Genomic DNA, 41,102 nt, shown 5'->3' on the forward strand with positions numbered 1-41,102 from the left:
GGGTTCCGCCACCAACTGCCGCGTGCAGTTCCAGAAACTGCTGGGCGGTAATGCCAACCTGGATCCGGAAGAATCCAAGAACGCCACGCTGGGCATCGTCTACGAAGGCGTCCGTAACCTGACGCTGTCGGCCGACCTGTGGGCCGTGAAGCTGGACCACCAGATCGACAACCTGTCGGAAGACGACGTGTTTGCCGATGCGACCAAGTACGCGGCGCTGTACCACCGCAACCCGGCCGGCAACCTGTCGATCGACGGTTCGCAGTGCGTGACGGCGGCCAACTGCGGCTACGTCGACCTGCGCACCCAGAACCTGGGCAGCATCAAGACCAACGGCGTCGACCTGGCCGCCCAGTACCGCCTGCGCACGTCCGATTTCGGCACGTACAACTTCTCGATGAACAGCACGTGGATCAACGAGTTCAAGTACCAGGCATCGGAAAACGGCGAGTGGAACAACCGCCTGGGCACCTACTCCGGCATCGGCCCCGTGTTCCGCTGGCAGAACACCGCCATGGTGCGCTGGAACCTGCGTGAATTCGGCGCCGGCCTCTCGGCCAACTACAAGTCCGGCTACCTGGACGACGAGAACGCCTACGAGGACAACCACCGCGTGGCTTCCTACACCACGTTCGACGGCTACCTGTCGTGGACGCAGCCGAAGGGCTACGCCGTCACGTTCGGCGTGCGCAACCTGTTCGACCGCGATCCACCGCTGTCGTACCAGGAAGAGACGTTCCAGGCCGGCTACGATCCGCGCTTCGCTTCCGCGATCGGCCGCACGTACTACGTGCGCGCTTCGTACAGCTTCTAAAAAAAAGTTGCCCGGAAAATGGGGACAGACCCCATTTTTCAGGCAATAAAAAAGGCGCCGAGGCGCCTTTTTTTATTGCCTGATGCGAACGCGATTACTTCGCGTTGAACAGAGCAACCGTGGTGTCCAGCATGCGGTTGCTGAAACCCCACTCGTTGTCATACCACGACGACACCTTCACCAGGCGGCCCGAGACCTTGGTCAGCGTCGAATCGAAGTTCGACGAGGCCGGGTTGTGGTTGAAGTCCACCGAGACCAGCGGCTCCGTCTGGTACGTGAGGATGCCCTTCAGCGCGCCTTCGGAAGCTTCCTTCATGATCTGGTTGATTTCCTCGACCGTCGTGTCGCGCTTGGCGATGAACGACAGGTCGACCAGCGACACGTTGATCGTCGGCACGCGGATCGCGTAGCCATCCAGCTTGCCGTTCAGTTCCGGGAGCACCAGGCCGACCGCGGCGGCCGCGCCGGTCTTGGTCGGGATCATCGACTGCGTGGCCGAACGGGCGCGGCGCAGGTCTTCGTGCATCACGTCCGTCAGCACCTGGTCGTTGGTGTACGAGTGCACGGTGGTCATCAGGCCGTTTTCCAGGCCGATCGTGTCGTTCAGCGGCTTGACCAGCGGGGCCAGGCAGTTGGTGGTGCACGATGCGTTGGAGATTACGGTGTCGGACGCCTTCAGCACGTCCTGGTTCACGCCGAACACGATGGTGGCATCGACATCCTTGCCGCCCGGTGCCGAGATGATGACTTTCTTGGCGCCGCCCTTCAGGTGGGCCGAAGCCTTTTCCTTGGTGGTGAAGAAGCCGGTGCATTCCAGCACCACGTCGACATTCAGCTCGCCCCACGGGATTTCAGCCGGGTTACGCTGCGCGAACACGCGGATCTTGTCGCCATTGACGATCATGAAATCGCCATCGACTTCCACGGTGCCGTTGAACTTGCCGTGCGCCGTGTCGTAGCGGGTCAGGTGCGCGTTCGATTGCGCATTGCCCAGGTCATTGATCGCCACGATCTGGATGTCCTGCTTCTTGCCGCCTTCGTAGAAAGCACGCAGCACATTGCGGCCGATACGGCCATAACCGTTGATTGCTACCTTGATCGTCATACACAGTACTCCTGATGAAAGAATCTTGTTATGCGCCCCGCCGCTGATGCACCGCGGCGGGGGACCCGTCCTAAAGCTGTTTATGCAGCCATCACCGACTTCGCCTTGGCGACGACATTTTCCACCGTGAAGCCGAAGTGCTTGAACAGCACGGGCGCCGGTGCGGACTCGCCGAACGTGTCGATGCCGACCACGGCGCCTTCCAGGCCCACGTACTTGTACCAGAAATCGGTCACGCCGGCCTCGATGGCCACGCGCGGGATGCCCTTGCCCAGCACGGCCGCCTTGTAGGCCGCGTCCTGGCGGTCGAACACGTCGGTCGACGGCATCGACACCACGCGCACGGCGATGCCTTCGGCGCGCAGCGCGGCGGCCGAATTCTGCGCCAGTTCCACTTCCGAACCGGTGGCGATCAGCACGACCTTGGCATCCGCCTCGTCGGACAGGATGTAGCCGCCCTTGGCGATGTCGGCGACCGTCTGCTCGCTGCGCTCCTGGTAAGGCAGGTTCTGGCGCGAGAAGATCAGCGTGCTCGGGCCGTTCTTGCGTTTCACCGCGGCGCCCCAGGCGACGATCGATTCGACCGTGTCGGCCGGACGCCAGTTGTCCAGGCCCGGGATCAGGCGCAGCGACGAGATGTGTTCCACTGACTGGTGCGTCGGGCCGTCTTCGCCCAGGCCGATCGAATCGTGCGTGAACACGAAGATCGAACGCTGCTTCATCAGTGCGGCCATGCGCAGCGCGTTGCGGCTGTAGTCCGAGAACGTCAGGAACGTGGCGCCGAACGGGATGAAGCCGCCATGCAGCGCGATGCCGTTCATGATGGCGCTCATGCCGAACTCGCGCACGCCGTAGTTGATATGGTTGCCCGGCTTGCCGGAGCGGACATTGCTCGACTCTTTCCAGTTGGTCAGGTTCGAGCTGGTGAGATCGGCCGAGCCGCCCAGGAATTCCGGCAGGATCGGTGCCAGCGCCTGGATCGCGTTCTGCGAGGCCTTGCGGGTGGCGATGGTTTCCTTCTTTTCGACGGTCGCGGCGATGGCGGCAGCCAGCGTTTCGTCGAAGTTGGCCGGCAGGTCGCCGTTCATGCGGCGCGTCAGTTCGGCCGCTTCCTTCGGAAAGGCGGCGGTGTAAGCGTCGAACTTGCTGTTCCATTCGGCTTCGTGCGCCGAACCCTGGTCCTTGAAGTGCCAGGCCGTGTTGACCTCGTCCGGCACCAGGAACGGCTCGTGGCTCCAGCTGATGTATTCGCGCACGGCGGCGATTTCCTTGTCGCCCAGCGCGGCGCCGTGCACCTTGTCGCCGCCCTGCAGGTTCGGCGAACCCTTGCCGATGACCGTCTTGCAGCAGATCAGCGTCGGCTTGTCGGCCTGCTTGGCGGCGGCAATCGCCGCATCGACCGCGGCGACATCGTGACCGTCCACATCGCGGATCACGTTCCAGCCGTAGGACTCGAAGCGCTTCGGCGTGTCGTCGGTGAACCAGCCTTCGACTTTACCGTCGATGGAGATGCCGTTGTCGTCGTACAGGCCGATCAGTTTTTTCAGGCCCAGCGTACCGGCCAGCGAACACACTTCGTGCGAGATGCCTTCCATCAGGCAGCCGTCGCCCAGGAACGCGTAGGTGTAGTGGTCGACGACGTCGTGGCCCGGCTTGTTGAATTCGTTCGCCAGCAGCCATTCGGCCAGCGCCATGCCGACCGCGTTGGCCAGGCCCTGGCCCAGCGGACCGGTGGTGGTCTCCACGCCCGGCGTGATGTCCACTTCCGGGTGGCCCGGCGTCTTCGAGTGCAGCTGGCGGAAGCTCTGGATGTCGCTCATCGACACGTCGTAGCCGGACAGGTGCAGCAGCGCGTAATGCAGCATCGAGCCGTGGCCGTTCGACAGCAGGAAGCGGTCGCGGTTGACCCACTTCGGATTGGCCGGGCTGTGACGGTGGTGGCCGCTCCACAGCGCTACGGCGATCTCGGCCATGCCCATCGGCATGCCCGGGTGACCGGAATTGGCTTTCTGGACGGCGTCCATCGCCAGCGCGCGGATCGCGTTGGCCATCTGGGTGTGGGGGAGCTTAGCGTTCATAAGTTTTGATGCGGGAGGTTTGGAATCCTGGGGCTCGAAGCCGCTTCGGCGCGGAAGGCTCACAGTGCTGCGCTGGTATGCCGGATGTCGCCTTGATGAAGCCGCCTTGGCTGCGTAGCCCGTTATTTTACCAGAGCACATGGCCGCAGCTTAAAATCAGTGCATTTTTCAAACCGTTTCCTCCAGACATGCCGCGCTTTCATCTTTCCATGCCACTGGCCATCGGCCAGCTGGTCGACCTGCCCCCCGAAGTCGCCCACCACATCCACGTCGTGCGCCTCGCGCCGGGCGACCTGCTGACGCTGTTCAATGGCGACGGCGGCCAATACGAGGCGGTGCTGACGGAAGTGGGCAAGAAGCGCGCAACGGCCGAGGTGCGCACCTTCGATGCCCGCGAAGCGGAACTGCCCTTCCCCGTCACGCTGGCCCAGGCCCTGCCGGAAGGCACCAAGATGGACTGGATCATCGAGAAGGCCGTCGAGCTGGGCGTGGCGGCCGTGCAGCCGATCGCCGCGCGACGCTGCGTGGTGCGGCTCTCTGCCGAGCGCGCCGAGAAGAAGCTGGAACATTGGCGCGGCGTGGCGGTCGCGGCGGCGGAACAGAGCGGGCGCAATCAGTTAACAGCAATAGCCGAACCGATGAATCTGCGCGACTGGCTGGCCGCGCCTGCCGAAGGCACGCGGCTGCTGCTGTCGCCGCGGGCCGAGGCTTCGCTGGCGGTCTGGGCGCGTGACAACGCTGCGCATCCCGTAACGCTGCTGATCGGCCCGGAAGGCGGGCTGACGGAGGAGGAAGAGGACGAAGCGCGGCGGGCTGGTGCGGTGGCCGTGTCGATGGGGCCGCGGATTTTGCGCACCGAGACGGCGGCGCTGGCGGTGGTGGCGGTGCTGGCGGCGCAGTGGGGCGGGATGTGAGGTAAACGAACCGGGGACAGGCACCTGTTCAACGAACAGGTGCCTGTCCCCGATGGTTACAACGGCTACAAGATCAGAAGCGGTAGTTGTACTCGGCAGTCAGGCGCACGGCACGGGGCGCCGTGTAGCTCACCACGCGGCCGTACGTAGCGCTGATGGCCTCGCCTTCCAGGTTGTACGTTTCGTCGATCGTCTGTGCCGTCTGCTTGTTGAAGACGTTGAATACGTCCACCTTCAGCGCCAGGCCTTTCGCAAACTGCGGGCGGTACACCACGTTGGCATCCAGGCGCTTGTCCCATGGCAGGCGGCCCAGCGTACCGCGCGGGGTTTCCTTGCCGCAGTAGAAGTACACGGAACCGTAGTTGTCGACACCGTCAGGAATATCGAAGCGGTTGCCGAAGCAGCTGCGTGGACGGCCCGAGGCGATCAGCGCATTGCCGCCCAGCGTCCATTCCGGGGTCAGCTCGTAGAAGCCATACGCCTTGATCTGGTGCTTGCGGTCGTTCGGCAGCAGGCCTTCGGCGCCGATCATCAGCGGCGCGTTGTCCCAGGTCGAGGTCGCAGCAACGTCCGTCTGCGCGTTGTCCGAACGGGTCTGGCCTTCCGTGTTGCCGCGCGAACGCGACCACGTGTAGTTGATACGGCCATACCAGCCGTTCGTGAACGGATGTTCGGCGAACAGGTCGACGGCCGTGTAGGTCCGCTTGGCATCGTCAAAGCCCAGATCGGCCTTCGTCAGGTGCACCGTGGTGTATTGCTGGTTGCCGGCGAAGTCCACCAGCAGCGTGGCATCCTTGCCCGGGTTGATCGAAGAGCAGTTGAAGCCGCCATAGTTGCTGGCGTCGACGTTGTTGCGCTCGGCCCAGGCGTAGATCACGGAACCGTCGCAGAAGTCGTCAATCGTGGCCTTCAGGTCGCGGTAGGTGGCTTTCGCGCCCACGTTCAGCTGCGGCGTCAGCGCCTTTTCAAAGCCCAGCGTGATCTCGTCCTGGTACGTCGGGTCGATGTCGAGAGCGGTCAGCGTCTTCGGATCCTTGGCCTGGCCGATCTCGTTATTGGTCGAGAACACGCCGGTCAGCGGTTGCAGGCCCAGCGGCAGACCGTTGGCATCGGTGCCCGTGTACGTGAAGTACTGGCGGGTGTTTAGCGAGCGGCTGGCGCCACGCACGGCCAGGTGGGTCGGGATCTGCAGGGCGTAGCGGCCGGCGCTGCCGAACACCTTAAAGCTGGCGTCGCCGTTCACGTCCCATACGCCGGCCAGGCGCGGCTGCAGGAAGTCCTTCACTTCCAGGAAGGTCTCGCCGTCGCCGTTCTTGTTCTTGAACGCCTCGTTGCGCAGGCCCAGCGTGACCTTCACGTCCTTCGTGATCTGCCACTGGTCTTCGATGTACTGCGCGCTCTGGTCGGAACCGGCCGAGGTGCGCGAGTCGAAGATGCGGTTGCTGACGTAGTAGCCTTGTGCGCCCAGGCCGCCACCGGTGCCCGGCACGATGTTGTAGCCACCGCCGACGTCGATCGGCGTGAGCGGATTGCGCGCGTAGCTGTACACCCACTGGCCGCCGCCGCCGAGGATTTCGCCGGCATCGCCCGATTTCAGCTTGTTGTCGTCAAGACCGGCACGCAGCGTGTGGTTGCCGAGCTTGTATTCGAGATCCAGGCGTTTCGAATCGATCGTGCTGTCCGAATCGTCAGCGCTGACGCGGCCCGACAGCACCTGCGTGCTGTTGTAGTTCAGCCCGGGTGCCTGGGCGGCAGCGGGCGCGCTGACCTGGAACAGGGGACCGGACGATGCAGGACCGATCTGGTCGTAGCGGTTCGTATTCTTCGTCTTGCTGCGGCCGATCAGGCCGGACACGATCAGGTCGTCGGTCAGGTTGCCGACGTAGCGCAGGATCTGCGTGTTTGCACCCACGGCCGGGCTGAACGAAGAACTGTTGCGGTAATGCTGCGAAGCAGTCGGCGTGGAGCCGTGCTGGAACTGGGCCAGGCCCGGCACCACGTTGTCCTCATACGCATACGCGTACAGCTGGCGATCGGTATCGGCCTTGTCGCCGATTGCGGTGAACTCCAGACGGTGATTATCGGTGATGTTCCAGTCCACCTTGGCGAGATAGCGCTGGATGTCGTCCTGCTTGGCTTCCCAGCCGGTGACGGCATTGCTGGTGGAAGCAACGCTACCCAGCGTCAGCGACGAGGCGGTGGAGTTCGTGCCTTCGGAATCGTAGCGCCGCTTTTCCACGGCGACGAACATGAACAGCTTGTCCTTGATGATCGGGCCGCCCAGGTAAGCACCGTAGATTTTCTCGGTGCGGCTATTGTCCTGGTTGCGCTTGTACAGCGTGTTGTCCGTGCCGCCGTTGTCCTCGCCGCCCGTCGCCGGGTAATAGCTGTCCTTATAGCTGGCGCGCAGCGACTTCGGCTCGATGCTCACGCTCGCGCCGGCCTCCCAGTTGTTCGTGCCGCTCTTGGTGGTGACGTTGACGACGCCGCCGACGGAACGGCCGAACTCCGCGCCAAAGCCGCCGGTGAGGATCTGCGCCTGCGCGATCGCGCCGAACGGCAGTTCCGAAGCGCCCAGCTGGGTCAGCGGATTGGTGACGGGGAAGCCGTTGATGTAGTAGGCGTTTTCGGAGGCGCCGCCGCCGCCGAACGAGGCGCCGGCCGCATAGCGCGAGTCGGCACGCGTGGTGTTCGGGGCCAGCTGGATGATCGAATCGACGGTCTGCGGAATCGGCAGGCGGGCCAGTTCACGGGCCGTGAACGTGGCGCCGTTGTTCGAGTTGGACACGTCGATGCGGCTGCGTCGGCCCGTCACCTGCACGGATTGCACGCCAGCGGTGGCGAACGACGCGTCGACACCCTGGCCGACCAGCACGTCCACCTCGGTGGTCTTCTCGACGTTACCATCGCGCAGCAGCTGCACCTGGTAGTGGCCCGGCGGCATCGCCGTGGCGTTGTAGCGGCCGCTCGCATCGAGCGTGACCGTGCGGCGGTAGCCCGTCTCGATGTTGCTCAGTACCACCGTCGCACCGGCCGGCGCTTCGACGCGGCCAAAGATGGTACCGGCCGCGTTCGACTGCGCGAAGGCCGCCGGTGCCACCGCGACCGTCAGGGCGGCCGCGCTGAATGCGGCGGATAACGCCCGAACCAGAATAGTTTTCTTGAACATGTAGATTCCCAGTTATTTTATAACTTGTCAGCAGGCCTGATCCGCCATTTTGAATTGGCGAACCGGCCTGATTGTCCCGACTATTTGTATGAAAACACGTCGACTGCCGGCGCGCTTTGTCAGCGGCTCGGCATTCATTCATCACATCACACGGCAATTAGCGGTGTCAAATGCGAAAATGTTTTATAAATAAACGTTGAACGTACTTGGAAATGCGTTTCGGCAACTATGCGAAGAGCGGGAAGCGCATGAAAGCTGGCCGCAAACGTCGATATCGCACTGTATTGGTCAAATTTCATATCGCAAAACGACCATTTCGCTGAATAATTATTGCCAACAACAGGGGTTGCAAGGTTGCTAAAAAGAGACAGCAAAATGGCAAGGGACACGACGCTTATGAAAACCGCGGCGGAAGCTGAAAATATAGATCTTTCCTCCGTGGGTCGTTTTTATCGATTCGATTCCCGGGTCGCGTGGGGAATCGAGCTCGTTAACGCGGAATGACAATTAACTGGCGTCGGCGGCCGCGTTTCTTTTTCCATCCCTATTTAAAACCGAATACCCCGGATTCACCGCAATTTACACATCGGCCGGTTGTGTGCGTGCCTGGCGGAGAACGCCGCCGCCGGGAGGAAAAATGGCCGGGAAACAGGTAAAATGGAGGTTTTTGACTGCCGCGCCGCGGCGCACAGGACACCAAACGAGATGTTGCGACTGAACGAAGTGAAACTGCCGCTGGACCATGACGAGGCCGCGCTGCCGGCCGCCATCCTCGCGCGGCTGGGCATTGCCGCCGATGCGCTGGTGCGCTTCACGGTCCACAAGCGCAGCTACGACGCCCGCAAGAAAGCCAGCATCGTGCTGATCTATGCCGTGGATGTGGAAACGACGGACGATGCCGGCATCCTCGCCCGCAACAAGCGCGACGTGCACCTGATGCCCTCTCCGGACATGGCGTACAAGTATGTCGCCGAGAACGTCAATGCGGACGGCCGCCAGCCCCGCCCGGTCGTCATCGGCATGGGCCCGTGCGGCCTGTTCTCGGCGCTGATCCTGGCCCAGATGGGCTTGAGACCCATCATCCTGGAACGCGGCAAGACGGTGCGCGAGCGAACCAAGGACACCTTCGGCTTCTGGCGCAAGCGCGAGCTGAATCCCGAATCGAACGTGCAGTTCGGCGAAGGCGGTGCCGGCACCTTCTCGGATGGCAAGCTGTACAGCCAGATCAAGGACCCGAAACACCTGGGCCGCAAGGTGCTGACGGAGTTCGTGAAAGCCGGCGCGCCGCCGGAGATCATGTATGTCAGCAAGCCGCACATCGGTACCTTCCGCCTCGTCAAGATGGTCGAAGCGATGCGCGAGGAAATCGTGGCGCTGGGCGGCGAGATCCGCTTCGAACAGCGCGTAACGGATTTCGAGATCGAAGAAAAGGACGGCGTGCGCCAGTTGCGCGGCCTGCTGCTGGCGACGGGCGAGCGCATCGCCACGAACCACGTCGTGCTGGCCGTGGGCCACAGCGCGCGCGATACCTTCCAGACGCTGTACGAGCGCGGCGTGTTCGTCGAAGCGAAGCCGTTCTCGATCGGCTTCCGCGTCGAGCATCCGCAGTCGATGATCGACACCTGCCGCTTCGGCCCGAACGCCGGCCACCCGATCCTGGGCGCTGCCGACTACAAGCTGGTGCACCATGCGAAGAACGGCCGCGCCGTGTACAGCTTCTGCATGTGCCCGGGCGGCACGGTGGTCGCGGCGGCGTCCGAGCCGGGCCGCGTCGTCACCAATGGCATGAGCCAGTATTCGCGCGCCGAGCGCAATGCCAACAGCGCGATCGTGGTGTCGATCAGCCCGGACGATTATCCGGGCGGTCCGCTGGCCGGCATCGAATTCCAGCGCCGTCTGGAAGAAGCGGCGTATGCACTGGGCGGCAGCGATTACTCGGCGCCGGGCCAGCTGATGGGCGATTTCGTGGCGGGCAAGGCGTCGACCGAATTCGGTGAGGTGGTGCCGTCGTACAAACCGGGCGTGCACCTGACGGACCTGGCGCAGATCCTGCCGGAGTACGCCGTCGAGGCGCTGCGCGAAGCCTTCCCCGCGTTCGACAAGCAGGTGCGCGGCTACTTCCGCCACGATGCCGTGCTGACCGGCCTGGAGACGCGCACCTCGTCGCCGATCCGCATCAAGCGGCGCGACGACGACCTGCAGAGCCTCAACACCCGCGGCCTGTTCCCGGCCGGCGAAGGTGCCGGCTATGCGGGCGGCATCCTGTCCGCCGGCGTGGACGGCATCAAGGTGGCCGAAGCCGTGGCGCTGTCGATGGCGGCGGCGGACAAGCGCTAATCACACGCGGCCGGTGCGCCCGGGGTGCGTTGTCCCGGGGCCTGGCACGGGGACAGACATGGCCAGACGCCTGGCCCCGGGACACATCGCAGGGTGTCAGGCCCCGCGACACATGGCAGTATGCCTGGCACCATGACACGCTAAGGATCAGCTCGTGTCACGGTGCCTGGCACCATGTGACACGAGCCCGGCCGTTGCCGGGCGTGCCGCTACAGCCAGCCGGCGCGGCGGAACCGACGGTACAGGATGAACGACGTGCCGAACATCAGCGCCAGCGCCATCGGGTACCCGTAATACCAGTCCAGTTCCGGCATGTTCTTGAAGTTCATGCCCCAGATGCCGGCAAATGCCGTCAGCACGGCGAAGATGGCGGCCCAGGCGGCCAGGCGCTTGTTGACTTCGCTCTCTTCCAGCGTCACCAGCGACAGGTTCACCTGGATCGCCGTGCCGATCGTCTCGCGGATGGAATCGAGCGTGGCGTTGATGCGCGAGAGGTGATCGTGCACGTCGCGGAAGTAGGCCTGGCTGTCGACGCACATCGACGGCACGCGGCCACCGTGCAGCTTGCCGATGGTGTCCAGCAGCGGCGTCACCGCGTGGCGCAGCGTCGTCACCTTGCGTTTCAGGTCGTACAGGCGCTCGACGTTGTTGCGCTGCGAGCCACCGGTGAAGATCAGGTCCTCGATCTCGTCGAGCTCCGATTCGAGCGCCTCGACGATGGGGAAGTAGCGGTCGACGGCGGCATCCATCAGCGCGTACAGCACGAAGCCGGAACCATGCTGCAGCAGGTGCGGTTCCCGTTCGGCGCGGGCCCGCACGCCCATGAAACCCTGCGAGTTATCATGGCGCGAGGACAGCACGTAGTTGTGGCCCACGAAAATATCGATCTCGCCGAGCACCAGCTCGTCGCCCTTCATCTCCACCGTCTTCACGACCACGAACAGCGAGTCGCCGTACTCCTCGATCTTGGGCCGCTGGTGGCCGCGCTGCGCATCCTCCACGGCCAGCTCGTGCAGGTTGAACTCCGCCTGCATCTCCGCCAGTTCCTCCGGCGTTGCATCGCGCAGCGCCACCCACACGAAGGTATCCTCGCGCGCAACATAGTCGCTGATATCGGCCACCGGCAGATCCGCCAGCTTGCGGCCATGTTGATACGCGACGCAATTAATCAGCATAAAAAAGCTCCCACGAAAGGTGGGAGCTTACCTGAAATTCCGCTACTGCCGAGTACGTGTCAACTTCGGGGTCAGTCACCAAAGTTGACACGTACTCGACCGTAAAAAAGACGGCGTGCTGCCGTTACGGCCTCGTTCGTGTCGCTTTTCGTGACTGACCCCAAAGTTGACACGGGCTGATCTGTAGCTAGTCTTCCTTGGCGCCGTCGATGCCCAGCTCGGCGATTTTGCGGGTGATCGTGTTGCGGCCGATGCCCAGGCGGACGGCGGCGTCGTTCTTGCGGCCATGCGTGTATTTGAGCGCGGTGCGGATCAGTGCCGATTCGAACTGGCGGCCGAGGATGTCCATCACGTCCTGCTGGCCGTCGCCCAGCATCGTGGCAGCCTGCAGTTCCAGCAGCGACAGCCAGCCGTCCGGGCCCGGTGCCGTGGTAGCGACGGACGCCGCAGGCGGCGCATGGTGCGCATTGACCTGCAGCTCCGGCGCCACCTGCATGGCGCCCTGCCCGGCCGACAGTTCCAGCGGCAGGTCCTTCACTTCCACCGTCTGGCCGGGCGCCATCACGGTGATCCAGTTGCACAGGTTTTCCAGCTGGCGCACATTGCCCGGCAGGTCCAGGCCCTGCAGGAAGGTGATGGCCGCATCGCTCATGCGCTTTGCTTCCACGCCGAGCTGCTTGGCACTCTGCACCAGGAAGTGGCGCACCAAAAGGGGGATGTCCTCGCGGCGCTCCCGCAAACTGGGCAGGCGCAGGCGGATGACATTCAGGCGGTGGAACAAGTCCTCGCGGAACAGGCCGTCGCGCACGCGCTGTTCCAGGTTCTGGTGCGTCGCCGTAATCACGCGCACATTCGCCTTCAGCGGCTGGTGGCCGCCGACGCGGTAGAAGTGGCCGTCGGACAGCACGCGCAGCAGCCGCGTCTGCAGGTCGAACGGCATGTCGCCGATCTCGTCGAGGAACAGCGTGCCGTTCTCGGCCTGCTCGAAGCGGCCGCGGCGCGTGGTCTGCGCGCCGGTGAAGGCGCCGCGCTCGTGGCCGAACAGTTCCGACTCCAGCAGGTCCTTCGGGATGGCCGCCGTGTTCAGCGCGATGAACGGCTGCTGCGCGCGCGGGCTGTGCTTGTGCAGCGCGCGCGCCACGAGCTCTTTCCCCGAACCGGATTCGCCCGTGATCAGCACCGTCACGTTCGACTGCGACAGGCGGCCGATGGCGCGGAACACCTCCTGCATGGCCGGCGCCTGGCCGAGGATTTCCGGCGTCTCGGCCGGCCCCGATTCCACGTTGGCCTCGCGCAGGCTCTCGTCCAGCGCGCGGCGGATCAGTTCCACGGCCTTGTCGATATCGAACGGCTTGGCCAGGTATTCGAAGGCGCCTCCCTGGAACGCCGCCACGGCGGAGTCCAGGTCGGAGAAGGCGGTAATGATGATGACCGGCAGCCCGGGCAGGCGCGATTTCACCAGTTGCAGCAGGTCGAGGCCGGAATCGCCCGGCATGCGGATATCGGACACGAGCACTTGTGGCGTCTCGTATTCGAGCGCGGCGATGGCATCGCGCGCGTTCGCAAAACTCTTGGTGGCGAGGTTCTCCCGCGCCAATGCTTTTTCCAGTACCCAGCGGATCGATTCGTCGTCGTCGACAATCCAGATTGGCTTCATATGTGTTCTATTTCCCGCAATATGGATCCAGTGGACTTCCCCAACCCGCCCAACTGCTTATGGCAAAGGCAGCAGGATGCGGAAGTCCGTGTAGCCGGGCCGGCTCTCGCATTCGATGACGCCCATGTGCTGGTGCACGAAGGTCTGCGCCAACGTCAGTCCCAGGCCGCTGCCGCCATCCCGGCCCGATACGAGGGGGTAGAAGATGCGGTCGCGGATCTGGGGCGGGATACCCGGTCCGTTGTCGATGATATGCAAGTCTAATGCCAGGTTGTAACGGACCTTCGCCAGGGTGACCTGGCGGGCCACGCGCGTCTTGAACGTGATCTGCGCGCTGCCCTCCTCGATCTGGCCGGACAGCGCCTGCGCCGCATTGTGGGCGATGTTCAGCACGGTCTGGATCAGCTGCTCCTTGTCGCCGCGGAACTCGGGCAGCGAGGCATCGTAGTCGCGCACGATGCGCAGGCCGGCGGGGAATTCGGCCATGATCAGGCTGCGCACCCGTTCCAGCACTTCGTGGATGTTCACGTCGCCCACGATGTGCGGGCGGCGGTGCGGCGCCAGCAGGCGGTCGACCAGCGTCTGCAGCCGGTCCGCCTCCTTGATGATCACCTGCGTGTATTCGCGCAGGTTCTGCAGGTGCAGCGGCGGCAGCTCCATCTCCAGCAGCTGGGCGGCACCGCGGATGCCGCCCAGCGGGTTCTTGATCTCGTGCGCCAGGTTGCGGATGAGTTCCTTGTTCACCTGGCTCTGGTCCAGCAGGCGCTCCTCGCGGTCCAGCTTCATCTGCTGCACCGTCTCGCGCAGTTCCAGCAGCACGGCGCCGGCCGGCTCGTCCAGCGCGCTGACGATCGTGTGCACGTGCAGCGGCTCGCGCGCCACGCGTTCCAGCGTGAGGTCCTGGCGCAGGTCGGAATGCTTGTGGGTGCGGGCCTGGCCGATCACGTGTTCCAGCTCGGCGGGATTGGTGAACAGGTCGCACAGCCGCTGGCGCGACAGGGCTTTCAGCGAGCTTTCCAGCATGTTCTCGGCCGCCGCGTTGGCAAAGGCGATGCGGCCTTCGGCATCCACCATCACCACGGCGGAGGCCAGCAGGTCGAGGCCGGCCAGCGAGGGCGTGCGCGGCAGGGCGCCGGCCGCAGCCGCGGCGGCACGCGCGATATTGGTGACAATTTTCATGATCGGTTCAAGGTTCGCCGTGGTGCCGTCGGCAGATCGGACGGGCACTGCGGCGTATGTTGCGGACGGAGGCCGCCTACCGGATGTTCGACAGTTCGCGCTTGAGCGCATCGACGTTCGTTTCCGAACGGGCGATGGCCTCGCGCAGGCCGGCAGTGCGCTCCTGGTACTTGGCGTAGTTGCGCTCGTCGCCACGGCGTTCCGGCTCGCCGTTGTTGAACTCGCGGCGCAATTCGGCCAGCTTCTGGTTTTCGGCGTTCAGTTCGTCGGTGAGGATCTGGCGGCGGTCCGCATCGCGGGCCTTCTGTTCCGCCGAATTCACGCGCGGGAAGGCCGCTGGCGCGGCCGCCGCGGCACCCGTCGCCGGCGCCCGTGCCCGCGGCGCCGCGGCCGGCGCACGGGCCGCCGGTGCGGGAATGCTCGCTTCCGGCAGGTCCAGCAGCACGCAGTGATTGCCCTTCTTGCGGTCCGTGTATTCCTTGTGGCCGCTCTCGTCCGTGCAGCGGTAGATCTGCGCCTGCGCCGCGGTGGCAAAGAGCAGCGCGAGCACGGCGAACGTTCGAGAAATGGCTGGACACTGGCGACGTGAAATCATGCCCCGACTATACAACATCCGAAAAAAAACGCGAGGAAGGCAGAAGCCGTCCCCGCGTCCTCGTTACCGGCATAAAACCACCGGCAGCTGCGCCATTACAGCGAGTAGTACATGTCGAATTCGACCGGGTGCGTGGTCATGCGCATGCGCGTGACTTCCGTCATCTTCAGCTCGATGTAGGCATCGATCATCGAATCGGTGAACACGCCGCCGCGGGTCAGGAACTCGCGATCCTTGTTCAGGTGGTCCAGCGCTTCTTCCAGCGAGGCGCAGACGGTCGGGATCAGCGCGTCTTCTTCCGGCGGCAGGTGGTACAGGTCCTTCGACGCTGCTTCGCCCGGGTGGATCTTGTTCTGCACGCCGTCCAGGCCGGCCATCATCAGCGCGGCGAAGCACAGGTACGGGTTCGCCAGCGGATCCGGGAAGCGCGTCTCGATGCGGCGGCCTTTCGGGTTCGCCACGTGCGGGATGCGGATCGAGGCGGAACGGTTGCGGGCCGAGTAGGCCAGCTTCACCGGCGCTTCGTAGCCAGGCACCAGGCGCTTGTACGAGTTGGTGCCCGGGTTGGTGATCGCGTTCAGCGCCTTGGCGTGCTTGATGATGCCGCCGATGTAGAACAGCGCGAAGTCGGACAGGCCGGCATAGCCGTCGCCGGCGAACAGGTTCTTGCCGTCCTTCCAGATCGACTGGTGCACGTGCATGCCAGAGCCGTTGTCGCCCACGACCGGCTTCGGCATGAAGGTGGCCGTCTTGCCGTAGCTGTGCGCCACGTTCCAGACGATGTACTTCAGGTTCTGCGTCCAGTCGGCGCGCTCGACCAGCGTCGAGAACTTGGTGCCGATTTCATTCTGGCCGGCGCCCGCCACTTCGTGGTGGTGCACTTCGACGGGGATGCCCATCGACTCCAGGATCAGGCACATTTCCGAACGCATGTCCTGGAACGAGTCGACCGGTGGCACCGGGAAGTAGCCGCCCTTGACGGTCGGACGGTGGCCGCTGTTGCCGCCTTCGATGTCCTTGTCGGTCGACCACGACGCTTCGTCGGAATCGATCTGCACCTTGGCGCCGGACATGTCGATCTTCCACTTCACGGAGTCGAAGATGAAGAATTCCGGTTCCGGACCGAAGTAGGCGGTGTCGCCCAGGCCGGAGGATTTCAGGTAGGCTTCGGCGCGCTTGGCGATCGAGCGCGGATCGCGGTCGTAGCCCTTGCCGTCGGACGGTTCGATCACGTCGCACTGCATGAACAGCGTGGTCTCTTCCATGAACGGGTCGATGTTCGCGGTGTTCGGATCCGGGATCAGCAGCATGTCGGATGCTTCGATGCCTTTCCAGCCGGCGATGGAGGAACCGTCGAAGGCATGACCGCTTTCGAACTTGTCGATGTCGAATGCCGACACCGGCACGGTAACGTGCTGTTCCTTGCCGCGGGTATCGGCAAAGCGGAAATCAACGAATTTGACTTCGTTGTCTTTTACCATCTTCAGAACTTCTTCGGCGGTCATTGCCATTCGTATCTCCTAAGTGAAAAGGCTGCCGGCGCGCGGGGCGGCGGCGGAAACTCGAACCACTATAAAGCAGAAAGCGTGCCAATGGGAAGCGGATAAGCTTATGCAGGAAGTTCCATTGATCTTGCTGTCTATGAACCCTAAAATCGTCCGTACGGAAATATGCGCTGTCACGCACCACGATTGCACATCGCATAGTGCGCACAACAATGGTGCATCTGTTCCAATTCGCACCAATTCAGGGATTCACGCCCCACAATGTAGCACGCCAGATTTTGGGGCCGCCACACGCAAGGACCACGATCCACGACGATCAGAAGGAATTACTGCCAGATGACTACCGCCTCCGAGATTCTCGACCGCGCCCGCGAACGTGCACCCGGTCTGCCCTATGCTGGAGCAGTCACGCCCCAGGAGGCCTACACGCTGCTGCTGTCGGCACCGAACATACGCCTGATCGATGTACGCACCAACGCCGAGCGCGACTGGATCGGCCGCGTTTCCATCCCGGCCGCCCAGCATGCGGCAGTGCAGTGGAGCACCTATCCGGGCGGCGTGCAGAACCCCCACTTCGCCGCCGAGCTTGCCACGGTGGCGCAGCCGGACGATGTGCTGCTGTTCCTGTGCCGCTCCGGCGTGCGCTCGCGGCATGCTGCCAAGCTCGCCACGGAGAACGGCTTCCCGAACAGCTTCGATATCCTGGAGGGCTTCGAGGGAGACAAGGATGCCGACGGGCACCGCAAGACGGTGGGCGGATGGTGCAAGGCAGGGCTGCCCTGGGTGGGAGCCTGAAAGGAAAAACCGCGGACGATACCCGTCCGCGGCTGGCCTGCTGAAGAGCGCGGTTACAGCGTGTACGTCAGCCGCGCATACACATACCGCCCCGACCGTCCGAACGGCGAGTAGTTCGTGTACGGCGCATTGCCCGTGGTGTTCAGCGCGGCCGGATACGGATCCGGGTACTGGTCGAACAGGTTCTCCGCGCCCAGCGCCACCGACAGCGCCTTGCTGATGGCGAAGCGTCCTTCCAGGTCCACCAGCGTGCGGGCCGACATCGTGTGGTCCAGCGCCGCCGTCGTGCCCGGCGTGAGCACCTTGCCGTAGCGCGTGGCGCGCAGCGTCGTGCCCCACGGGCCCAGGTTCCACGTGCCGCTGGCCGTGTACTTGGTCTTCGGCGTGCCCTGCTCGAACGTCAGCACGTTCACGCGGTCGAACAGCACCGGGGCCGGCGACAGCGCTGCCAGCGCGGCCGTCTGCGGCACCTTCGTCACTTCCGTGTCCGTGTAGTTGCCGGCCAGGGTCAGGTCGAAACGGCCGGCACTGCCCAGGTTCCACGGGTAGTTCACCACCACGTCCACGCCCTTCGTGGTCGTGTCCACGCCGTTGATGAAGAAGCGCCCGCCGCCCACGCCAGGGAAGCCGTTCGCTTCCAGGAAGTTGCGCACGTTCGTCTGCGTGAGGTTCTCGGACAGCACGATGCGGTTGCGGATGTCGATGTGGAAGCCGTCGACCGTGATGCTGCCCCGGCCCACCTTGGCCACGGCGCCCAGCGAGAAGTTGGTGGACTTCTCCGCGTCCAGCGGTTTCGCGCCCAGCGCCACGGCCGCCGCGTCGGTCGGCTTGAACGTGGTGATGTCGAACGGCACGCCGTTGATGAAGTTGGTGGACGTGGACGTGAAGAACTGCTGCTGCATCGACGGCGCACGGAAGCCGTTCTGCACCGAGCCGCGCACGCCGAACGCCGGCGTGAAGTCATAGCGGCCGGCCAGCTTGCCGGACCAGTTGCTGCCGAAATCCGAATAGTGCTCGCCCCGCACCGCGAACGATGCCAGCAGCTTCGGCAGCAGGTTCGCTTCCAGGTCGCCATACACGCTGTAGGCGGTGCGGTGGCTGTCCGACGTGTCGCTCGGGCGGAAGCCGGGGAACACCTGCGCGCCGGAAGCGGTGGGCAGGCCGCTGGCCAGCCGCACGCCGCCGTTGCGGTAGGAGTCCGGTTCGCCCGCTTCCAGCTTGTAGCCTTCGCGGCGCGCTTCGCCGCCCACCGCCACGTTCAGCGGCGACGCCAGGCCCACCTCGAACTGCTTCACGGCCGACAGGTTGTACGTCAGCTGGTCATACGAGAAGCCGCCCGCCTCGAACACGGTCTTGCTGGACGGTCCCAGCGAGCGGTTCAGCGTGTTCTTGATGGTGAAGTCCATCTTGTTCTTGCCGTAGCTGAGCGAGCTGTCGAAGTCCCAGCCGCCGGACGTGAACGTGACGCCGCCAGCCGCCGAGAAATCGTCGACATCGGGTGCGATGATGGGCAGGAAGCCGTCCGGATAGATCTGGATGGTGTTGTTGTCCTGCAGGGCACGGCGGAAGAAGCCGCCCGACTCCGCCTCGCGGCGCTGGTAGCTCGCCCAGCCGTACCATTTCACCTTCTCGTTGATGTCCCCGCCCGCGTTGGCGAACACCGTGTACTGCTTCAGTTCGGGCTCGCCGTACCAGGCGTTGAAGCGGTTGATCGTCGCTTCGCGAGGGTCATACGCACCGTTCACCAGCGGGTATTGCTGGCGCGTGTCGTAGCCGCTGCGCTCCGTGTGCTTCTGGTCCTTGTACTCGCCGGCGATCGTCAGGTAACCCGTCTCGCCCAGCGGCAGGCCCTTCCACAGGCTGACGGTGGCCGTCTCGCCATCGTGGCGCGAACGGGAGTCCTGCGTGCCCCAGTTGGCATTGGCCGGCGGCGGCGTGACGGCGAAATCGTAGTCCGTGATGCGCTCGCCGTAGCTGGCGGTGGCCTCGCCGCCGGTACGGTCCTGGCGCAGGCGGATATTGACCACGCCGGCGATCGCATCGGAACCGTATTGGGCCGACGCGCCGTCGCGCAGCACCTCGATGTTCTTGACGATGCCGGTGGGGATCGTGTTCATGTCGACGGCGGCGGAACCGCGGCCGATCGTGCCGTTCAGGTTTACCAGCGACGACGTGTGCCGGCGCTTCGAATTCACCAGCACCAGCGTCTGGTCCGGCGCCAGGCCGCGCAGCGTGGCGGGCCGGATGGTATCGGTGCCGTCGGCCAGGCCGGGGCGCGGGAAGTTCAGCGACGGCAGCGCGACGGACAGCGCCTGCGTGATCTCCGGCACGCCGGTGTTCTTGATCATCTCGGCCGAGATGACATCGACCGGTGCCGACGTGTCCAGCACCGTGCGGTTCGACACGCGCGTGCCGGTGACGACGACGGTGGCCTGGCTGTCTTCGGTGGAAGTGCCGGTCGTGGACTGGGCGGCGGCGGGGCCGGCAAAGAGGGAGGCAATGGCGGTGGCAAGCAATCCTGCAGTCGGTAAAGCGTGGCGATGCATCCTGTTCCCTTTCGGTGAGCGATATGATCCGGCGGACGCGGCGCTGCAGCGAGCGCCGACGAACCATCATCGGCGGCGCGATGACATACTGTCAAACCTGTCGGGGCACTATCACGATTTGCGTTGCGGTTTTCAGACGGTTGCAGCCGGCGACTCGTCGTGCGGCTGTCCCAGCAGCGCCTGGATGCGCAGCCGCACCAGCTGGATATGGCCGCGCAGGCCGTACAGGTCCTCCGCAAACGACAGCGGAATCGAGATCTGGTTGACGAGGTTCTCGATGTCGTTCAGCCGCGCCATCTGCGTGGCATACGCCGCGGCGCGCTGCTCGGGTGGCGCATCCTTGACCGTCTCGACGGCCTGCTCCACCGTGCGCAGCTGGCCGTACCAGCGGTAGATGCGCGAACGGATGCGCCACACGTACAGCGGCGGCACGATCTTCGACAGCGGCAGGATCAGCGCGCTCAATGCCAGCAGCAGCACCCACATGCGATCGAGGAAGTTGGCCAGCCAGAAGCTCATGTAGCGCTGCAGCAGCGGCGCGCCGTCCTTGTAGTACTTGGCCGCTTCGTCGGCAACGGGAATCTCCGTGTACTTCGCGGACGGGAACTGGCCCTGCTGCTGGAACCAGCCGGCACCGCCGTGGATCTTGCCGGCGGCCTGCACGAACAGCTCGATCAGCGCGGGATGCAGGTCGTCGCGCGCCACCAGCGTGGCCGTGGGCGCGATCAGCTGGTAGTCGCGCGCCGGCAGGTCGCGGCCCAGGTCGACGATCCCCCGCGGCAGCGTGACGTGCGTGAGGAACGGCAGGCGGCGCGTGTACGCTTCGGCCTGGGCGAAATCGAACAGGTAGATGCCGGGCGTCTGCAGCAGCATCTGGATCAGCGGATCGTCCGGCGCCGCAGCGAACACCAGGCCATCGATGCGGCCTTCCAGCAGTTCGACGGTCGCGGGCGTGTTATCGAGCTGGCCCGTCTGCAGCTCGCCGGGCGCGACGCCGTTCACGTCCAGCACCTGGCGGAACAGCCGCGGCGCCCCGCTGCCCTGCGCGCCGATATTGATCTTCGTGCCGCGCAGCTGGGTCAGTTGCGTGACCGGCGCGGTGCCCGGCTTCTCGCGCAGGAACAGCCACACGGGTTCGGTGAACAGGCTGCCCAGCGAGACGAGGCCGCGGCGTTCGGCTTCCGCTTCATCCGTCGAGCCGCTCTGCACGAAGGCGATGTCCACCTTGCGTTCGTTCAGCTGCGCCAGGTTGTCGCTAGAGCCGTGCGAGCCTTGCAGCGTGACGGCGATGCCTTCGCGGGCCAGCTGGTCCCGGTACTTCCTGCCGAAGGCGTCGTAGGCGCTGTTGTCCTGGCCGGTGCCCAGCACCACGTGCTTCGGCGGCGCGGGATCGACGATCAGGTAGGCGATCACGCAGACGGCGGCAATCGCCAGCACGGTGGGCGTGGCGGAGGCGAACAGGTCGCGCAAGGAAAAGCTGGTGAACTTGCGGATGCGCGACATCGTGGAGCGGAGGACGGGTTTCATGGCTGGCTATGATGCCAGACGAGAATGGGGACAGGCACCAATTATTTGGCAACACGCGTGTTGCCAAATAATTGGTCGGTACGCCGCAGCGGCCTGTCCCCGATGTACTCTGCTTACCCGCCGCAGGCCTTGACGGGTGCGCCGAGCGCGGCGGCCGCGGCGGCGACCGAGGAGCCGGGCGGCAGCGCCTTCTGGTCCGGTTCGATGAGAGGCATCAGCGTGGGTGCCAGCGTGACGAGCAGCTGCACCGGCAGCGCGCTCGTGAAATCGTAGTTCTTCGATTCAGGCCCGTGCACATAGGCCGTCATGCTGCCGAAGAAGCGTTCGCCGATATTGAACACGAACGTGGCCGAGCGGTTCACGTAGCGCGATTCGATCAGGCGGCCGCCGGCGGCATACACGTCGAAGCGCTGGTCGCCCGTGCCGGTCTTGCCGGCGACGGCGATATTGCTGCCATCGGCCGCCGTGAATGCGGTCTTGGCGCGCTTGGCGGTACCGTCCGACACCACGCCCTGGATCTCGTTGGCCACCACGCGCGCCACTTCCGGCGCGATCACGCGTTCCGCCGCCACCTTGTCCGCGCGCGCCACTTTCGTGTCATACGGCGTGCCGGCGGCGAAGTGCAGCGACTCGATGCGCTGCGTGGGCTTGCGCACGCCGCCGTTGACGATGATGCCCATCATCTCGGCCAGCGCGGCAGGACGGTCCGCCGAGGCGCCCAGCGTCGTCGCATACGACGGCACCAGCGAGTCGAACGGATAGCCCATCTTCTTCCACTGGCGGTGGATTTCCATGAACGCTTCCATCTCCAGCAGGCCCGCGATGCGCTTGTCCTGCGTGTGCTTGCGGTGCGTCTTGAACAGCCACTGGTAGACCTCCTGGCGTTCCTTGTCGGACGCCTTCACCACCTGCGTGAGCGTCGCGCCTTCGTTCTGGCGCAGGTAGGCCACCAGCCACAGTTCCAGCGGGTGCACATTGGCGAGATAGCCGCGGTCGGCCAGGTTCCACTTGTCCATCGCGTACTGGTCGTACATCTTTTCCAGGCGCTCCTGCGGCACTTCGCTCTGCGACGACAGCAGGTTACCGTTGACGAACATCGCGAACTCGCCGATCGAGGCGTTCGGGAACAGCGTGCGGTGGATGTTCGCCAGGCGCAGCGGCGTGGGGCGGATGCTGTCGACGAGGATCTTGTCCAGCTCCGACTTCGGCTTGCCCTTGTACTTGGCGTAGAAGCGGTACAGGAACTCCTTGCCTTCCTTGTCCGCGAAGCGGGCCAGGTATTCGGCGCGGCGCGGGTCGTCCGCATCGGCCAGCAGGCTCGCGGACGATCCCGGCATCTGGAAGCTGTAGTACTTCACCACGTCGCGCATCAGGCGCACGAACAGCAGGTTGGTCGAGCGGCGCAGGCCTTCGCGCACGGTGAGGATGCGCGCATTGTCTTCCTTCGAGAAGTTGCCGAAGTAATGCAGGCCGCCGCCCGTGAAGAAGCCCTCGCCCGGATTGCCGGAATACTTGCGCTCCATCGCCGCGTTCAGCATCGCCGTCAGGTCGCGCTTGTCGCGCGGCGTGATCGACAGCCATTCGATCCCCCAGGCCGTCAGCCGGTCCTTCGGATCGAAAGCAACCTTGCCCAGTTCGTCCGCGCTCATCGCCCCGTACTTCTTGTAAAGCTGGTCGACGATGTCCATGTAGGTGACCAGCGTGCGCAGCTTGGCCGTGGAACCCAGGTCCAGCTTGGCGCCCTCGTTGATGTCCAGCGGCTGGTCGTAGTTATCCGTCTGCACGCGCAGGTAGTTGACCTTGTCGCCCCGCTCCAGCAGCGTGAAGCTGTACACCACGTTGGCCGGGTCGCCGTTGCCCAGCATGCCCTTGCCCGTCAGGCCCGCCGCTTCCGCCGTCTCGTGGTCGCGCAGGTCGCGCAGGCGCGCCGTGACGGCCTTCTGCGCATCGGCATCGAGCGTGCTGACCACCGACAGGTCGAGGCGATCGAGGTTGTACATGCGGTTGTCGCCCAGCAGGTTGGCCAGGTGCACGCGCACGGCGTTCGACGCCTTCTTCGTGACGTAGTTCAGGGGCGGCGCGGCCTGCAGGCCGTTGCCCTGCGCCGGATGAAGTTTCTCCTTCAGCGCCGCGTCGCGCAGCGCCGGCGTGATGATGCCGGCCTGCGCCAGCAGCCGCAGGTGGCTGTTGGCCAGCACTTCCAGGTCCTCGTCGCCGGCGCCCAGGTAGTAGCTGGGGCGGCGCTGCGCGATCAGCAGCGACAGCGCTTCCTTGAACGCCAGCGCGCTGCCCGGCTTGTCCATGCGGCCGGCCAGCAGGCCGTTGACCTCGTTGAAGTCGCGGCCGTACCAGACCCACATGCCGTCGCCGATGCCGTTCACTTCGCCGTAGCCCGGTTTCGCGGAGAGCGGCACCGTGTTCAGGTAGTCGACCACGATCTGGCGGCGCACGCCCAGCGTTTCGGGGCCCTGCTGGTAGGCGCGCAGCGTGGCCGAGACCATCTGCTTGAGCTTGTCCTTCATCGAGCCGGTGCGGCCTTCCGGCGAGTGGCGGTACTTCTCGATCTGCGTGGCCAGCGTGCTGCCGCCGGCGGCGCGGTGCCCGCCCAGGCCCACGGCGCTGGCGGATTTTTCCAGGATGGCTTTCGACAGGCGGTCCCATTCCACGGCCGGATTGCGTTGCGGGTAGGTGTTGTCCAGCAGCTCGCGGTTCTCGATGAACAGCAGGCTGTGGACCAGCGCCGCGGGCGCCTGCTCGAAGCCGGGATAGATGCGCTCCGGGTAGCTGGCCGTGAACAGCGGCTGCGCGCGGCAGTCGTAGATCGTCAGGCCCGTGCGGGTCTTTTCGCGGAACGTGGTGAAGATGCCCATGTCGGCCAGCTGCACCATCTTCGGCGAGAAGCGCGACTGCGCCGTCACCTGGTAATCGCGCTGGCTCAGCTTGCCCAGGTAGTCGGGGATGTTGGCGTAGCCCAGGCGCTCGTCGTACGGGCTGTCGTGCGGGTAGCGGATCGACTTGCTGGGGCCCGCCTCGACCTTGTAGCTGAGCTGCTTGACGACACCGGTGAAGTACTTCGCCTGCATCGTGGAGGTGCGGAATTCATGCAGCAGCCACCAGACCAGCAGCGACAGCAGCACCAGCATCAACACGATGAACGCGTTGCGGGAACGCTTGCTTTTCGGCTCGGAGGGCGGCGGGGTCGCGGTCTGCTCGTCGTCGAGGCGCGGCGTTTCTTGGTCGTATTGGGAAGACATAGGTTCTACTTACGGTTACTGCATGCATCGCGGTTCGCACCGCGGCTTTGCACTGGCATTGCACGAATCATCGACAGCGTGCGCGAAAACACCGGCTGCAGTGCGCACGGCTTATTGCCATTGCACCACATCACGCCCATCCGCACCGGTCAAGGGGGCGAATTTTTCGCCCCGGCGGGGAATTTTCGCAAAAATACAACGTCCCTGACCGACAGGCAACGTGCACGTCAGCGCACCGATAGCAGGCTCGCAATGACGGCGTTACAAGTGCGCCTGGTATTCCGCGCCCAGCAGGTCGAGGCCTTCGCGCAGGTGATCGAACGCGGCCTGCACGGCGGCAGGCTCGCCCTTCACACCGAGCTCGATGTGCCGGCGCGTGGTGGCATCGCCCACCGAGGGCAGGCTGAACACCTTCACGGCCGGCCACTTCGCCTCGATCGCCACCATCAGCGGCGTGAGAAGGGATTCGGCCATTTCGTACACCAGCACCGCCCGTTCCGCGCGTGCCTCGCGGTTGAACAGGTGCGCGTAGTGCGTATCGAGCACCCATTCGATCATCGGCCAGGCCATCACGGGAAAGCCCGGCACGAAGTAATGGCTGCCCAGCGCGAAGCCGGCCACGTTGTTGTACGGGTTCGGGATCAGCTCCGCCCCATCGGCAAACTCCGCCATCTTCAGCCGCTGCAGGTTGTCCGGCGCGTTCAGGTCCACTTCCTGGCCCGCCTCGCGCGCCACCTGCAGCACGCGCTGCCGGATGTTCTCCGCGCCCTGCGCATGCAGCACCAGCGGGCGGCCCAGCGCGGCGGCCGCGGCCTGGCGCGTGTGGTCGTCCGGCGTGGCGCCGATGCCGCCAGTGGAGAACACGATGTCGCCGCTGGCGAACGTGCGGCGCAGCGTGGCCGTGATGCGGGCCGGATCGTCGCCGATATATTCGGCCCAGCCCAGTTGCAGGCCGCGCGCGGCAAGCAGCTGCACGACTTTCGGCAGGTGCGCGTCGACCCGTTTGCCGGACAGGATTTCGTCGCCGATGATGATGAGGCCGATCGTGGTGGTCATGGCTGGGTGCTCTCGACAGTGGTGATGGGGTTGACGGCGGCGGCTTCGGTACGGGCGCGCAGCTGCGACAGCGCCTCGAGACAATAATACTCAAACCACAAGCCGGTGAAGATGAAAATGAGCACGTACAGCCAGACGGAGGCGGCCACCAGGAACGGGAACAGCGCCACGGCCAGCACGGCGCCGCCGATCCACACGATGGACGGCAGCGAACCCGCGGCGCCGGACATCACGCCGATCGCCAGCAGCTGCCAGCGCTTCTCGTGCTGCAGGAGGGCGATTTCCTCGGCGCTGGCATGGTCGGACAGCGCGTCGTAGCTCATCACGCGCGAGGTCAGCCAGCCCCACAGCAGCGCGGAAGCGACGATGGCCAGCGGCGGCACGATATACAGCGGCAGCATGCAGAACCAGATCACGATGAACAGCAGGAACAGCGACAGCGCCTTGACCAGGCCCTTGAACATGCTGCCGCCCTGCTTCTTCACGAGGTGCGGATAGTGGCGCGAGCCCACGTGGTTGACGATCACGGGCATCGCCGCCAGGTTGATGAAGATGAGGGAGGTCAGGATCATCAGCGGCAACAGCAGCAGCATCGCCAGCAGCGGCGGCAGCACCGATTTCAGCACCGTCAGGCCGATCTTCTCCAGCCACGGCGTGGTGTAGTTGAACAGCTCCAGCTCGAAGAACCAGCCCTGCAGCCAGTCCAGCAGCGGCTGCGCGGCAAACCACAGCACCAGGCCCCAGACGACCAGAGACAGCACGAACGGGATCGCCGACAGCAGCAGGATCTTGCCGTGCAGCTGGGACAGCATCGCACGGCCGTAGGCATTCATCACTCCGCGCATCGGCGGCCCTCCTCATGAATCGGTATCAACGAGGCGCCATTATCGCCGATGCCGGCGTGGCGACGAACCTCAGCGCGACCTGCGGGGCCGGGCGAATTCCACCATGCGCTTCAGGCCCAGCCACTGCTGGCGCCAGAAGCCGCGGCCATAGTCGCGCACCGGCGCCGGGCTGCCGTCCGCGCGCAGGCGCACCATCTGGTCGCGCACGCCGGTACGGGCAAATGCGGGCGTGAAGTTCGCCGTGCGGAACAGGATGTCCCACACCGGCAGGATCACGGCGAAGTTACAGCCGCCCAGCGTGCCCTGCCCCTTCGATTCGTGGCCCACGCCCACCGCGTGGTGCATGCGGTGATAGCGCGGCGACACCAGCAGGCGCTCGCCGATCCGCCCGAAGTGGATGCGCACGTTCGCGTGCTGCAGGCTTTGCAGGATGCGCGAGAACGACACCAGCAGCACGTACTGCCCCGGCGGCACGCCGATCGCCAGCGCGATCAGCGCCAGGTAGAAGTCGCGCAGCAGGTCGTCCAGCAGGTGGTTGCGGTCGTCGCTCCACAGGTTCATGTCCTGCTGGCTGTGGTGCAGGCTGTGCAGGCCCCACCACCAGCCGATGCCGTGCTGGGCGCGGTGGTACCAGTAGTCGAAGAAGTCCAGCACCACGAAATAGATCGCGAAGCTGGCCAGCGGATGCATGCCGTTGGTCAGGTTCTCCAGGTTGAACGGGCGCACGTTCTCCAGCCGCAGCCAGCCCGCCACGTGGTCCATCATCGGGTCGAGCGTGAAGAACACGAGGACCGGGAACAGGCCGAGGCGGTGCAGGAAGGTGTAGATGAAATCGTTCCAGCGCGCCCGCCGGTTGCTGAATGCGTGCACCGGCAGCGCCGCCTCCAGCGGCCGCAGCACGAGGAAGATCAGGGCGATCTCGCAGACGCCGATCAGGAACCATTCGGTGCCCTCGAAGGCATCCTCGATCACGTCGCCCAGGCCGGCGTAGTACATGGCCGGTTCGATCACGGCCTGGAACAGCCAGCCCTGCACCTGGGCGAACCAGTCGATCAGGGTCTGGATCAGTGTCTGGATCATGGCTTTTTCAACTTCAAACTATAGGACGGGTGTTCACGCAGCGTGGCGAAGCAGAAGCCCTGCCGTTCCAGCCCGACGATCAGCGGTTCCAGGTTGGCCGGCGCCCACGGATCCTTGCGCGACCAGATGCCCATGTGCGCCACGAAGATGTCGCCATCCTTCAGGCCCGCCAGCGATTTCTTCAGCAGCGCGGCGTTCGGATAGGCACTGGACGACAGCTCGTCGCCGGAAAAGCCGGCCGGGCTCCAGCCCACGTGCGCGTAGCCGCAGCTGGTGGCCGCGGCCAGGGTGCGCGGCGACGTGCGCCCGCCCGGCGCGCGCCAGATCGGATCGAGATGCCGGCCTGTCAGTTCCACGAAGCGCTGGTCGACGCGGCGGATCTCGTCGCAGAACTGCGCCGGCGTCCAGCTGGCAAGCTTGCCGCCCCCGGCACCGAACTGCGGCTTGACGACGATCTTCTCGCCGGCGCCATCCTTCACGTAGTAGACGTGATCGAAAGTATGCGAACCGAAGGCATGGCCCTCCGCCGCGCGCGCCTTCCAGAACGGCGCCCAGGAAGGGTCGAGCGACCAGTCGCCCCGCGTGGTCTTCTCGTTCGCGAGGAAGAACGTGGCGCGGATGTGGTGGCGCGCCAGGGTCGCCGCGATCAGTTCGGCCTGGGACTGGCTGCCCGTGTCGAACGTCAGGTAGATGGTGCCGCGGCAGGCGGCAGGTTCGGCCGCGCTGGCGGGCAGAATGACAACAGCCGCCAGCGCTGGAAGGAGCGCGGCGGCTGCGAGAAACGAAGACTGAATCGACGGCATGACTGTTGCGGCTGACCCTTACATGCGTGCGGAAGCGTTGGCGAAGTACACGCCGTGCGGCGAGCGGCCCACCGGGATGTACTTGACGACCTTGCGCGAGGCCAGGTCGATCACGGCCACCTTCTTGATCCAGCGGAGCGTGACCCACATCGTCTTGCCGTCCTGCGTGATCTCCATGCAGTCCGGGCCGCCCGGCACGTTGATCTGGCCAACGTTCTCCAGCGTCTTCTGGTCGATGATGTTGATCGAGTTGCTCACGCGGTTCGATACGTACGTGAAGCGGTTGTCGCCCTGGGCGCGGAAGTTGTGCGTGCCGGCGCCGGCCTTGATGCGCTTGACCGTCTTCTGCGTGCGCCAGTCGATCACTTCCACGTAATCGCTGCCCATGATCCCCACCAGCAGGTACTTGTCGTCCGGCGTCATGGTGATCCCGGCCGGCAGTTTACCGACCGGCATGGTCCACTTGATCGTCTGCGTGGCCAGGTCGATGGCGCTCACCTGGTCGCTGCCCTGCTGCGTGATGAAGGCGGTGGTGCCCTTCGCATCGAACGCGATGTGGCTCGGCAGCTTCGGCATCGTGATGCGCTTGGCCAGCGCGAAGTCCTTGCCGTTGTAGCGGTACAGGTCCACGCGGTCCAGGCGCAGCGACGTGGCGACGAACCATTTCTGGTCCGGCGTGAAGCCGATCTGGTACGGGTCGAGGATGTCCTTGATCGTGCGCTGCACCTGGCCCGTTTTCGGGTCAAGAAACACGAGCTCGTTGCCCACCGAGCTGGCGACGATGAGGGACTTGTTGTCCGGCGTGGCCATCAGGTGGTGCGGCTCCTTCCCGACCGGGAAGGTCTGCAGGCTTTTGTAGGTCGCCTGGTCGAGCAGCTGGACGGTGGCATCGCGCGAATTGAGCACGACGACGACGTTGGCGCTCGCATGCGCCGCGGCGAACAGGCCGGCGGCGGACAGGGAGAGAAGCAGGGCGCGGCGGAGACTGCGGAACATGGGCACTCGCAAGAGGAGAAACAAAGACTGTATTTTACGGTTAAACGCCGCTGCCACAGGGATGGCCGACAGGCTTTAAGGGGTATTTAAGAGCCGGGCACGCCGTAAAAACAACGGCTTTTCAGAACGTCATTATCGGCTTGGCATCAGCCGGGTTATCGCCACTGTTATCGCCCCATTATCGAACTTGGCAGACCCATAATGTGCGGCCCGCAAAAGCCCGTCCGGGCGGGCCTGATTGGTGCTTTGCTTCGGCTTGCACTACAATCGTCAGCCCGAACGAACACAGACAAAGGATTCATCATGGCGATCACCACCAACCCATCCGGCCTGCAGTACGACGACGTCGTGACCGGCGAAGGCGCCGAGGCCAAGGCCGGCCAGAACGTGACCGTGCACTACACCGGCTGGCTGCGCAACGACGACGGCAGCAAGGGCGCGAAGTTCGATTCGAGCAAGGACCGCAACGACCCCTTCGAATTCGCGCTGGGCGCCGGCATGGTCATCCGCGGCTGGGACGAAGGCGTGCAGGGCATGAAGGTCGGCGGCACGCGCCAGCTGATCATCCCGGCGGACCTGGGCTACGGCGCGCGCGGCGCCGGCGGCGTGATCCCGCCGAACGCCACGCTGATCTTCGACGTCGAACTGCTGGACGTCTGATGAAGCCGGCCGCCCTCCTCTTCCTTGCCATGCTGCTGCCGGCGCTGTCCGGCTGCACCGTGGTGGCAGTGGGGGCGGCCGTGGTCGGCGCCGGCGTGACGGTGGCCTCGACCGCCGTCGATGTGGGCGTCGCCGCAGGCAAGGGCGTGGTCTATGTCGGCAAGGCGGCGCTGGGCTCCGATGAGGAAGAAAAGCCGAAGAAGTAGCGCGGCGCAGGCGAAAAAAAAGGCACGGTGCGCACCGTGCCTTTTTTTCGCCTCGACCGATGGCGCGGGCTTCAGCGCTGCCAGCCCCGCTGCATCGCCTCCTGCTCGCCTTTCGGGTCGAGCGGATCGCCGGCGATGCGCCGTTCGATCGCTTCCTTGACCTGCGGCGGCATGTCCAGGCTGGCCGGCCTGGCATCGGCCTTGGCATCGACCTTGACGCCGGCCCTGGCACCGGCGGCGCCGGCCGCCAGCTGGTAGGGATTCTGCAGCAGCACCGGCACGCGCCATTCCTGGCCCGTCTTGCACGCCACGCCATCGAGCTCGATGGTGCCGGTGCCGCTGGCGAAGCTGCGGCAGTAGCTGCCGTCGGTCGACACGAACGACAGGCCGATGCGCACCGCGCCGGCTGCCGCGGCGGCCGCGCTGGTGGCGGCACCCGCGGCGCCCGACGGCATGGCGGGCTGCTGTTCCAGCGCCGTGGCCAGGCGGCCCTGCGCCGTCAGCGTGCCGTCGTGGCTGGCGATCATGTCCACCTTCGGGCTGTCCGCCTGCAGGTAGTCCAGGCCGAATTTCCCGGCCAGCACGCCCATCGCCAGCACGGCGGCCAGGGCCGTCCATTCCGGCCACGACCAGCGGCGTTCGCGCGTGGCGGCCTTGCGCGCCGCCAGCTGCGACGCTTCGCGCCGCGCCCGCACGGCATCGAGGCTGACGATGGTTGCCTGGCGCGCCGCACGGTGCTGGCCATCGTCGCCGGCCGCGAAGCCGCCGAACGCATTGGCACGCCGCATCTTGTACTGGGCCACGCGCCGTGCCAGCGACAGGTCGCGCGCGCAGGCTTCCTCTACCGCGCGGCGCGTGGCGGCATCCAGTTCTCCAGCGGCATATGCCATCAGGGTGTCGTCCGAAAAGCTCATGATAGGCCCGCCCGTTCAGCTACCTTGAAATGTCCAGCGAATCCGCTGCCGTATTCCGGTCCGTCGATGCGATGTCGCCGTCCCATCCGGCACGGCAATCCTGCCGGGGTGCATTCATATTAGCACCGGGCAGCGCCGGGCCCCCGCCCGGATTGTGCACCGCTGCCCGCATGCCCGCCGGCCCGGCAGCGGCCGCCGCCGCCGCGCGCCGGGCCATTTCGTGGCAGCCCAGCTACCATAAGGGTCTGTTGGTCGCTCCGTTCAATTGGAAAGGATTACTTTCGGCAAATATTGTGCTAATCTGCGCCCTCCATTAACCAAGGAGGTAGGAATGAAAAAAGGCGAACTGATTGCAGAATTTGCGAAACGCACGGAAATGTCCGGTGCCGCCGCCAACGACGCAGTGAACACCCTGATTGCCATCGTTACCGAGCGTCTGAAAAAAGGCGACACGGTCGGCATCACCGGCTTCGGCACCTTCTCGGTCGCCAAGCGCGCTGCTCGCAAAGGCCGCAATCCTGCAACCGGCGAAGCGATCAAGATCGCCGCGACCAAGACGCCCAAATTCTCGGCTGGCGCCACGCTGAAGGCAGCGGTCAACCCGTCCAAGAAAAAGTAATCCACGGCCCGATCCGCAACGGCGGTTCAGGACCCGGTCGCCTCGGGTCCCGAACCGCCGTTTTACCTTAGCCGGTTCGTGCTGGTTTGGAACAAGTCCTCTACAGTTTCCGGCCTGCGAACGCTCGTCCTTTTTGTATGATGCGCTGAGCATTTCTACCCAGCCATTCAACGAGGACAAACATGAGTCTGCAAGCACAGTTCGACCAGGCGGTCGCCGATTCGAAGAACCTGCCGGAACGTCCGGACAACATGACGCTGCTGAAGATCTACGCGCTGTACAAGCAGGCGTCGGCCGGCGACGCGACCGGCGAGCGCCCGGGCATGACGGACTTCGTCAACCGCGCCAAGTACGATGCGTGGGCGAAGCTGCAGGGCACCTCGCAGGACGACGCGCAGCAGCAGTACATCGACCTGATCGACGAACTGAAGGGCTGATCCAGCGCCCGCCGGGCCGGCGCCCCGCCGGCCTGCTCAATGCGTGTCCGCTTCCGGCACGAACACCTTCCGCATCTTCTCCGCCACCTTCGCCCGGATGGTCGATGCGAACGCTCCGTACAGAAATCCCAGCCTGATCTGCATGCGCGCCTCGGCTGCCGCCAGGGTCAGCGTGCCGTCCACGCCGCTCTTCGAGAACCGCAGCACATCGCCCTGCCAGCGGCACGTCAGCCCCAGTTCGCGCGCCAGCTTGTCGGCCACCTGGCGGGCCGCTGCGTGCGCCGCGTCGGGCGTCAGGTCGTGGGACTGGATGATTTCTATCATGCGTTCGCTATCGGGCTGGCAAAGGCGCCATCATGCCACAGCTACAGCAGGCGGAAAGCCGCCACCGCCACGGCCGTCGGTGCCAGCGCCGCCAGCAGCAGGCCGCCCGCCGACACGGCGCCGCCGTCGAAGTGGCCCTTCAGGATCGCCATGCCGGCCGGGTTCGGCGCGTTGGCGATCACCGTCAGGCCGCCGCCGGCCACGGCACCCGTCACCAGCGCATACTTGAATTCGTCCGACAGTCCCGTCACCAATGACCCCAGATAAGTGAGCGCGGCATTGTCCGTGACGGCCGTCAGCGCCGTGGCGCCGTAGAACACGGCATCGCTGCTCATCGCCAGCAGCAGCGGCTGCAGCCACCAGGCCTGCTGGCCGCCCAGCACCACCAGGCCGGCCAGGAAGAAGCCGACCAGGAGGCCTTCGCGCAGGATCAGGCGGTCGTTGAAGCGTGCGTAGGCATGGGTCACGCCGAGGAAGAACAGGAACAGGCCCAGGAACACGGCGGAGTGGTGGGCGCTGAGCACCACACCGGCCAGGAAGGCGAAGTGCACGAGGACCAGCGCGAACGGCATGCGCGCCGGCTCGCCAGACTCGACCGGCCGCTGCGCCGCCAGTTCCTTCGCGAACAGCAGCGTGACGCCGGCCGCGTTCACGAGCACCGCCAGCGCCGCCTTCCAGCCGATATTCGCGAGCATGAACGGCAGGTCCCAGTCCCACGCGGCGGCCACCATCAGCACGGGCGGCGCCGCATACGGCGTGAGCGTGCCGCCGATCGACACGTTCACGAACAGCACGCCCAGCGTGGCGTACTTCAGGCGCACGGACAGGCCGGCAGCAGACGGGCCGGCGGCAAACAGGCGCTCGCCCAGGATCAGCGCCGCCAGCGTCATCGCGGCCGGCTCGGTGATGAAGGAGCCGAGCAGCGGCACCACGGCCAGCACCACGAAGTACATCGCCATGCTGCCCGGCAGCGGCAGCCACCGCGCCAGCACGCCCAATACCGACCTGGTCGCATTTAGGATCGGCCGCGTGGCGGCGATCACCATGACGACGAAGACGAACAGCGGCTCGGTGAAGTTGCGGCCGTCCAGGTAGGCGATCGCCGCATCCGGCCCCGCGGCCACGGCGATGAACGCTACCAGCACCAGCGCCCAGAAGCCGAACACCACCTCCACCTCGCCCAGCAGGTGCCAGATGCCGGCATGGGCCGGGAAGCGCCGCGCCAGCCGTTCGCAGGCCGCTGCCGCGAAGGTATGCAGGATGGCGATCGCGAACAGCACCGCGCCGGCGATCTCGATGGGCCCAGCGGCCATGGCCTACTCCAGTTCGGGAAAGCCTGCATTGTAAGTCAGCAACAGAACGCGTCATCGCAAGCTTGAAGTTTGTGCGGGATCAAATGTGGGAGTCGCTGCCGGAACGACCATGGAAGTCTGGCGCGGAAAATTCCGAGACCACTTTCCTGTGCACCGCCGCGTAGCCAACCTCGCCCCTGACCGGCGAACCGAAGGAGAATTCACATGGACCAGAAAGTCATCGTTCCGATGGAAGCGGTGCTGACGCGGTGCGCCGAGCTGCCGGTCGGTTATGTGCCGACGCCGTCCGCCCCCTACCGCATGCACCGCAAGGCCGCCGAACTCACGCGCCAGCCCGGCCATCCGCGGCTCAAATCCGTGCCCGGCCTGCCGCAGCCCGTGCCGGCTGCCTCCGCCGGCTCGCGCGTGCTGATGTGGAAGCAGGATCCGTCCGTCAGCGAACTGGGCACGCGCAAGGTCTTCCTGCCCGGCGTGATCCTGGAAGGCCCGCGCGATGCCCGCATCACGTTCGGCCAGCCCGGCATCGCCCCCGTCAGCCCGAACACCTTCGGCGACTTCATCCTGTCGCCCAACACCGACCAGTTCGATGCCGTGCACACCTTCACCGTGGTGCGCCAGACGCTGACGATGTACCAGCGCGTGCTGGCCAGCGGCGAGAATGCCGCGCCCCTGCCGTGGGCCTGGAACAGCGGCACGAACACCGATGCGCTGCAGGTCTTCCCGCACGGCCTGCCGAACGTGATGAACGCCTATTACAGCCGCACCGACCGCGCGCTCAAGTTCGGCGACTTCATCCCCAGCGGCGCCAGCGACCGCATGTTCACCTGCCGCTCGTTCGACATCGTGGCGCATGAAACGGGCCATGCCGTGCTGGACGGCCTGAAACCCCGCTGGATCCTGTCCTCGGCGCCGCCGCAGACGGGCGGCCTGCACGAATCGTTCGGCGACCTGACGGCGATCTTCCTGGCGCTCACGCAGATGGACCAGGTGGAAGCGGTGATCGCGCAAACCAAGGCGGACCTGCACGACAAGACCTTCCTGGCCGACATGGCGGAGGAATTCGGCCTGGCGCTGGGCCGCCCGAACGGCCTGCGCAATGCGGACAACGACCTGAAGCTCTCCGAAGCGGGCAACGAGGTGCACGCCATCTCGCAGGTCTTCACGGGCGCCATCTACGACATCCTGGCGGACATCTTCGCCTACGAACGCTCGCCGGGCCTGGAGGACGATGCCGCCGTGCTGCACCGCGTGGGCGGCTACCTGTGCAGCCTGACGCTGCGCGCCCTGGTGGCGGCCCCCGACACAGCCGCGAAATATGCGGACGTGGCGAACCAGATGCTGCGGCTGTCGGAGGCGGACGGCAAGCCGGTCGACTACCGCAACTTCATCCGCAACCGCTTCAGCCTGCGCGAGGTGGTGCTGGCGGACTCGCTGACGGACAACGTGCCATCCCATGCCGAGCTGGCGCCGGACGTGGTCGACCCGCCGGATGCGATGCAGGACCGCCGCGCCTGCTGCGGCACGCTGAACAACGCCCAGTACTTCGACCTGGAAGGGGTGCTGGAGGCGGAGCGCCAGGCATTGGCCGCCTGGTGCAAGGGCTATGCGGGCCGCCAGGAGCACGTCGCCCCGGCCCAGGCGCCGCTGGAGAACCGCCAGCGCCAGGAGCAGGCATGAAGATCACCGCCACCAACGGTGGCGGCTTTGCCGGCATCACCCGCTCCCACGAGGTGGACACGGCGGCCAGTCCCGCCGGTGCCGCGCTGGAGGCGGCGCTGGCGGCCAGCCCGTTCTTCGCGGCCGCCGTGGACGGGGTGGATGACGATGCGGGCAAGATCGGCGCGGACATCCCGCACTGGAACATCACCGTCGAAGATGGTGGCCGGCGCCACAGCGTGCGCTTTGCCGACGACGGCAGTCCCGCTGCCGCCCGCTGGCGCGGCCTGCTCGATCGCATCCTCGCGGCCTGACCCGCCCTCGCTGCAAAACGGCCCGCACCGCGCGTCTCCGGCGCATGGTGCGGGCCGCTTGCATTTACTTTAAAGCATTTGCATATCGCATTTGCTTATATACATTGTGTCTAAACCTGAATTGTGAGATTGGAGAAATTGCCCTAAAATACAGTGCTTTGCTGAAGTTGGAACTGTGTTATACAGCTTCGCACCCACATTGATAGGACTGCTATGACCCACGTTGTCACCGAATCTTGCATCGCCTGCCGGTATACGGACTGCGTCGATGTTTGCCCGGTAGATTGCTTCCGCGAAGGCCCGAATTTCCTGGCCATCGATCCCGACGAGTGCATCGACTGCGCCGTCTGCGTGGCGGAATGCCCGGTCAACGCCATCTATGCCGAAGAAGACATCCCTTCGGACCAGCAGCAATACATCAAGCTCAACGCGGACCTGTCGCGCAACTGGCCTTCGATCACGAAGACCAAAGCCGCCCTGCCGGAAGCCGAGCAGTTCAAGGACGTCAAGGAAAAACTGAACCTGCTGGTACGCTGAAGGCAGCACCGCCCTTCCCGCGCCGGGTCACCATCACTGCGCATTCACCGGTACACCGCGCACCGCGCGTGGCCTGCCAGCGCAGACCGGTGCTCGCGCCGTATTGAAACTACAGGATAAACATCGTCATGAATATCGTCAGCACCACCCCCGGTGGCTTCCATGAAACGGATGCCGTCATCATCGGCGCCGGCCCGGTCGGCCTGTTCCAGGTCTTCGAACTGGGCCTGCTGGAAATCAAGGCCCACGTCATCGACTCGCTGAACGCCGTGGGCGGCCAGTGCGTGGAACTGTACCCGGACAAGCCGATCTACGATATTCCCGCGATCCCTTCCTGCACGGGCCAGGAACTGACGGACGGCCTGCTCAAGCAGATCGAGCCGTTCGGCGCCACCTTCCACCTGGGCCAGGAAGTGACCCTGGTGCAGAAGCGCGAAGACGGCCGTTTCGACGTCGAAACGACGCTGGGCACGAAGTTCATCACCAAGACCATCTTCATCGCCGCCGGCGTGGGTTCGTTCCAGCCGCGCACGATGAAGGTCGACGGCCTGGACAAGTTCGACGGCTCGCAGGTGTTCTACCGCGTGAAGAACCCGGCCCAGTTCGACGGCAAGAACCTGGTCATCTGCGGCGGCGGCGACTCCGCGCTGGACTGGGCCCTGAACTTCGTCGGCAAGGCCGAGTCCGTGGTGCTGCTGCACCGCCGCGAGGACTTCCGCGCCGCGCCCGCCTCCGTGGCGAAGATGAAGCAGCTGTGCGAAGACTACGAGATGCAGCTGATCATCGGCCAGGTGTCCGGCATCGAGGAAAAGGACGGCCAGCTGTCCGAACTGCGCGTGACCGGTGCCGACGGCGTGACGCGCCGCGTGCCGCTGGACATGCTGCTGGTGTTCTACGGCCTGTCGCCGAAGCTGGGCCCGATCGCCGAATGGGGCCTGGACATCGAGCGCAAGCAGCTCAAAGTGGTCAACACGGAAAAGTTCGAGACGAACGTGCCGGGCATCTTCGCGGTCGGCGACATCAACACCTATCCGGGCAAGAAGAAGCTGATCCTGTCGGGCTTCCACGAAGCCGCGCTGGCCGCCTTCGGTGCCGCGCCTTATATCTTCCCGGACAAGAAGATCCACATGCAGTACACCACCACGTCGCCGAAACTGCACAAGGTGCTGGGCGTGGAATCGCCGGTGTTCGACTGAGCGGACATGTTCCGATGAGCGGTCCGACTTGGTGTTCGGACCCGTCCTACAAGAAAGCAGCGGAAACGCTGCTTTTTTTGTTTTCGCATCACTATTATCTTTGAACCACGGGCATTTTCTCCGTATTGTCGGGCTAAAGTGACACCGCTGCGGCTTTCCCGTAGCACCCTGGAAAATGCTTTACGTCAAGAACAATCGGCCTATAATGGCCTTATGATTCCGCGCTGCATGTAATCTTTTGTTATCAAAAAGCAGCGCTCCACGACCGGGAACACCTATGCTTTACCAACTTCACGAGATGCAGCGCACCTTCCTCAACCCGCTGATGCAGTGGGCCGAGGCGTCCTCGAAACTGTTCAGCAACCCGGTGTCGCCCTTCGCGCACACGCCGTTCTCGCAGCGCATCGCCGCCGGCTACGAATTGCTGTACCGCTTGGGCAAGGATTACGAAAAGCCGGCCTTCGGCATCGACAATGTGACGGTCAAGGGCAAGCCCGTGTCGATCATCGAGCACGTGGCCGTCAACAAGGCGTTCTGCAACCTGATCCACTTCCGCAAGGACCTGAGCGACAACGAGCGCGATGCGCTGGCCCAGCCGGTAGTGCTGCTGGTCGCGCCCCTGTCCGGCCACCACGCCACGCTGCTGCGCGACACCGTGCGCGGCCTGCTGCCGGAACACGACGTCTACATCACCGACTGGACCGATGCGCGCATGGTGCCGCTGTCCGAAGGCGCGTTCCACCTGGACGACTACATCTACTACGTGCAGGACTTCATCCGCCACCTGGGCCCGGATGTGCACGTGATCTCCGTCTGCCAGCCGACCGTGCCGGTGCTGGCCGCGATCGCGCTGATGGCCACCAACAAGGATGCCAAGCTGCCGAAATCGATGACGATGATGGGCGGCCCGATCGACCCGACCAAATCGCCGACGGCCGTCAACAACCTGGCCGTCGAGAAGCCGTTCTCGTGGTTCGAGAACACCGTCATCTATCCGGTGCCGCCGAACTACCCGGGCTTCGGCCGCAAGGTCTATCCCGGCTTCCTGCAGCATGCCGGCTTCATCGCCATGAACCCGGGCCGCCACGCCCAGTCGCACCGCGAGTTCTACATGCACCTGGTGCGCGGCGACGACGAGCCGGCGGAAAGCCACCGCAAGTTCTACGACGAGTACAACGCCGTGCTGGACATGCCGGCCGAGTACTACCTGGACACGATCAAGACCGTGTTCCAGGAACACCGCCTGCCGAAGGGCACGTGGGAAGTGGGCGGCCAGCTGGTGCGGCCGCAGGACATCACGAACGTCGCGCTGCTGACGATCGAAGGCGAGCTGGACGACATCTCCGGCGCCGGCCAGACCCAGGCGGCGCACGAGCTGTGCACGGGCATCCCGGCCGACATGCAGGAAGACTACGTGGTGCCGCAAGCCGGCCACTACGGCATCTTCTCCGGCCGCCGCTGGCGCGAGCTCGTCTGCCCGAAGATCACCGCCTTCATCCAGCAGCACGCCTGAGCGCAGGATAGGCATAGCCCGAAGATCACCGCCTTCATCCAGCAGCACGCCTGAGCGCAGGATAGGCATAGCCCGAAGACCACCGCCTTCATCCAGCAGCACGCCTGACCCGGCTCCTCGCAAGCCTGCCGCCCTTCGGGGCGGCTTTTTTTTGGGCGCGCGCCAATGTCCTGGTGCCTGGCACCGGGACACGAGCCCGGCAGCGCGACAGGCTGGCTGGCGCGCGGCGCAGCGAATGAAGGATAATGACGGTTTGCCGTGCTCCGCCCTGATCCCGTGACCGAACCGAAGACCCTAGCCGACCGCGTCGAAGACGCCTTGCCGCAGACGCAATGCACCAAGTGCGGCTACGCGGGCTGCCGTCCGTATGCGGAGGCGATCGCGGCGGGCGAGGCGCGCATCAACCAGTGTCCGCCGGGTGGCGCCGAGGGCATCGTGCGGCTGTCGGCCGTCACGGGCCACCCCGTCATTCCGCTCAATCCCGTGAACGGCCTGGAGCGCCCGCGCGCCGTGGCCTACATCGACGAGGCGCTGTGCATCGGCTGCACGCTGTGCATCCAGGCCTGCCCCGTCGATGCGATCATGGGCGCGGCCAAGCAGATGCATACGATCATTCCCGAGCTGTGCACCGGCTGCGACCTGTGCGTGAACCCCTGCCCGGTGGACTGCATCGTCATGTATCCCGTCACCGAGACGACTGGCTGGCAGGCCTGGTCGCAGCCGGATGCCGATGCGGCCCGCGACCGCCACGATTTCCGCACCGCGCGGCTCCAACGGGAACGGGAAGAGAACGATGCGCGCCTGGCCGCCAAGGCACAGGCGAAGATGGCCGCCGTCGACAACCTCGCGCCGGAGAACGCCGCCGAACAGGCCGAGAAGGAACGCAAGCGCGCGATCATCGCCGCCGCGATGGAGCGCGCGCGCCTGAAGGCCGAGGCGGCCAAGGCGGCTGCCGAGGAACAGAACAAACCGGAACCATGAACGCCGTCAAACGCCACGAAATCTTCCGCCGCCTGCGCGAAGCCAATCCCCATCCCACCACCGAACTCGACTACACGACGCCATTCGAACTGCTGATCGCCGTGCTGCTCTCCGCGCAGGCGACGGACGTGGGCGTCAACAAGGCCACGCGCAAGCTGTACCCGGTGGCGAACACGCCGCAGGCCATCCTCGACCTGGGCCTCGACACGCTGATGACGTACATCCAGACCATCGGCCTGTTCCGCACCAAGGCGAAGAACGTGATGGCCACCTGCCAGATCCTCATCGACCAGCACGGCGGCGAGGTGCCGCACGACCGGGAAGCACTGGAAGCTCTGCCCGGCGTGGGCCGCAAGACGGCCAACGTGGTGCTGAACACGGCGTTCGGCGACCCGACGATTGCCGTCGACACGCACATCTTCCGCGTCTCGAACCGCACCGGCATCGCGCCGGGCAAGAACGTCGACATCGTCGAACAGAAGCTGCTGAAGTTCGTGCCGAAGGAATTCCTGCAGGATGCCCACCACTGGCTGATCCTGCACGGCCGCTACACCTGCATCGCCCGCAAGCCGCTGTGCTGGAACTGCATGATCGTCGACCTGTGCGAGTACAAGGACAAGACGCCGGCGCCAGCGGTGGTGTAACCCGCTACGGCCGAGTTCGTGTCCACCATGGGGTCAGCAACTGTGTCGCGTCTAACGTGTCACGGTAGCAGCCTCCCATGGCCGAGCGTCTCGTAGCACGGCGTTCATCGTAACGAGCAGCTTGCGCATGCAGGCGACGATCGCGACCTTCTTGATCTTGCCTACTGCGACAAGCCGCTCATAGGTGTTCTTTATCGCGCTGTTCGAGCGTATCGCAGCCAAAGTTGCCATGTACAGCACTGCGCGTACACACGCTCGCCCACCGAAGATTCGTCGCTTGCCCTGCATCCTGCCGCTGTCGCGGTTGTATGGACAGACGCCAACGAGAGCACTGACTTCGCGCCGATTGAGGGTTCCA

Annotated in this window: 35 protein-coding genes (1 of these 35 cut by a window edge); 15 read left to right on the plus strand and 20 right to left on the minus strand. The window is 65.1% G+C overall.

Going from position 1 to position 41,102, the window contains the following annotated elements; genetic code table 11:
* Positions 1–814: the final stretch of a TonB-dependent receptor gene (locus tag IP91_RS14590; RefSeq protein WP_158643149.1), read on the plus strand. The gene continues 1,895 nt to the left of window position 1, outside the view; only the last 814 of its 2,709 coding nucleotides appear in the window; its start codon lies beyond the left edge, outside the window; its stop codon occupies positions 812–814.
* A gap of 94 nt (positions 815–908) precedes the next feature.
* Here IP91_RS14590 and gap read toward each other — a convergent pair whose 3' ends face one another.
* Both gap and tkt read right to left on the minus strand, forming a co-directional pair.
* Entirely contained in the window at positions 909–1,919 is a 1,011-nt protein-coding gene (gap, locus tag IP91_RS14595; protein WP_145649777.1) for a type I glyceraldehyde-3-phosphate dehydrogenase, read from the minus strand.
* 80 nt (positions 1,920–1,999) lie between these two features.
* The gene (gene tkt / locus IP91_RS14600) at positions 2,000–3,997 is read right to left on the minus strand and encodes a transketolase (protein WP_229474433.1); all 1,998 of its coding nucleotides are present in this window, start codon (positions 3,995–3,997) and stop codon (positions 2,000–2,002) included.
* 188 nt (positions 3,998–4,185) lie between these two features.
* On the opposite strand from tkt, the gene IP91_RS14605 reads away from it, so the two are divergent.
* Positions 4,186–4,911 (plus strand): 16S rRNA (uracil(1498)-N(3))-methyltransferase, encoded by a 726-nt coding sequence (locus IP91_RS14605; protein ID WP_145649778.1) that lies wholly within the window; start codon positions 4,186–4,188, stop codon positions 4,909–4,911.
* A gap of 73 nt (positions 4,912–4,984) precedes the next feature.
* Here the strand turns inward: IP91_RS14605 and IP91_RS14610 are convergent, their stop codons facing one another.
* Positions 4,985–8,080: a TonB-dependent receptor gene (locus tag IP91_RS14610; RefSeq protein WP_145649779.1), complete on the minus strand. Its 3,096-nt coding sequence runs from the start codon at positions 8,078–8,080 to the stop codon at positions 4,985–4,987.
* A gap of 705 nt (positions 8,081–8,785) precedes the next feature.
* Between IP91_RS14610 and IP91_RS14615 the strand changes: the two genes are divergently transcribed.
* Positions 8,786–10,417, plus strand: a complete 1,632-nt coding sequence (locus IP91_RS14615; RefSeq protein ID WP_145649780.1) for an NAD(P)/FAD-dependent oxidoreductase — start codon at positions 8,786–8,788, stop codon at positions 10,415–10,417.
* Positions 10,418–10,626: 209 nt separating this feature from the next.
* On the opposite strand, the gene corA is transcribed toward IP91_RS14615, so the two are convergent.
* From corA to glnA, 5 genes are all read right to left on the minus strand, one after another.
* Complete coding sequence (gene corA / locus IP91_RS14620) at positions 10,627–11,592, minus strand: magnesium/cobalt transporter CorA (RefSeq protein WP_145649781.1); 966 nt, start codon at positions 11,590–11,592, stop codon at positions 10,627–10,629.
* A 187-nt stretch (positions 11,593–11,779) separates the two neighbouring features.
* Positions 11,780–13,249 (minus strand): nitrogen regulation protein NR(I), encoded by a 1,470-nt coding sequence (gene ntrC / locus IP91_RS14625; protein WP_145649782.1) that lies wholly within the window; start codon positions 13,247–13,249, stop codon positions 11,780–11,782.
* A 57-nt stretch (positions 13,250–13,306) separates the two neighbouring features.
* The gene (gene glnL / locus IP91_RS14630) at positions 13,307–14,428 is read right to left on the minus strand and encodes a nitrogen regulation protein NR(II) (protein ID WP_145649783.1); all 1,122 of its coding nucleotides are present in this window, start codon (positions 14,426–14,428) and stop codon (positions 13,307–13,309) included.
* Positions 14,429–14,504: 76 nt separating this feature from the next.
* Positions 14,505–14,978 (minus strand): DUF4124 domain-containing protein, encoded by a 474-nt coding sequence (locus IP91_RS14635; RefSeq protein ID WP_229474435.1) that lies wholly within the window; start codon positions 14,976–14,978, stop codon positions 14,505–14,507.
* A gap of 140 nt (positions 14,979–15,118) precedes the next feature.
* Positions 15,119–16,534, minus strand: coding sequence for a type I glutamate--ammonia ligase (gene glnA / locus IP91_RS14640; RefSeq protein ID WP_145649785.1), 1,416 nt, complete (start codon positions 16,532–16,534; stop codon positions 15,119–15,121).
* Between the two features lie 330 nt (positions 16,535–16,864).
* Here glnA and IP91_RS14645 point away from each other — a divergent pair, with 330 nt between their 5' ends.
* Positions 16,865–17,323 (plus strand): rhodanese-like domain-containing protein, encoded by a 459-nt coding sequence (locus IP91_RS14645; protein ID WP_145649786.1) that lies wholly within the window; start codon positions 16,865–16,867, stop codon positions 17,321–17,323.
* A 53-nt stretch (positions 17,324–17,376) separates the two neighbouring features.
* Here IP91_RS14645 and IP91_RS14650 read toward each other — a convergent pair whose 3' ends face one another.
* The 8 genes from IP91_RS14650 to IP91_RS14685 form a co-directional block, all read right to left on the minus strand.
* Positions 17,377–19,839, minus strand: a complete 2,463-nt coding sequence (locus IP91_RS14650) for a TonB-dependent receptor plug domain-containing protein (RefSeq protein WP_229474437.1) — start codon at positions 19,837–19,839, stop codon at positions 17,377–17,379.
* Positions 19,840–20,001: 162 nt separating this feature from the next.
* The gene (locus IP91_RS14655) at positions 20,002–21,372 is read right to left on the minus strand and encodes a TAXI family TRAP transporter solute-binding subunit (RefSeq protein ID WP_145649857.1); all 1,371 of its coding nucleotides are present in this window, start codon (positions 21,370–21,372) and stop codon (positions 20,002–20,004) included.
* A gap of 137 nt (positions 21,373–21,509) precedes the next feature.
* On the minus strand, positions 21,510–24,650 hold the full coding sequence (locus tag IP91_RS14660; protein WP_145649788.1) for a transglycosylase domain-containing protein: 3,141 nt from the start codon (positions 24,648–24,650) through the stop codon (positions 21,510–21,512).
* Positions 24,651–24,911: 261 nt separating this feature from the next.
* Positions 24,912–25,706, minus strand: a complete 795-nt coding sequence (locus IP91_RS14665) for a competence/damage-inducible protein A (RefSeq protein ID WP_145649789.1) — start codon at positions 25,704–25,706, stop codon at positions 24,912–24,914.
* On the minus strand, positions 25,703–26,551 hold the full coding sequence (locus tag IP91_RS14670) for an EI24 domain-containing protein (RefSeq protein WP_145649790.1): 849 nt from the start codon (positions 26,549–26,551) through the stop codon (positions 25,703–25,705). Before IP91_RS14670 ends, IP91_RS14665 begins: the two co-directional genes overlap by 4 nt.
* A 69-nt stretch (positions 26,552–26,620) precedes the next feature.
* Complete coding sequence (locus tag IP91_RS14675) at positions 26,621–27,631, minus strand: sterol desaturase family protein (protein WP_145649791.1); 1,011 nt, start codon at positions 27,629–27,631, stop codon at positions 26,621–26,623.
* Positions 27,628–28,434: a polysaccharide deacetylase family protein gene (locus IP91_RS14680; protein WP_145649792.1), complete on the minus strand. Its 807-nt coding sequence runs from the start codon at positions 28,432–28,434 to the stop codon at positions 27,628–27,630. Before IP91_RS14680 ends, IP91_RS14675 begins: the two co-directional genes overlap by 4 nt.
* Positions 28,435–28,452: 18 nt before the next feature.
* The gene (locus IP91_RS14685) at positions 28,453–29,430 is read right to left on the minus strand and encodes a YVTN family beta-propeller repeat protein (RefSeq protein ID WP_145649793.1); all 978 of its coding nucleotides are present in this window, start codon (positions 29,428–29,430) and stop codon (positions 28,453–28,455) included.
* 303 nt (positions 29,431–29,733) lie between these two features.
* Between IP91_RS14685 and IP91_RS14690 the strand changes: the two genes are divergently transcribed.
* Both IP91_RS14690 and IP91_RS14695 read left to right on the plus strand, forming a co-directional pair.
* Positions 29,734–30,090 (plus strand): FKBP-type peptidyl-prolyl cis-trans isomerase, encoded by a 357-nt coding sequence (locus tag IP91_RS14690; protein WP_145649794.1) that lies wholly within the window; start codon positions 29,734–29,736, stop codon positions 30,088–30,090.
* On the plus strand, positions 30,090–30,296 hold the full coding sequence (locus tag IP91_RS14695; protein ID WP_145649795.1) for a hypothetical protein: 207 nt from the start codon (positions 30,090–30,092) through the stop codon (positions 30,294–30,296). Before IP91_RS14690 ends, IP91_RS14695 begins: the two co-directional genes overlap by 1 nt.
* A gap of 71 nt (positions 30,297–30,367) precedes the next feature.
* Here IP91_RS14695 and IP91_RS14700 read toward each other — a convergent pair whose 3' ends face one another.
* Entirely contained in the window at positions 30,368–31,210 is an 843-nt protein-coding gene (locus tag IP91_RS14700) for an anti-sigma factor (protein ID WP_145649796.1), read from the minus strand.
* A gap of 331 nt (positions 31,211–31,541) precedes the next feature.
* Here IP91_RS14700 and IP91_RS14705 point away from each other — a divergent pair, with 331 nt between their 5' ends.
* Together IP91_RS14705 and IP91_RS14710 are read left to right on the plus strand one after the other, a co-directional pair.
* Positions 31,542–31,829: an HU family DNA-binding protein gene (locus tag IP91_RS14705; protein ID WP_145649797.1), complete on the plus strand. Its 288-nt coding sequence runs from the start codon at positions 31,542–31,544 to the stop codon at positions 31,827–31,829.
* A gap of 182 nt (positions 31,830–32,011) precedes the next feature.
* A complete protein-coding gene (locus IP91_RS14710) occupies positions 32,012–32,266 on the plus strand; it encodes an acyl-CoA-binding protein (RefSeq protein WP_145649798.1) in 255 nt (84 codons plus the stop codon).
* A gap of 36 nt (positions 32,267–32,302) precedes the next feature.
* Here IP91_RS14710 and IP91_RS14715 read toward each other — a convergent pair whose 3' ends face one another.
* Together IP91_RS14715 and IP91_RS14720 are read right to left on the minus strand one after the other, a co-directional pair.
* Entirely contained in the window at positions 32,303–32,590 is a 288-nt protein-coding gene (locus IP91_RS14715; RefSeq protein ID WP_145649799.1) for a polyhydroxyalkanoic acid system family protein, read from the minus strand.
* 41 nt (positions 32,591–32,631) lie between these two features.
* Positions 32,632–33,903, minus strand: a complete 1,272-nt coding sequence (locus IP91_RS14720) for a putative Na+/H+ antiporter (protein ID WP_145649800.1) — start codon at positions 33,901–33,903, stop codon at positions 32,632–32,634.
* Positions 33,904–34,107: 204 nt separating this feature from the next.
* On the opposite strand from IP91_RS14720, the gene IP91_RS14725 reads away from it, so the two are divergent.
* The 7 genes from IP91_RS14725 to nth all read left to right on the plus strand — a co-directional run bounded on the left by IP91_RS14725 (position 34,108) and on the right by nth (position 40,744).
* Entirely contained in the window at positions 34,108–35,580 is a 1,473-nt protein-coding gene (locus tag IP91_RS14725) for a gluzincin family metallopeptidase (protein ID WP_229474439.1), read from the plus strand.
* Positions 35,577–35,873: a protealysin inhibitor emfourin gene (locus IP91_RS14730; RefSeq protein ID WP_145649801.1), complete on the plus strand. Its 297-nt coding sequence runs from the start codon at positions 35,577–35,579 to the stop codon at positions 35,871–35,873. The genes IP91_RS14725 and IP91_RS14730 overlap by 4 nt, the downstream gene beginning before the upstream one ends.
* Before the next feature lie 213 nt (positions 35,874–36,086).
* Positions 36,087–36,410 carry a ferredoxin FdxA gene (gene fdxA / locus IP91_RS14735; protein WP_145649802.1) on the plus strand — a complete coding sequence of 108 codons (324 nt, stop codon included), beginning with the start codon at positions 36,087–36,089 and terminating at the stop codon, positions 36,408–36,410.
* A 128-nt stretch (positions 36,411–36,538) separates the two neighbouring features.
* The gene (locus IP91_RS14740; RefSeq protein ID WP_145649803.1) at positions 36,539–37,606 is read left to right on the plus strand and encodes an NAD(P)/FAD-dependent oxidoreductase; all 1,068 of its coding nucleotides are present in this window, start codon (positions 36,539–36,541) and stop codon (positions 37,604–37,606) included.
* A 277-nt stretch (positions 37,607–37,883) separates the two neighbouring features.
* Entirely contained in the window at positions 37,884–39,119 is a 1,236-nt protein-coding gene (locus tag IP91_RS14745; protein ID WP_145649804.1) for a polyhydroxyalkanoate depolymerase, read from the plus strand.
* Between the two features lie 258 nt (positions 39,120–39,377).
* On the plus strand, positions 39,378–40,100 hold the full coding sequence (gene rsxB / locus IP91_RS14750; protein WP_371860621.1) for an electron transport complex subunit RsxB: 723 nt from the start codon (positions 39,378–39,380) through the stop codon (positions 40,098–40,100).
* Positions 40,097–40,744: an endonuclease III gene (nth, locus tag IP91_RS14755; RefSeq protein ID WP_145649805.1), complete on the plus strand. Its 648-nt coding sequence runs from the start codon at positions 40,097–40,099 to the stop codon at positions 40,742–40,744. Before rsxB ends, nth begins: the two co-directional genes overlap by 4 nt.
* 51 nt (positions 40,745–40,795) lie before the next feature.
* Here nth and IP91_RS14760 read toward each other — a convergent pair.
* On the minus strand, positions 40,796–41,102 hold a 307-nt coding region (locus IP91_RS14760), incomplete at its 5' end, for a transposase (protein ID WP_145649806.1).

This window comes from Pseudoduganella lurida, assembly GCF_007830455.1.
In the GTDB taxonomy this organism is placed as follows: Bacteria; Pseudomonadota; Gammaproteobacteria; order Burkholderiales; family Burkholderiaceae_D; genus Rugamonas; species Rugamonas lurida.

Excerpts from the sequence above, each read along its gene's own strand:
- gap (WP_145649777.1), bottom strand. The coding sequence starts at position 1,919 with ATGACGATCAAGGTAGCAATCAACGGTTATGGCCGTATCGGCCGCAAT.
- tkt (WP_229474433.1), bottom strand. The coding sequence starts at position 3,997 with ATGAACGCTAAGCTCCCCCACACCCAGATGGCCAACGCGATCCGCGCG.
- IP91_RS14605 (WP_145649778.1), top strand. The coding sequence starts at position 4,186 with ATGCCGCGCTTTCATCTTTCCATGCCACTGGCCATCGGCCAGCTGGTC.
- IP91_RS14610 (WP_145649779.1), bottom strand. The coding sequence starts at position 8,080 with ATGTTCAAGAAAACTATTCTGGTTCGGGCGTTATCCGCCGCATTCAGC.
- IP91_RS14615 (WP_145649780.1), top strand. The coding sequence starts at position 8,786 with ATGTTGCGACTGAACGAAGTGAAACTGCCGCTGGACCATGACGAGGCC.
- corA (WP_145649781.1), bottom strand. The coding sequence starts at position 11,592 with ATGCTGATTAATTGCGTCGCGTATCAACATGGCCGCAAGCTGGCGGAT.
- ntrC (WP_145649782.1), bottom strand. The coding sequence starts at position 13,249 with ATGAAGCCAATCTGGATTGTCGACGACGACGAATCGATCCGCTGGGTA.
- glnL (WP_145649783.1), bottom strand. The coding sequence starts at position 14,428 with ATGAAAATTGTCACCAATATCGCGCGTGCCGCCGCGGCTGCGGCCGGC.
- glnA (WP_145649785.1), bottom strand. The coding sequence starts at position 16,534 with ATGGCAATGACCGCCGAAGAAGTTCTGAAGATGGTAAAAGACAACGAA.
- IP91_RS14645 (WP_145649786.1), top strand. The coding sequence starts at position 16,865 with ATGACTACCGCCTCCGAGATTCTCGACCGCGCCCGCGAACGTGCACCC.
- IP91_RS14655 (WP_145649857.1), bottom strand. The coding sequence starts at position 21,372 with ATGTCGCGCATCCGCAAGTTCACCAGCTTTTCCTTGCGCGACCTGTTC.
- IP91_RS14660 (WP_145649788.1), bottom strand. The coding sequence starts at position 24,650 with ATGTCTTCCCAATACGACCAAGAAACGCCGCGCCTCGACGACGAGCAG.
- IP91_RS14665 (WP_145649789.1), bottom strand. The coding sequence starts at position 25,706 with ATGACCACCACGATCGGCCTCATCATCATCGGCGACGAAATCCTGTCC.
- IP91_RS14670 (WP_145649790.1), bottom strand. The coding sequence starts at position 26,551 with ATGCGCGGAGTGATGAATGCCTACGGCCGTGCGATGCTGTCCCAGCTG.
- IP91_RS14675 (WP_145649791.1), bottom strand. The coding sequence starts at position 27,631 with ATGATCCAGACACTGATCCAGACCCTGATCGACTGGTTCGCCCAGGTG.
- IP91_RS14680 (WP_145649792.1), bottom strand. The coding sequence starts at position 28,434 with ATGCCGTCGATTCAGTCTTCGTTTCTCGCAGCCGCCGCGCTCCTTCCA.
- IP91_RS14685 (WP_145649793.1), bottom strand. The coding sequence starts at position 29,430 with ATGTTCCGCAGTCTCCGCCGCGCCCTGCTTCTCTCCCTGTCCGCCGCC.
- IP91_RS14690 (WP_145649794.1), top strand. The coding sequence starts at position 29,734 with ATGGCGATCACCACCAACCCATCCGGCCTGCAGTACGACGACGTCGTG.
- IP91_RS14695 (WP_145649795.1), top strand. The coding sequence starts at position 30,090 with ATGAAGCCGGCCGCCCTCCTCTTCCTTGCCATGCTGCTGCCGGCGCTG.
- IP91_RS14700 (WP_145649796.1), bottom strand. The coding sequence starts at position 31,210 with ATGAGCTTTTCGGACGACACCCTGATGGCATATGCCGCTGGAGAACTG.
- IP91_RS14705 (WP_145649797.1), top strand. The coding sequence starts at position 31,542 with ATGAAAAAAGGCGAACTGATTGCAGAATTTGCGAAACGCACGGAAATG.
- IP91_RS14710 (WP_145649798.1), top strand. The coding sequence starts at position 32,012 with ATGAGTCTGCAAGCACAGTTCGACCAGGCGGTCGCCGATTCGAAGAAC.
- IP91_RS14715 (WP_145649799.1), bottom strand. The coding sequence starts at position 32,590 with ATGATAGAAATCATCCAGTCCCACGACCTGACGCCCGACGCGGCGCAC.
- IP91_RS14720 (WP_145649800.1), bottom strand. The coding sequence starts at position 33,903 with ATGGCCGCTGGGCCCATCGAGATCGCCGGCGCGGTGCTGTTCGCGATC.
- IP91_RS14725 (WP_229474439.1), top strand. The coding sequence starts at position 34,108 with ATGGACCAGAAAGTCATCGTTCCGATGGAAGCGGTGCTGACGCGGTGC.
- IP91_RS14730 (WP_145649801.1), top strand. The coding sequence starts at position 35,577 with ATGAAGATCACCGCCACCAACGGTGGCGGCTTTGCCGGCATCACCCGC.
- fdxA (WP_145649802.1), top strand. The coding sequence starts at position 36,087 with ATGACCCACGTTGTCACCGAATCTTGCATCGCCTGCCGGTATACGGAC.
- IP91_RS14740 (WP_145649803.1), top strand. The coding sequence starts at position 36,539 with ATGAATATCGTCAGCACCACCCCCGGTGGCTTCCATGAAACGGATGCC.
- IP91_RS14745 (WP_145649804.1), top strand. The coding sequence starts at position 37,884 with ATGCTTTACCAACTTCACGAGATGCAGCGCACCTTCCTCAACCCGCTG.
- nth (WP_145649805.1), top strand. The coding sequence starts at position 40,097 with ATGAACGCCGTCAAACGCCACGAAATCTTCCGCCGCCTGCGCGAAGCC.